At 75.6% G+C, this 56711-nt stretch carries 48 protein-coding genes and 1 tRNA gene; 24 read left to right on the top strand and 25 right to left on the bottom strand.

The genetic code is table 11. The features are described 5' to 3' along the window. Window positions 1-113 precede the first annotated feature (113 nt). The 4 genes from SK069_RS09735 to SK069_RS09720 all read right to left on the bottom strand — a co-directional run bounded on the left by SK069_RS09735 (window position 114) and on the right by SK069_RS09720 (window position 3360). On the bottom strand, window positions 114-452 hold the full coding sequence (locus SK069_RS09735) for a hypothetical protein (RefSeq protein ID WP_319954026.1): 339 nt from the start codon (window positions 450-452) through the stop codon (window positions 114-116). A 252-nt stretch (window positions 453-704) separates the two neighbouring features. Then, entirely contained in the window at window positions 705-1259 is a 555-nt protein-coding gene (locus tag SK069_RS09730) for a hypothetical protein (protein WP_319954025.1), read from the bottom strand. A 40-nt stretch (window positions 1260-1299) separates the two neighbouring features. After that, window positions 1300-3159 carry a phage tail protein gene (locus SK069_RS09725; protein WP_319954024.1) on the bottom strand — a complete coding sequence of 620 codons (1860 nt, stop codon included), beginning with the start codon at window positions 3157-3159 and terminating at the stop codon, window positions 1300-1302. Further along, the gene (locus SK069_RS09720) at window positions 3160-3360 is read right to left on the bottom strand and encodes a hypothetical protein (RefSeq protein WP_319954023.1); all 201 of its coding nucleotides are present in this window, start codon (window positions 3358-3360) and stop codon (window positions 3160-3162) included. It abuts the gene before it with no gap. A gap of 344 nt (window positions 3361-3704) precedes the next feature. On the opposite strand from SK069_RS09720, the gene SK069_RS09715 reads away from it, so the two are divergent. The 3 genes from SK069_RS09715 (at window position 3705) to SK069_RS09705 (ending at window position 7184) form a co-directional block, all read left to right on the top strand. Continuing rightward, window positions 3705-4409, top strand: a complete 705-nt coding sequence (locus tag SK069_RS09715) for a TVP38/TMEM64 family protein (RefSeq protein WP_319954022.1) — start codon at window positions 3705-3707, stop codon at window positions 4407-4409. Window positions 4410-4976: 567 nt separating this feature from the next. After that, complete coding sequence (locus SK069_RS09710) at window positions 4977-6662, top strand: FAD-binding dehydrogenase (RefSeq protein ID WP_319954021.1); 1686 nt, start codon at window positions 4977-4979, stop codon at window positions 6660-6662. Window positions 6663-6809: 147 nt separating this feature from the next. After that, the gene (locus SK069_RS09705) at window positions 6810-7184 is read left to right on the top strand and encodes a group I truncated hemoglobin (protein WP_319954020.1); all 375 of its coding nucleotides are present in this window, start codon (window positions 6810-6812) and stop codon (window positions 7182-7184) included. Between the two features lie 83 nt (window positions 7185-7267). On the opposite strand, the gene SK069_RS09700 is transcribed toward SK069_RS09705, so the two are convergent. From SK069_RS09700 to SK069_RS09685, 4 genes are read right to left on the bottom strand one after another with little or no spacing between them, the layout of a single operon-like run. Beyond that, entirely contained in the window at window positions 7268-11080 is a 3813-nt protein-coding gene (locus SK069_RS09700; protein ID WP_319954019.1) for a molybdopterin-dependent oxidoreductase, read from the bottom strand. Next, complete coding sequence (locus tag SK069_RS09695; RefSeq protein ID WP_319954018.1) at window positions 11077-11592, bottom strand: Rieske 2Fe-2S domain-containing protein; 516 nt, start codon at window positions 11590-11592, stop codon at window positions 11077-11079. Before SK069_RS09695 ends, SK069_RS09700 begins: the two co-directional genes overlap by 4 nt. Beyond that, window positions 11585-14134, bottom strand: coding sequence for a nitrite reductase large subunit NirB (gene nirB, locus SK069_RS09690; protein WP_319954017.1), 2550 nt, complete (start codon window positions 14132-14134; stop codon window positions 11585-11587). Before nirB ends, SK069_RS09695 begins: the two co-directional genes overlap by 8 nt. Before the next feature lie 10 nt (window positions 14135-14144). Next, window positions 14145-15686, bottom strand: a complete 1542-nt coding sequence (locus SK069_RS09685; RefSeq protein WP_319954016.1) for an MFS transporter — start codon at window positions 15684-15686, stop codon at window positions 14145-14147. 352 nt (window positions 15687-16038) lie between these two features. Between SK069_RS09685 and SK069_RS09680 the strand changes: the two genes are divergently transcribed. Further along, window positions 16039-16638, top strand: a complete 600-nt coding sequence (locus SK069_RS09680) for a flavodoxin domain-containing protein (RefSeq protein WP_319954015.1) — start codon at window positions 16039-16041, stop codon at window positions 16636-16638. Window positions 16639-16795: 157 nt separating this feature from the next. Here the strand turns inward: SK069_RS09680 and ahcY are convergent, their stop codons facing one another. Both ahcY and SK069_RS09670 read right to left on the bottom strand, forming a co-directional pair. Further along, window positions 16796-18253: an adenosylhomocysteinase gene (gene ahcY, locus SK069_RS09675; RefSeq protein ID WP_319954014.1), complete on the bottom strand. Its 1458-nt coding sequence runs from the start codon at window positions 18251-18253 to the stop codon at window positions 16796-16798. Next, the gene (locus SK069_RS09670) at window positions 18250-18633 is read right to left on the bottom strand and encodes a MerR family transcriptional regulator (protein ID WP_319954013.1); all 384 of its coding nucleotides are present in this window, start codon (window positions 18631-18633) and stop codon (window positions 18250-18252) included. The genes ahcY and SK069_RS09670 overlap by 4 nt, the downstream gene beginning before the upstream one ends. A 118-nt stretch (window positions 18634-18751) precedes the next feature. On the opposite strand from SK069_RS09670, the gene SK069_RS09665 reads away from it, so the two are divergent. Both SK069_RS09665 and SK069_RS09660 read left to right on the top strand, forming a co-directional pair. Further along, window positions 18752-19960 (top strand): MFS transporter, encoded by a 1209-nt coding sequence (locus SK069_RS09665; protein WP_319954012.1) that lies wholly within the window; start codon window positions 18752-18754, stop codon window positions 19958-19960. Window positions 19961-20160: 200 nt separating this feature from the next. Further along, entirely contained in the window at window positions 20161-21972 is a 1812-nt protein-coding gene (locus SK069_RS09660) for a gamma-glutamyltransferase family protein (protein WP_319954011.1), read from the top strand. 173 nt (window positions 21973-22145) lie between these two features. On the opposite strand, the gene SK069_RS09655 is transcribed toward SK069_RS09660, so the two are convergent. Together SK069_RS09655 and SK069_RS09650 are read right to left on the bottom strand one after the other, a co-directional pair. Next, complete coding sequence (locus SK069_RS09655) at window positions 22146-22829, bottom strand: hypothetical protein (protein WP_319954010.1); 684 nt, start codon at window positions 22827-22829, stop codon at window positions 22146-22148. 99 nt (window positions 22830-22928) lie between these two features. Further along, on the bottom strand, window positions 22929-24239 hold the full coding sequence (locus SK069_RS09650; RefSeq protein ID WP_319954009.1) for an adenosylhomocysteinase: 1311 nt from the start codon (window positions 24237-24239) through the stop codon (window positions 22929-22931). A gap of 397 nt (window positions 24240-24636) precedes the next feature. On the opposite strand from SK069_RS09650, the gene SK069_RS09645 reads away from it, so the two are divergent. The 5 genes from SK069_RS09645 (at window position 24637) to SK069_RS09625 (ending at window position 30522) form a co-directional block, all read left to right on the top strand. After that, the gene (locus SK069_RS09645; RefSeq protein ID WP_319954008.1) at window positions 24637-26298 is read left to right on the top strand and encodes an ATP-binding cassette domain-containing protein; all 1662 of its coding nucleotides are present in this window, start codon (window positions 24637-24639) and stop codon (window positions 26296-26298) included. Window positions 26299-26326: 28 nt separating this feature from the next. Next, on the top strand, window positions 26327-27085 hold the full coding sequence (locus tag SK069_RS09640; protein WP_319954007.1) for an SDR family oxidoreductase: 759 nt from the start codon (window positions 26327-26329) through the stop codon (window positions 27083-27085). A 32-nt stretch (window positions 27086-27117) separates the two neighbouring features. Next, window positions 27118-28764, top strand: coding sequence for an acyl-CoA synthetase (locus tag SK069_RS09635; protein ID WP_319954006.1), 1647 nt, complete (start codon window positions 27118-27120; stop codon window positions 28762-28764). A 185-nt stretch (window positions 28765-28949) separates the two neighbouring features. Beyond that, on the top strand, window positions 28950-29990 hold the full coding sequence (locus tag SK069_RS09630) for an SDR family NAD(P)-dependent oxidoreductase (protein WP_319954005.1): 1041 nt from the start codon (window positions 28950-28952) through the stop codon (window positions 29988-29990). A gap of 115 nt (window positions 29991-30105) precedes the next feature. Beyond that, window positions 30106-30522 (top strand): hypothetical protein, encoded by a 417-nt coding sequence (locus tag SK069_RS09625; protein ID WP_319954004.1) that lies wholly within the window; start codon window positions 30106-30108, stop codon window positions 30520-30522. 36 nt (window positions 30523-30558) lie between these two features. Here the strand turns inward: SK069_RS09625 and SK069_RS09620 are convergent. The 4 genes from SK069_RS09620 to SK069_RS09605 form a co-directional block, all read right to left on the bottom strand. Then, window positions 30559-30630: transfer RNA gene (locus tag SK069_RS09620), tRNA-Glu, on the bottom strand. 115 nt (window positions 30631-30745) lie between these two features. After that, on the bottom strand, window positions 30746-31003 hold the full coding sequence (locus SK069_RS09615; protein WP_319954003.1) for a hypothetical protein: 258 nt from the start codon (window positions 31001-31003) through the stop codon (window positions 30746-30748). A 64-nt stretch (window positions 31004-31067) separates the two neighbouring features. Continuing rightward, a complete protein-coding gene (locus tag SK069_RS09610; RefSeq protein ID WP_319954002.1) occupies window positions 31068-31514 on the bottom strand; it encodes an HNH endonuclease signature motif containing protein in 447 nt (148 codons plus the stop codon). Between the two features lie 489 nt (window positions 31515-32003). Next, on the bottom strand, window positions 32004-34742 hold the full coding sequence (locus SK069_RS09605; RefSeq protein ID WP_319954001.1) for a sortase domain-containing protein: 2739 nt from the start codon (window positions 34740-34742) through the stop codon (window positions 32004-32006). Window positions 34743-35047: 305 nt separating this feature from the next. On the opposite strand from SK069_RS09605, the gene SK069_RS09600 reads away from it, so the two are divergent. The 3 genes from SK069_RS09600 (at window position 35048) to SK069_RS09590 (ending at window position 37646) form a co-directional block, all read left to right on the top strand. After that, a complete protein-coding gene (locus SK069_RS09600) occupies window positions 35048-35728 on the top strand; it encodes a TIGR00266 family protein (protein WP_319954000.1) in 681 nt (226 codons plus the stop codon). A 21-nt stretch (window positions 35729-35749) separates the two neighbouring features. Further along, complete coding sequence (locus SK069_RS09595) at window positions 35750-36553, top strand: MBL fold metallo-hydrolase (RefSeq protein ID WP_319953999.1); 804 nt, start codon at window positions 35750-35752, stop codon at window positions 36551-36553. Between the two features lie 496 nt (window positions 36554-37049). Next, window positions 37050-37646 (top strand): hypothetical protein, encoded by a 597-nt coding sequence (locus tag SK069_RS09590; RefSeq protein WP_319953998.1) that lies wholly within the window; start codon window positions 37050-37052, stop codon window positions 37644-37646. Window positions 37647-38332: 686 nt separating this feature from the next. On the opposite strand, the gene hemQ is transcribed toward SK069_RS09590, so the two are convergent. Together hemQ and SK069_RS09580 are read right to left on the bottom strand one after the other, a co-directional pair. Continuing rightward, window positions 38333-39013, bottom strand: a complete 681-nt coding sequence (gene hemQ, locus SK069_RS09585) for a hydrogen peroxide-dependent heme synthase (protein ID WP_319953997.1) — start codon at window positions 39011-39013, stop codon at window positions 38333-38335. Between the two features lie 440 nt (window positions 39014-39453). Then, window positions 39454-41115, bottom strand: coding sequence for a DEAD/DEAH box helicase (locus SK069_RS09580; protein ID WP_319953996.1), 1662 nt, complete (start codon window positions 41113-41115; stop codon window positions 39454-39456). 291 nt (window positions 41116-41406) lie between these two features. Here SK069_RS09580 and SK069_RS09575 point away from each other — a divergent pair, with 291 nt between their 5' ends. The 8 genes from SK069_RS09575 to SK069_RS09540 all read left to right on the top strand — a co-directional run bounded on the left by SK069_RS09575 (window position 41407) and on the right by SK069_RS09540 (window position 47091). Continuing rightward, window positions 41407-42027: a DUF4178 domain-containing protein gene (locus SK069_RS09575; protein WP_319953995.1), complete on the top strand. Its 621-nt coding sequence runs from the start codon at window positions 41407-41409 to the stop codon at window positions 42025-42027. Window positions 42028-42030: 3 nt separating this feature from the next. Beyond that, on the top strand, window positions 42031-42372 hold the full coding sequence (locus tag SK069_RS09570) for a hypothetical protein (RefSeq protein WP_319953994.1): 342 nt from the start codon (window positions 42031-42033) through the stop codon (window positions 42370-42372). 3 nt (window positions 42373-42375) lie between these two features. Continuing rightward, window positions 42376-42918 (top strand): DUF2617 family protein, encoded by a 543-nt coding sequence (locus tag SK069_RS09565; protein WP_319953993.1) that lies wholly within the window; start codon window positions 42376-42378, stop codon window positions 42916-42918. Beyond that, window positions 42915-43340 (top strand): DUF4247 domain-containing protein, encoded by a 426-nt coding sequence (locus SK069_RS09560; RefSeq protein WP_319953992.1) that lies wholly within the window; start codon window positions 42915-42917, stop codon window positions 43338-43340. Before SK069_RS09565 ends, SK069_RS09560 begins: the two co-directional genes overlap by 4 nt. Continuing rightward, the gene (locus tag SK069_RS09555; protein ID WP_319953991.1) at window positions 43337-44149 is read left to right on the top strand and encodes a hypothetical protein; all 813 of its coding nucleotides are present in this window, start codon (window positions 43337-43339) and stop codon (window positions 44147-44149) included. The genes SK069_RS09560 and SK069_RS09555 overlap by 4 nt, the downstream gene beginning before the upstream one ends. After that, window positions 44149-44583, top strand: coding sequence for a DUF350 domain-containing protein (locus SK069_RS09550; RefSeq protein ID WP_319953990.1), 435 nt, complete (start codon window positions 44149-44151; stop codon window positions 44581-44583). Before SK069_RS09555 ends, SK069_RS09550 begins: the two co-directional genes overlap by 1 nt. Window positions 44584-44602: 19 nt before the next feature. After that, the gene (locus SK069_RS09545) at window positions 44603-46189 is read left to right on the top strand and encodes a polyamine aminopropyltransferase (protein ID WP_319953989.1); all 1587 of its coding nucleotides are present in this window, start codon (window positions 44603-44605) and stop codon (window positions 46187-46189) included. Between the two features lie 176 nt (window positions 46190-46365). Beyond that, window positions 46366-47091 (top strand): DUF4178 domain-containing protein, encoded by a 726-nt coding sequence (locus tag SK069_RS09540; protein ID WP_319953988.1) that lies wholly within the window; start codon window positions 46366-46368, stop codon window positions 47089-47091. A 110-nt stretch (window positions 47092-47201) separates the two neighbouring features. Here SK069_RS09540 and SK069_RS09535 read toward each other — a convergent pair whose 3' ends face one another. Together SK069_RS09535 and purH are read right to left on the bottom strand one after the other, a co-directional pair. Then, window positions 47202-47624 carry a Rid family hydrolase gene (locus SK069_RS09535; RefSeq protein WP_319953987.1) on the bottom strand — a complete coding sequence of 141 codons (423 nt, stop codon included), beginning with the start codon at window positions 47622-47624 and terminating at the stop codon, window positions 47202-47204. Between the two features lie 290 nt (window positions 47625-47914). Next, a complete protein-coding gene (gene purH / locus SK069_RS09530) occupies window positions 47915-49549 on the bottom strand; it encodes a bifunctional phosphoribosylaminoimidazolecarboxamide formyltransferase/IMP cyclohydrolase (protein WP_319953986.1) in 1635 nt (544 codons plus the stop codon). A 223-nt stretch (window positions 49550-49772) separates the two neighbouring features. On the opposite strand from purH, the gene SK069_RS09525 reads away from it, so the two are divergent. Beyond that, entirely contained in the window at window positions 49773-50129 is a 357-nt protein-coding gene (locus tag SK069_RS09525) for a hypothetical protein (protein WP_319953985.1), read from the top strand. 72 nt (window positions 50130-50201) lie between these two features. Here SK069_RS09525 and purN read toward each other — a convergent pair whose 3' ends face one another. Together purN and SK069_RS09515 are read right to left on the bottom strand one after the other, a co-directional pair. Continuing rightward, window positions 50202-50846, bottom strand: a complete 645-nt coding sequence (purN, locus tag SK069_RS09520) for a phosphoribosylglycinamide formyltransferase (protein ID WP_319953984.1) — start codon at window positions 50844-50846, stop codon at window positions 50202-50204. 66 nt (window positions 50847-50912) lie between these two features. Then, a complete protein-coding gene (locus SK069_RS09515; RefSeq protein ID WP_319953983.1) occupies window positions 50913-52817 on the bottom strand; it encodes a RecQ family ATP-dependent DNA helicase in 1905 nt (634 codons plus the stop codon). A 234-nt stretch (window positions 52818-53051) separates the two neighbouring features. Here SK069_RS09515 and SK069_RS09510 point away from each other — a divergent pair, with 234 nt between their 5' ends. After that, window positions 53052-54032, top strand: a complete 981-nt coding sequence (locus tag SK069_RS09510; RefSeq protein ID WP_319953982.1) for a hypothetical protein — start codon at window positions 53052-53054, stop codon at window positions 54030-54032. 80 nt (window positions 54033-54112) lie between these two features. On the opposite strand, the gene purF is transcribed toward SK069_RS09510, so the two are convergent. The 3 genes from purF to SK069_RS09495 all read right to left on the bottom strand — a co-directional run bounded on the left by purF (window position 54113) and on the right by SK069_RS09495 (window position 56648). Then, entirely contained in the window at window positions 54113-55558 is a 1446-nt protein-coding gene (purF, locus tag SK069_RS09505) for an amidophosphoribosyltransferase (RefSeq protein WP_319953981.1), read from the bottom strand. Window positions 55559-55677: 119 nt separating this feature from the next. Next, entirely contained in the window at window positions 55678-56016 is a 339-nt protein-coding gene (locus tag SK069_RS09500) for an NAD-binding protein (protein ID WP_319954306.1), read from the bottom strand. 23 nt (window positions 56017-56039) lie between these two features. Next, the gene (locus SK069_RS09495; protein WP_319953980.1) at window positions 56040-56648 is read right to left on the bottom strand and encodes an NAD(P)-binding domain-containing protein; all 609 of its coding nucleotides are present in this window, start codon (window positions 56646-56648) and stop codon (window positions 56040-56042) included. Between the last annotated feature and the right edge of the window lie 63 nt (window positions 56649-56711).

Raw genomic sequence — 56711 nt, 5'->3', positions numbered from 1 at the left:
CCGACTGCGACTCGACGGAGACCCCGTAGAGCTTCGCCGTGTTTCGGACGCGGTTGCGATGCTTGACGCGGGCGCGAGAGTTGCGCTCCGCCTGGACGGTCGGGTCGGGCATCTCAGTACCCCCGCACGGCCGCGACCGCGGCGGCGAGCCCCGCGGGGTCGTGGACGTCGGCGAGCGGGTCGCGGTGGTTCGCTCCGGGGTGCTGGAGGGCCGCGGGGAGGGAGTCGATGATCTCGTGGGCCCGCTCGTGGGCGAAGACGTCGGCCTTGCCGCGAGCACCGGTCGAGCGGATCTTGAGGGCCTCGTGCATGGCATCGCGGAACTCGGCGCGCTGCTCGACGGGGAGGTTCAGGGCGGCGATGTCCTCGCGGTCGGGCATCTCGCCGAGGTGAACGCACTGGCGCATCAGCGACTCGACGGGGTGGCGCGCACGGCGGCCGGGCTTGCTCATGGGGATCGTGGGTCCTGGGGTCGGTTCCGAGGGGGTGAGGAGCGGTGCCGCGATCGGGTCGATTGGGGGGGACCGCTTCCTGGAACGTACACCTGGAACTGGCGGGAACTACCACTAATGGAATCCCACGAAACGAGGCGCAACCAGTGCGCGATCGACGGAGGTTTTTTCGACCTCTCGATGCGTACACATCGCGAGACACGCGAACTGGGCGGTTCCCTGCACCCCCTTTGGGGGGGCACCCCCCACCCCCTAGCCGTCGTTCGCGACGATCTGCGCTGGGTCGGCAGGCGAGGCGAGACCGAGCGTCGTCCGGCTGTCGAGCTTGCACGCCGCGCGGAGGGCATCTCGAGCCTCGGCGACGGTGCGGTCCCAGTCGCCGAGGATCGCATCAAGCGGACGTTGGTGACTCATGCGAAGCGGTGTCGCGAGGATGTCGATCGCCTCGGTGAACAGGTCGTGAGCCGCACCCAGCGATCGCTGAGCGTCGGGCTCGTCGTCGAACAGGAACGCCGCGCGGACAATGGACCTACGGTGCTCGCCGTTGAGTTCTTCGGAGCGCTCTCGCACGACCTGCGGCGCGGCGGGCTTCGCGATGATGCTGCGTCGGTGCTCGGTCAGGCTGAGCAGCACGAGGGTCATGCTGTCCAACCACTCCACGAGATCGAGCGCCGCCCCACGCTTAGCCTCGAGTCGCGCGTTGCGGCGCTGCTCAGTGATCACTCTCGTGGTGTTGAAGAGGGCGATCACCGCCGCGATCCCGGCGACCAGGATCGCGGCGAGCTGCAGGACCTCAGCGGTGCTCACGCCTCCCAAATCTAGGCGGCGATCCGGCGGCCGAGGCAGCCTACGCGGTGGCGAGGTCGCGGAGGTTCTCGCGGTCGACGGCCTCGGCGAGGACGCGCCCGTCAGGCATGACGATCTGGATGACGCGGGTGATCGCCTGCGCGCCGAGCTGGCGGGCGGTCTCGTGCGCCGGTGTGACCTTGCTGCCGGTCGGGAGCTGCACGAGCTCGGGGCCGCGCTCGCCGACGAGGGTCGTCTCGCCGTAGGCGACCATCCCGCCGGTCGCGCGCTTGCGGCGCTTCGGCTTCTTCGTGGCCCCGGCGACGGCGTCGGCGGCGGCGCCGAGGAACGGGCCTCCGTCACCAGCCGGGGCCTGGATGGTGGGGATGTCGGGCATCAGCGGGATGGAGCTGATGGCCGAGGTGAGGTCGTTGATCCGCCGGCGGATCCACTCGACGACGGCGTCCAGGCCGGCCTTGAGGCCGTCCCACATGCCGCTGGCGGCCTTCGCGATCCGGCCGGGGAGGCCGCTCACGAAGCTCACGATCCCGTCGAACGCGGAGCGCACGCCGCCCGCGGCGGTGCGGACCGCGCTGACGATCGAGCGGATGACGCTCACGACGGCGCGGACGGCCGTCGCGATCGCGCCGCCGACGGTGGAGGCGACGGACGAGATTCGGCCCCACGCGGCGGCGAAGAACTCCGCGACGGCGGGCGCCTGCGTGCCGAGCCAGCCGAGCGCCTGGGCGAGAACGCCGATCGCGCCGATGACGATCGGCAGCGCCGTCTGGAAGGCGGCCCAGAGGAACTTGACGGCCGGGACGACGACGTTCGTGATGAACGGCTGGATCGGCCGGAGCGCGTCGACGAGCTTCGGGATCTGGGAGACGACGTAGCCGACGACGGTCCCGAACACCTGGCCGAGCGTGCGGAGGACGCCGCTGTCGGCGAGCTCGTTGAAGAGCGGCGCGATCGCCTTGATCGCCTTCTCGATCCCGGGCAGCGCGCCGTCGGCGATCTGCACGAGGCCGGAGAGGATCGACCCCGCGATCTGCCCCAGCGGCCGCGCGACGCGGCTCAGCGTGCCCGCGAGCCGCTTCGTGGCCGGTCCCAGGACGGGCCCGAGCTGCTGGGAGATCCCGGAGACGAGATCGCCGATGACGCGGAACCCGGCGCCGAGGAGGTCGAGGGCGCTCTGCACGCGCCCGGCGGTGAGGCTGCGCGTGAAGTCGCGCACAGCGCCGGAGAGCCACTGGAGCCCGTCGATGACGAGCGGCATCCCGACGTTCGCGAGCCGGACGAACATCGCGAGGAGGTCGCCGAGGAGCTGGCCGAGCGGCCCGATCGCGTCGGGGACCTGGCGCAGCATCTGGCCGATCTCCGGGCCGAGCTGCTGGATTCGGCCGAAGAACCGCTCGATCGCGCGGCCGGACGCCGCGCCGATCGCGGTGAACTCGGACGTGAACTCCGAGACGAGCGGCGTGATGCGCTCCAGGCCGCGTGCGAGGCCGCCGAGGAGCAGGTCGGCGCCCTTCGCGGTCGCGCCGCCGAAGGCGTCGCGGATGCCGGTCGCGGCCTGCTTGACGGCGTTGGCTGCCGAGCCGGCCTGGTCGGCGGTCTCCTTGAACCGCATGACGGCGCCGGCGGCCATCAGGCCGATGCCGGCGCCCAGGCCGACGATCCCGCCGAGCAGCGCGACGGCCGCGAGGGACGTCGCGCCCATCGCGGCGCCGAGCATCGGGAGCGTCGTGATCGCGAGGCCGCCGAGGACGGCCTTGGAGATCAGAGCCGCGCGGGTCGTCTGGGCGATCTCGTCGCCGAGGTCGTCCATCGCGCGGGCGACCTGGCGCGTCTCGCGGGCGGCCTTCAGCGCGCCACGGATCTGGACGATGATCTGTGCGGTCTGAGAGCGGCGTGCCATTCAGGCCTCCCCGTTGAAGCTGGGGTTGAGGTGGGTCGCGGCATCGGTGAGGAACTGCTCGACGATGCCGGAGAGCTCCGGGGAGAGCGGCAGGCGCCGGACGCGCTGGAGGTGCGGCACGAGGAGCAGCACGGCCTGGGTGTCGGCGTCGCCGCGCGGCGGACGAGAGCGCTTGAGCTTCTTGGGGCGGTTCGAGGACATGGGGAAAGGGCTCGGGGTTGGGGACTCCGAGAACGACGGTGCGCGTGAAATCGGACGGACCCCGGGACGGCCCTACTCGTCCCGCCGGCAGCCTGTGGCGATCTCGTGGCGCTCGGCCGCTTTCGGCGGCTTCTCCGCGGCGGGGCGCGGGTTGGGGAACTCCTCCGATTTGCAGGATCAAGGTGCAACGAGCCGAAACCGGCCGGTATACCAGCGCGGCTTTACACCCGGAAGGTCGCCCGTTCGAGCCGGGCCGCGCCCACCTCCTCCGCCGGCTCGTCCCGCCGGTAGCCTCCCCGGCCCGCTCCCGGTCCGCGCCCCGCGCGGACCGGCCGGCCGCCGCCGTGCCCGCGCCCTCCGCGTCCTCCTCGCGCCGCCGCCTCGTCCTGCGCCTCAGCGGCCTGCTGACGACGCTCTCCGGCCTCGCGCTCGTCTTCCTCGTCGGCGGGGTCCTCGGCACGGACACGATCCGCGGGTGGATCGACCCGCTCGGGCCGGCGGCGCCGCTCGGGTACGTCCTCATCGCCGGGATGCTCGGCGCGGTGCTCGTGCCCGGGGCCGTGCTCGCCGCCGTCGCGGGCGTGCTCTTCGGCGCCGTCGAGGGCGCGCTCCTCGCGGTGCCGTCGGCGGTGCTCACCGCGGTGCTCGCCCGGACGATGTCCGCCCGCGCGGGCGGTGCGGCCGTCGACGAGCTCGCGGGCCCCCGGCTGCGGGCCCTCGTGGGCTTCGCCCGTCGCAACGGCCTGCTCGCGGTGATCATCCAGCGGCTGCTGCCGGCGGTGCCGGACGGTCCCCTCTCCCACGCGTTCGGCCTCGCCGGCGTCCGCACGGGCGAGATCGCCCTCGGCACGCTCATCGCCAGCGGCCCGCGCGCGTTCTCCTACGCCCTGCTCGGCGAGAGCGCCACCGACCTCAACGGCCCGCACGCGGCGGCGGCGATCGCGATCAACGTCGCGACCGGCCTCGCCGGGCTAGCGCTCGCGTGGATCGTGCTGCGCCGGGAGCGGCAGCAGTCGTCATCGACCACGTTGCCGACCGCGTCGGACTGAGGGTCGCGCAGTCGCGGCGCCGGTCCGACGCTCGTCCGGTCGACCCGCAGCGCGACTCCGGCGCTCGTCCGATCGACCCGCAGCACGACTCGGGCGCTCCTCCGGTCGTCCCGCGACGCCGACCCCGCGCTCGTCCGGGGCAGCGGCGGCGGGCGCGCGGACGCCTCGCGCCGCGGCCCGGGTCGAGGGAGTGCTGACGGTCCGGGCTACGTCCCCCAACGAGCCCGGACCGCCGGAGCGAGGTCCCGTTCGGCGCGGCGTGATCCCCCATCGACGTCCGCACCGGCTCGGGACCGGTCCCATCCAGCGCGCCTCGCACTGGTCGGAGCGCACCCGCCGAGGCAGGTGCTCAAGAGGAGAGACGGCCCGCGCGCGCGGCCCCGACGAAAGTTGCCCGCGCAACTTGATGCTGGCGCGGAGCCGCTCTCCGCGGCGTCCGTCCGCGGGCGAGACCCCCCGGACGTCCGTCGGCGGGAGATCCCGCTCGTCACGATGGTTACAGTGGTGTAGCCTTGCGCCGCCGGCCGTCCGGGGCCGACCGCCCACCACCTCGATCAGGAGACCGCCGTGCCCAGCAACAGCGATCAGCCCGACGTCATCGTCGTCGGCGCCGGCCTCGCCGGCCTCGTGGCCACCGCCGAGCTCACGGCCGCCGGCCGCCGGGTCGCGGTCGTCGACCAGGAGCCCGAGCAGTCCCTCGGCGGCCAGGCGTTCTGGTCCCTCGGCGGCCTGTTCCTCGTCGACTCGCCCGAGCAGCGCCGGATGCGGATCAAGGACTCCTACGACCTCGCCTGGCAGGACTGGCAGGGCACCGCGGGCTTCGACCGCGACGAGGACCACTGGCCGCGCCGGTGGGCCGAGGCGTACGTCGGCTGGGCCGCGGGCGAGAAGCGCCAGTGGCTGCGCGAGCAGGGCATCGGCCTCATGCCGCAGGTCGGGTGGGCCGAGCGCGGCGACGGCACCGCCGAGGGCCACGGCAACTCCGTGCCCCGGTTCCACCTCACCTGGGGCGTCGGGCCGGCGGTGGTGAAGCCGTTCGTGGAGAAGCTCCGCGCCGCGCAGCAGCGCGGCCTCGTGGACCTGCGCTGCCGCCACCGCGTCGACGAGCTCGTCGTCACCGACGGCGCCGTGACCGGGGTCCGCGGCATCGTGCTGGAGCCCTCCGACGTCGACCGCGGCCGCCCGAGCTCGCGGACGTCGACCGGCGAGTTCGAGCTCTCCGCGCAGGCGGTGATCGTCACGTCGGGCGGGATCGGCGGCAACGTCGACCTCGTGCGCGAGAGCTGGCCCGAGCGCCTCGGCGCGCCGCCCGCGTTCATGGTCCAGGGGGTGCCGGACCACGTCGACGGCCGCATGATCGGCATCACCGAGCAGGCCGGCGGCTCGGTCGTCAACCGCGACCGGATGTGGCACTACGTCGAGGGCCTGCGCAACTGGGACCCGATCTGGACCGAGCACGGCATCCGGATCATCCCCGGGCCCTCGTCGCTCTGGCTGGACGCGACCGGCAAGCGGCTCCCGCCGCCGAACTTCCCCGGCTTCGACACGCTCGGCACGCTCCACGCGATCAAGGCGACCGGGCACGACCACAGCTGGTTCGTGCTGACGCAGAAGATCATCGAGAAGGAGTTCGCCCTCTCGGGCTCCGAGCAGAACCCCGACATCGCCAGCCAGAGCGTGCGCGAGGTCCTGAAGAGCCGCCTGGCCAAGGGCGCGCCCGGCCCGGTCCAGGCGTTCGTCGACCACGGCGCGGACTTCGTCGCCGCGACGTCGCTCGAGGAGCTCGTCGCCGGGATGAACGCGAAGACCCCGGAGCCGCTGATCGACGTCGCCGCCGTCCGGCGGACCGTCGAGGCGCGTGACCGCGAGGTCGCCAACACGTACACGAAGGACCTGCAGATCGCCGCGATCCGCAACGCCCGGACGTACTTCGTCGACAAGGTCACGCGCGTCGTCGAGCCGCACGCGCTGCTCGACCCCGACAACGGCCCGCTGATCGCGGTGAAGCTCAACCTCCTGACCCGCAAGACGCTCGGCGGCCTGCACACCGACCTCCAGGGGCGGGTCCTGCGCGAGGCCGACGCGCCGCACGCCGACTGGCGGCCGGTGCCCGGCCTCTACGCCGCGGGCGAGGTCGCCGGCTTCGGCGGCGGCGGCATGCACGGGTACCGCGCGCTCGAGGGGACGTTCCTCGGCGGCTGCCTCTTCAGCGGCCGGACCGCCGGACGCGCCGTCGCCGCCCAGCTCGGCTGACCGGCCCGCCGGGAGCACCGCGGTTGTCCATCGGGCCGAGGCCCGCGCGGCAGCCGCGAGGCTCCCGTCCTGGCCCGGAGGACAACGGCGGCGCGCACCGGCGGACCTAGCGTCGAGGGCCCTCACCCGCGACGAAGGAGACGCACCGTGACGCTGCTGGACGAGATCGGAGGCCCGCCCGCCGTGGCGGCCGCCGTGGACCGCTTCTACGAGCGGGTCTGGGAGGACCCCGCCCTCGCGCCGTACTTCGAGGGCACCGACCGAGACGCGCTGAAGCGCCACCAGCGCCAGTTCCTGACGGTCGCGCTGCGCGGGCGCGGCGACGAGTACCTCGGACGGGCGATGGACCGCGCCCACGCCGGCCTGGGCATCACGAACGCGGCCTTCGATCGCGTCGTCGGCCACCTCGTCGCCACGCTCGGCGAGCTCGGGGTCGGGGCGCCGCAGATCGAGGCGATCGGCGCCGCGCTCGCGCCGCTGCGGTCGGCGATCGTGACGGTGGCCGACGAGGCCGCCGCCTGAGCCTCGTCCGGGCTGCGCGGCGGCCGACGCCGGCCGCGGGCGGGCGACGCCGGTCGGCGGCCCGCTCGGCGGCGGCCGGGCGGTCAGCCGGCCGGCGTCGAGGCGACCCGGGCCTGCTCCAGCAGCGCCGCGACCCGGCTGGCGCACCCGCCGCAGCCGCCGGAGGCCCCGGTGCTCGCCCGGATCGCCTCGACCGAGTCGTCCCCGTCGGCGACCGCCGCGCGGATCGTGCCCGCGGTCACCTGGTTGCAGGCGCAGACGAGCTGGGCGTCGGGCACGGGCCGTACCGACGGCTCGCCGCCGACGACCGCCTCGAGCAGCTCGTCGGGCACGAGCGCCCCGCCGACGCCGGCCGGCGCGTCGGCCGTGAGCGCGGTGAGCTCCGGGGCGAGCGCGAGGTCGCCGAGGAGGACCGCGCCGGCCAGGCGTCCCTCCCGCAGCACGAGTCGCCGGTACGTCCCGCGGCGCGTGTCGACGGAGATCACCTCGTCGACGTCGTCCTCGTCCGTGTCCTGATCGGGCCGGCCGCAGGCGAAGAGGTCGACGCCGACGACCTTCAGCGTCGTGGCCAGCGGGCTGCCCTGGTAGCCGGCGGGGACGCCGGCGATCGTCGCCCCCGCCGCGCGCGCCTGGGCGGCGATCGGCGCCCAGAGCCCGTACGTGACGTCGCGGTGCTCGGCGCACTCGCCGACCGCCCAGACGTCGGGCGCGCTCGTGCGCAGCTCGTCGTCGACCACGATCGCGTGGTGGCAGGCGATGCCCGAGCGCATCGCGACCCGGATCTCCGGCCGGATGCCGGTCGCCAGCACGACGAGGTCGGCCGCGAGCTCGTCGCCCTCCGCGAACCGCACGCCCGTCACCGCCGAGGTGCCGACGATCCGGTCGGTCCGCTGCTCGAGGAGGAGCTGGATCCCGAGCTCGCGGATCCGCCGCTCGAGCAGCCGCGCCCCGCCGCGGTCCAGCTGGCGGTCCATGAGCCGCGAGCCGAGGTGCACGATCGTCACCGACGCGCCGTGCTCGGCGAGCCCCGCGGCCGCCTCGAGCCCGAGCAGGCCGCCGCCGATGACCGTCGCCATCGTGCCGGGCCGCACGAGCCGGTTGAGCTCGGCGGCGTCCGCGCGGGTCCGGAACGGCACCACGCCCGGCAGGTCGAGGCCGAGGATCGGGGGCGTCGCGGGCTGCGATCCGGTGCAGAGGACGACCTTGTCGTACGGCACGCGCTCGCCGTCCTCCAGGACGACCTCCCGCGCGTCGAGGTCCAGCCGCTCCGCGCGGGTGCCGAGCCGCAGGTCGACGTCGTGGGCGAGGTACCACTCGCGCGGCCGCAGCGCGATGTCCTCGCGCGGGTCCGGCGAGACGAGCTTCGAGACGCGGACGCGGTCGTACGGCGCGTCCCGCTCGCCGCAGAGGATCGTCGTCTCCCAGTGCGCCGACGGCCGATGGGCGAAGACGCTCTCGAGGACCGCGATCGCCGCCATCCCGCCACCGACGAGCACGAGGCGCTCGCGCCGCCGGCGCCCGCGGCGTCCGGCCGGGGCGGCGTCGTCCTCGCCCGCGGCTGCTCCGTCGTCCGCCCCTCGCCCGTGCGTCTCGGGCGCCGGGGCCAGCGTCGCGGAGACCGGGCTCGTGGCCTCCCCGGCCGGGCCGGCCGCGACCGACGCCGGCGCGACGAGCGCCTCGACGCGGACCGCCATCGCCTTGAGCTCCGGCTGGCGCGACACGGGGTCGGTGGCGTCGTGGCTCAGCGCATTGAGCTGGCCCGCGCCCGGCGGCGCGTGCAGCAGGCCCCAGTGGAACGGCGCGAAGGCCACGCCGGGCCGGATCGCGCCGCCGCGCAGCGCCGGGTCCCCGGCCGTCGGCTCGAGCTCCGGCACGCGGGCGCGCAGCACCGCGCTGCCGCGGCGCGAGACGAGCCGCACCCGCTCGCCGTCCTCGACGCCGGCGCGGCGGGCGTCGTCGGGGTGCAGCTCGACGAACGGCTCCGGATCGGCGGCGAGCAGGTCCGCCGACTTGCCGGTCCGGGTCATCGTGTGCCACTGCCCGCCGACCCGGCCGGTCGTGAGCAGCAGCGGGTGGTCGTCGTCGGGCGCCTCGGCGAGGCCCGAGACGTCGAGCGGGCCCAGCCGCGCGCGGCCCGACGGGGTCGGGAAGCGGTGGTCCGGGTAGAGCCGGGGGCTGTGACCGGCGCGGTCCGGCGCGGCCAGGTCCTCCGCGCTCGGGGTGGCGAGCGGATCGCGCAGGCGGTCGGCGCGCTCGGCATCGGCGGTGGTGAACGGCCAGCGGACCGACCCGTCGCGACGCAGGCGGGCGTGCGTGATCCCGCTCTGGTCGCAGACCCGCCCCGCGGTCAGGCCGACGAGCTCGGCGTGGACGGCCGCCGCGTCGGGCCACGCGAACTGCTCCGCCCAGCCCATCGCGGCCCCGAGCCGGGCGAGGATCTGCCAGTCCGGCAGCGCGTCGCCCGGCGCCGGCAGGGCGCGCCGCATGAGCGTCACCCGCCGCTCGGAGCTCGTCGTCGTGCCGTCCTTCTCCAGCCACTGGGCGGCCGGCAGGACGAGGTGGGCCAGGTGCGAGGTCTCCGTCGGGTGGTAGGCGTCCTGGACGACGACGAGCTCGGCGCGCCGCAGGGCCTCGCGGACCTTGGCGCTCTCGGGCAGCGAGACGGCGGGGTTCGTCGCCATGATCCAGACGGCCTTCACCCGGCCGTCGTGCAGGGCGTCGACGAGGTCGGTGGCCACCAGGCCGGGCCGCTCGCTGACGCCCGCGGCGGTCGGCGGCAGGCGCCAGTACGCGTTGACCGCCGCGCGGTCGTCGGGGTCGCGCGCGTCGCGGTACCCGGGCAGGAGGGTCGCCAGGCCGCCGACCTCGCGCCCGCCCATGGCGTTGGGCTGGCCGGTCAGCGACAGCGGGCCGGCGCCGGGCCGGCCGAGCTGGCCGGTGACGACGCAGAGGGCGTGCAGGGCGCGGTTCTTGTCCGTGCCGACCGTCGACTGGTTCGCGCCCATCGTCCAGCAGGTCATCGCCGCGCCGGCGGTGGCGAACGTCCGCGCCGCCTCCTCGATGAGGGCGGCGTCGACCCCCGACACGCGTGCGGCGCGCTCGAGCGACCAGCCGCGGACCTGCTCGCGCAGCCCCTCCCAGCCCTCGGCGTGGGCGGCGAGGTACGCCTCGTCGACGAGCCCGTCGCGGACGACGACGTGGAGCATGCCCAGCAGCAGCGGGACGTCGCCGCCGGGCAGGACCGGCAGGTGCAGGTCCGCGGCGGCGGCCGTGGCGGTGCGCCGCGGGTCGACGACGATCACGCGGCAGGGCCGCTCGGGGCGGGCCTGGGCGTCGCGGATCCGGCCCCAGACGATCGGATGGCAGGCGGCGGCGTTCGAGCCCAGCAGCAGGACGCAGTCGGCCTCGTCGAGGTCGTCGTAGCTCGGCAGCGGGCCGTCCGAGCCGAAGGTCGCCTTGTAGCCGGCGACCGCCGAGCTCATGCAGAGGCGCGAGTTCGAGTCGACGGTGTTCGTGCCGAGGAACCCCTTGGCGAGCTTGTTGACGACGTAGTAGTCCTCCGTCATGAGCTGGCCCGAGACGTAGAACGCGATCGCCTCCGGCCCGTGCTCGTCGCGGATCGCGGTCAGGCGCTCGGCGGCCCAGCCGATCGCGGCGTCCCAGCCGAGGTCCTCCCACGGACCCGCGGGATCGCGACGGCGGCGCGGGGTCGTCGCGCGGTCGGCGGCGTGCACCGCGTCCGGCAGCGCGACCGGCTTGGCGCAGGTCCGCCCGCGGTTCACGGGGTGCTCGGGATCGCCCTCGACGCCGACGAGGCGCCCGGACTCGACCGTCGCGCGCAGGCCGCAGCCGACCCCGCAGTACGGGCACGCGGTGCGGACCGTCGTGCCGCTCACGTGGTCGCCGTCCCCGCCGACGGCACCGACGCCGCCGGGCCGCACCCGTCGCCGTCGCAGGGGTCGCGCGTCTCGGACGTGGCCGCGGCGCCGTCGCCGCCGGCCGGGGAGGCGTCGGCGAGCCGGACCCAGAGCCGCCCGTCGACGACCCGGACCTCGTGCAGCGCGACCCGCGCGTCCTGGCCGACGACCCGGCCGGTCGCCAGGTCGACGCGCCAGTTGTGCAGCGGGCAGGTGACGCACCCGTCGGCCAGCAGCCCGTCGGAGAGGGGGCCGCCGCGGTGCGGGCAGGCGGCGTCGGTGACGGCGAAGCGCCCCGGCAGGCGGAAGACGGCGACCCGCCGGCCGGCGACCGTCGCGCGCCGCCCCTCGAGCAGCGGCACGTCGGTGATCGCCCCGACGTCCTCCCACCCGGCTCCGGGCGCGGCGGCGGTCGGAGCCGCGCGGTCGGCGGTCGCGGGCATCGTCGGGTCCTCCTCGTGGTCGGTCGGCGCGGGCCGCAGGTCATGCATCGCTGTGCCTCCGCATCGCGGCGGGGCTCGCCATCGGCAGCGCCGAGCCGGTCGTCCGGCGGACCTCGAGCGGGCCGACCGGGGTCGCGTCGCTGTCGAGCTCCGAGAACTGGTTCGCGGTCACGGGGGCGCGTCGCTCGCGCCACGGGTCCGGGTCGCAGGCGGCCTTCGCGATCCGGAAGCGCTCCAGCAGGCGCGCGGGCTCCCCCGACGCCTCGTCGAGGACCGCCGCCCGGATCGCGTCGAGCCCGACCCGCTCGACGAAGGGCATCGTGCGCTCGAGGTACTCGCCGTGCTCGCGGTAGTGCTGCAGGAAGATCACCGCCAGCCGCAGGACCTCGTCCTTCGTCGCCACGGTGGCCAGGAGCTCGCCCTTCTTGATCGTCCCGGCGCCCCCGCCGCCGACGTAGAGCTCCCAGCCGCCCTCGATCGCGACGATCCCGATGTCCTTGATCAGCGACTCGGCGCAGTTGCGCGGGCAGCCGGAGACCGCGAGCTTCACCTTGTGGGGCGTGTAGAGGCCCTCGATCATCTGCTCCAGCTCGATCCCCGCCTGCATCGACGCACCGAGGCCGAAGCGGCAGAACTCCTGACCGACGCAGGTCTTCACCGTCCGGACGGACTTCGCGTACGCGTAGCCGGAGGGCATGTCGAGCGCCTCCCAGACCGCGGGGAGGTCCTCCTTGCGGATCCCGAGCAGGTCGATCCGCTGGCCGCCGGTGACCTTCACGCACGGGACGTCGAAGCGCTCGGCGACGTCGGCGATCCGCCGCAGCTCCGACGGCGTCGTGACGCCGCCGCGCATCCGCGGCACGACGGAGAAGGTCCCGTCCTTCTGGATGTTCCCGTGGACCCGGTCGTTGATGAACCGGGCGTGGCGCTCCTCGCGGTGCTGGTTGTCGTTGACCTCCGAGACGAGGTACGCGAGCCCCGGCTTGCAGGCGCCGCAGTCGCGGCCCGCGCCGCACGCCGCCGAGAGCTCGGAGACCGACGTGCAGCCCTGCTCGCGGGTCACGGCGGCGAGGTCCTCGCGGGTCTGCTTGCGGCAGGGGCAGAGGTACGTCGCCTCGTCGACCTGCCCGCCGCGCGTGATCCGCAGCAGCTCGGTCACCGTCGGCTTGCAGGACCCGCAGCCGGCGCCGGCCCGGGTCACGGAGACGACCTCCTGGGTCGAGCCGAGGTCGCCGTCGCGGATCGCGTCGACGATCTGGCCCTTGCAGACCCCGTTGCAGTTGCAGACCTGCGCGGCGTCGGGCAGGTCCGCGGGCGAGGCCTCCCCCGCCTCGGCCAGCAGCCCGAGCGGGTCCTCGACCTCGCGGCCGGTCACGACGCCGTCGAGCAGCAGCTCGTGGCCCCGGGTGTCGCCGACGAGGATCGCCCCCGTCAGCCGGCCGTCGGTGACGACGAGCTTGCGGTAGACCCCGGCCGCGGGGTCGCTGGCGGCCACCGAGGTCGGGACCTCGGCGACGCCGGCCCCGGCCACCGGCGGCAGGCCGATCGGGTCGCCGATCGAGACGACGTCGACCCCGAGGACCTTGAGCTTCGCCGAGAGCACCGAGCCGCCGTAGACCGCGCCGGCGACCTCGCCGTCCTCGACGTCCATGCCCGGGCCGCAGGCGTCGAAGCGCAGGAGGGTCTGCGCGGCGACCTGCGCCTGGTCGTGGATCGGGGCGACGATCCCGTAGACCTGACCGCGGTGCTCGGCGCACTCGCCGACCGCCAGGACGCGCGGGTGCGAGGTGACGAGCCGATCGTCGACGACGATCCCGCGGTCGCACGCCAGGCCGCTCTCGCGGGCCAGGGCGGTCCGGGGCCGGATGCCGATCGAGACGACGACGAGGCCGCAGTCGAGCGTGTCGCCGTCGGCGAAGCGCAGGCCGGTGGCGCGGTCCTCGCCGAGGATCTCGGTCGTCTGGCGCTCGAGCAGGACGCGGACGCCCAGCCGCTCCAGCGCGGGCTCCAGGAGCGCTGCGGCCGGATCGTCGAGCTGCCGCTCCATGAGCCGGTCCAGCAGGTGCACGACGGTCGCCGGCGCGCCCTGGCTCGCGACCCCGTAGGCCGCCTCCAGGCCGAGCAGGCCGCCGCCGATCACCGCGACCTCGGTCCCGGCGAGCGCGGCCTCGCGGATCGCCTGGCAGTCCTCCGGCCCGCGGAACGGGATGACGCCCGGCAGGTCGATGCCCGGCAGCGGCGGCATGAGCGGGGTCGAGCCGGTGCAGAGGACCGCGCGCTCGAAGCGGACCGTCGCGCCGGAGCGCAGCGTCGCGATCCGGCCGTCGGGGTCGAGGCTCGTGACGACGTCGCCGAGCAGCGTCGTCACGCCGTGGTCGGCGTACCACTCCTCCGGTCGCAGCTGCAGCTCCTCGGCGTCCTTGCCGTCGACGAGGAGGTGCGAGAGCGAGACGCGGTCGAACGGCAGCCGGGGCTCCTCGCAGACCATCGCGATCGCCTGGGTCCCGCCGGCCTCCCGCAGCGCCTCGCAGACCGCCTGGGCGGCGATGCCGCCGCCGATCAGCAGGACGTCGGTGTCGTGCGTGGTCATCGCGTCCTCCTCAGACCGTCGCGCCGGCGACGTTGACGACGGGCCCGGTCGAGCGACCGGGGCGCAGGTAGAAGAACCACGTGAGCGCGCCGAGCACGAGGTAGGCGACGAGGAAGACCCACAGCGCCCCGATCGACCAGTCCGCGTTCTCCGTCGCGACGCGGACCTTCTCCGCCGGCGTCGCCGCCGCCTGGACGGCCTTCGTGACCGAGAGGCTCGCCTCGCGGAAGACGAGCTGGATGAGGAAGCCGCCGAAGGCCCCGATCGCGCCGGCGATCCCGATCACCGCGGCGGCGCGGCGCTTGAACGACAGCCGCGTGCCCTCGTCGTCGCCGTGACGGCCGCCGAGCGCGGCGAAGATCGCGGGGATCATCCGGTACGTCGAGCCGTTGCCCGCGCCGGCGAGGGCGAAGATGACGCAGTAGGCGCCGAAGAAGAGCGGGAACGAGCGCTCGGAGACGCCGACGATCGCCAGGAGCGTGAAGGCGGCCATGCCGGCGAAGCACGCGAGCGTCACGCGGGCGCCGCCGACGCGGTCGGCGAGCCACCCGCCGAGCGGGCGGGCGATCGAGCCGATCAGCGCGCCGACGAAGCCGAGCCCGGCGAGGTACGTCGCGATGAACGCGTGCTGGGCGAGGAACTCCGGGAAGGTGTTCTTGATCACCAGCGGCAGCGCGAACGAGTAGCCGATGAACGACCCGAACGTGCCGATGTAGAGCAGCGACATGATCCAGGCGTGCGGCTCGCGCGCCGCGCCGACGTAGGCGCCCTTGTCGCTGCGGGCCTCCGTGAGCGAGTCCATGTAGCGCCAGGCGCCGAACGCGGCGAGCACGATCAGCGGCAGCCACATGAGCCCCGCGTAGGCGAGGTGGACCTCGTGCGGGGAGACCTTCACCGCCGCGGCCGGGACGCCGATGATGATCACCAGCGGCACGAGCAGCTGGGCGACCGCGACGCCGAGGTTGCCGCCGGCGGCGTTCAGGCCGAGCGCCATCCCCTTGCGGCCCTCGGGATAGAAGAACGAGATGTTCGCCATCGACGAGCTGAAGTTGCCGCCGCCGACGCCCGCCGTCGCGGCGCAGAGCATGAGCACCCAGAGCTGGGTGTCCTTCGACTGGTCGGCGAGCCACCCGCTCGGGACGAGCAGCGCCAGCAGCAGGGTCGGGACGAGCAGCAGCGCGGCGGAGATCGTCGTCCACGCGCGACCGCCGAAGCGCGGCACCGCGAACGTGTAGGGGATCCGCAGGAACGAGCCGACGAGGTTCGGCAGCGCGGTGAGCCAGAAGGTCTCGGCGAGCGAGAGCTGGATCCCGACGTTGCCGAGGTTGATCGCGACGATCCCCCAGAGGACCCAGATCGAGAAGCCGATGTGCTCGGCGAAGATCGAGAACGCGAGGTTCTTGCGAGCGATCGCCCGGCCCTCGCGCTCCCAGAACGCGGCGTCGTCGGGACGCCAGTGGTCGATCCAGCGGCCGCGGGTCAGGCCGCTGCGCCGCGCGGCGCCGGAGCGCCGCAGGCGGGAGGTGGTCGGTGGTGCGGGCGTGACGGACATGGGCAGGGCGGCTCCTCGAGCAGGGGACGGCCCCGACCCGCGGCGAGCGCGGGGCGGGCGGGTGCTCCGGTGGCCGGCCGGAGGACGTGGCGTCGACGTGCACCGAGGCTAGGCCGACGCCGAGCGGGCGCTCTTGGACCGCGGCACGGGGTTGCGTCCCGGGGCTTGTCCAGGCCGTCGTTGGACGGACGGAAGGGTCGCGTTGTCCACGCGGACAAGCGGGCGCGACCTGCGCCGACGCCGACGCGCTGCGTAGTTCGCCCCCGCGCCGTCGCAGATGCACCGGATGCGCACGGGCTCGCCCAGGGGCGATCATCGGGTCCTCCCGCACGCCCTCCTCCCGGAGTCCCCGATGCCCACCGCCCCTTGCCTGATCGTCGTCGCCAGCCGGCACGGCCACACGCGCCGGATCGCCGAGCACGTCGCCGGCGTGCTGGAGCGCACCGGACTGCGGTCCGAGATCGTCGCGGTCGCCGACGCGCATGCGCCGTCGCTCGCGGACCGGGCGCTCGTGATCGCCGGCGGCTCGGTGCACGCCGGCCACCACGACCGGCTGCTCGTTCGCTGGCTGCGCACGCACGCCGGCGACCTCGAGCGCGTCCCGCTCGGGGTCTTCTCCGCCTCGCTCTCGGCCGGAGACCGGGGCGGCCCCGGCGCCGAGCAGGCCGAGGCGCTGCTGCGGGCGCTGCTCGAGGACGCGGGGGTCCACCCGGCGCGGTCGACGACCGTCGCCGGGGCCCTGCAGTACCGCGCCTACGGGCGCCTCACGCGGTGGACGATGCGCCGGATCGCACGGCGCAAGGGGCTGCCGACCGACCCGAGGCGGGACGTCGAGCTCACCGACTGGGCCGCGATGGACGCGTTCGCGACGGGTCTCGCCGACCTCGCCCTGGCGGTCCGGCCGGCGCGCGACGTCGACGAGGCGGCGCCGGAGCCGAGCCCGGCGGCCTGACCACCCCGCGCCCGCCTGCCGGCGGCTCGAGGACCCCGGGAGCCGCGAGGGGCCGGGGAACGACGACGGGCGGCCCGCAGGCCGCCCGTCGCGTCGGGACCGAGGTCCCGGACCGGTCGGTGCCGCGCGCCGCCGAGGGCGCCGCGCGACGGACCGGCTAGTAGCGGTAGTGGTCCGGCTTGTACGGGCCCTCGACCGGCACGCCGATGTAGTCGGCCTGCTCCTGCGAGAGCGTCGTGAGCTTCACGCCGAGGGCGTCGAGGTGCAGCCGGGCGACCTTCTCGTCGAGGTGCTTCGGCAGGATGAAGACCTGCTTCTCGGCGTACTTCTCGGGCTCGGTGAACATCGAGATCTGGGCGATCGTCTGGTTCGTGAACGAGTTCGACATCACGAACGACGGGTGACCGGTCGCGTTGCCGAGGTTCAGCAGGCGACCCTCGGAGAGCACGATGATCGAGTGGCCGTCGGGGAAGACCCACTCGTGGACCTGCGGCTTGACCTCGACCTTCTCGATCCCGGGGACCGAGGCGAGACCGGCGATGTCGATCTCGTTGTCGAAGTGGCCGATGTTGCCGACGATGGCCTTGTTCTTCATCCGCACCAGGTGGTCCTTGGTGAGGATGTCCTTGTTGCCGGTCGTCGTGATGAAGATGTCGGCGAACTCGACGACGTCCTCCACCGTCTTGACCTCGTAGCCCTCCATCGCAGCCTGGAGCGCGTTGATCGGGTCGATCTCGGTGACGATGACGCGGGCGCCCTGGCCGCGCAGCGAGGCGGCGGAGCCCTTGCCGACGTCGCCGTAGCCGCAGACGACGGCGGTCTTGCCGGCGATCATGACGTCGGTCGCGCGGTTGATGCCGTCGATCAGCGAGTGGCGGCAGCCGTAGAGGTTGTCGAACTTCGACTTCGTGACGGAGTCGTTGACGTTGATCGCCGGGAAGAGCAGCTTGCCCTCGCGAGCGAGCTCGTACAGGCGGTGCACGCCCGTCGTGGTCTCCTCGGTGACGCCCTTGATGTGCTTGGCGATCTCCGTGTAGCGACCCGGGTTCTCGGCGACCGAGCGCTGCAGCAGGCCGAGGAAGATCTGGAACTCCTCCGACTCCCCGGTCGAGGGGTCCGGCACGGCGCCGGCGGCCTCGAACTCGACGCCCTTGTGGATGAGCATCGTGGCGTCGCCGCCGTCGTCCAGGATCATGTTCGCCGGCGCGTCGGCGGGCCAGTCGGCCACGGCGCGCTCGGTGCACCACCAGTACTCCTCGAGCGTCTCGCCCTTCCAGGCGAAGACCGGGATGCCCTGCGGGTCCTCGGGCGTGCCGTTCGGGCCGACCGCGACGGCCGCGGCGGCCTGGTCGTCGGTCGAGAAGATGTTGCAGGAGACCCAGCGGACCTCGGCGCCGAGGGCGACGAGCGTCTCGATCAGGACGGCGGTCTGCGTCGTCATGTGCAGCGAGCCGATGATGCGCGCGCCCTTGAGCGGCTGGGCGTCGGCGTACTCGGCGCGGGTCTGCATCAGGCCGGGCATCTCGTGCTCGGCCAGCTCGATCTGCTTGCGGCCGGCGGCGGCCAGCGACAGATCCCGGACCTTGAAGTCGTTCTTCTGGAGGACGGTGCTCATCGGGTCTCCTCGAGGGTCGTGTCGCGACGTGCGGCCTCCGCCAGCAGTCGCTCGTGCTTGTCCTGCTCCCACGCCAGCCAGTCGTCGGCGTCGACGTGCTCCGGGCGCGCGGGCTGGCTGAGCAGCCACGCATCGACCTCCCCGCGCAGCGCGTCGTCGCGCTGCAGGCGGAGGGCGAACCCGACGTCTCCGAGCCCGAGGTCGTGACCGTCCAGCAGCTCGCGCAGGGTGCGCAGCCGCTGCAGCTCACCGGCTCCGTACAGGCGGTACCCGCCCGGGGAACGCGGCGGCTCGACGAGTCCGAGCTCCTCGATGTAGCGGAGCATCCGCGGGGTCCAGCCCGTGGTCTCCGCCGCCTCGTTGATCGTCAGGGCGTCCATGAGGACGGCGGAACCTTACCACGACTTTGTCAAGGTTTGGCCGGCTCGCCCGGAGGACCATCGCCCGGCGTCCCCCGCGCACGTGGGTCGGGAGCCGCGACCGCCTACCGTGCGGCTCGTGCCCTCGTCCCGCTCAGGCCCCGAGCGCCTCCCGCTCGCGATCCTCGCGCTCGCGGCGTGCACCTTCGCCTTCGGCACGGCCGAGTTCGCGATCATGGGCGTCCTGCCCGAGGTCGCGGAGGGCTTCGACGTCTCGATCCCGACCGCCGGCCACCTCATGTCGGCCTACGCGATCGGCGTGGTCGTCGGCGCGCCGCTGCTGACCGCGGCGGGGACCCGCCTGCCGCGCCGCTCGCTGCTCGTGCTGCTCATGGGGTGCTTCACCGTCGGCTCGGCGCTCTCCGCCGCGGCCCCGGGCTACGGGTGGATGCTCGTCGGGCGCGTGATCACGGCCCTGCCGCACGGCGCGGTGATGGGGATCGGCGCGGTCGTCGCCACGCAGCTCGTGCCGCCGCACCGGCGGGCGGCGGCGATCACGGGGGTCTTCCTCGGGCTGACGATCGCGAACGTCGCCGGGGCCCCGCTCTCGACCGCGCTCGGGCAGGCCCTCGGCTGGCGCTCGACGTTCTGGCTGCTCGTGGGCGTGGGCGCGGTGAGCATGGTCGCCGTCGCCCTGCTCGTGCCGGCCGGGCCGCGACCGGCGGGCGCCTCGCTGCGCGGCGAGCTGCGCACCCTGCGCCGGCCGCGGGTCGTGCTGCTGCTCGGCACGACGGTCGTCGCGTTCGCCGCGGTCTTCGCGAGCTACGGCTACGTCGCGCCGCAGGTGACCGACGTCGCCGGGCTCCCGGAGGGCGCGACCGTCTGGGTGATGGCGACCTTCGGCATCGGCATGACCGCCGGCAACCTCCTCTCGGCGCGGCTCCAGGGCGGACCCCTGGGCGAGCGGCCGCGGGTGCTCGTGACCGGCGCGCTGCTCGCCCTCGCCGGCGCGCTCTCGGCGCTCATCGGCCTCGCGCACGGCGGCGTGACGATCTTCGTCGGGATGGGGCTGCTCGGCGTGGTCGTCTTCGTGGCCGTGCCGATCATCCAGTCGCGCGTGATCGAGCTGACCCACGACGCGCCGACGCTCAGCGCGGCGAGCGTCCACGCGGCGTTCAACACCGCCAACGCGATCGGGCCGCTGCTCGCCGGGCTGGCGATCGACGGCGGCCACGGCGTGGCGTCGGTGAACGTCGTCGCGCTCGGGCTCGCGCTGACCGGCCTGGTGCTCTGGCTCGGCGGCCTCGGCGTCGTCCGCCGGATCGAGGCGCGGCCCGCCCCCGCCTGACCGGCGGGACGCGCGCCGTGCGGCGCTCGCCGCCCGTCCGGAGCGCGGCGCATCGCACGGGGATCCGGCGAAGCCCGACGACGTGCGCACGTCGTCGGGGTCCTCCGCCGGCGGGCGGCCGTCCGCGCGACCCGCATCCCCCGTTCGCGGCCCGCCGGGCGCGCCGCTTGCGTTCCGCGGGCCGGGGGTAGCGTCCCTGCGTGCCCCCACGCCCGCTCCGTCCCCTCCCGCTCGCGGCCGCGCTCTGCGCCGCCGCGACGCTGCCGACCGCCGCGACCGCCGACGGCCCGCCGGTCGCGACCGGCTCGGGCGGCGCCGTCGCCTCCGTCGACGCCGACGCGACGAAGGCCGGCCTCGCGGTCCTGCGCGCGGGCGGCAACGCCGTCGACGCCGCGGTCGCGACGGCCGCCGCCCTCGGCGTGACCGAGCCGTACTCCGCCGGGGTCGGCGGGGGCGGCTACCTCGTCCTGTGGGACGCGCGGCGCAAGAGCGCCGTGACGATCGACGGCCGCGAGACGGCCCCCCGCTCCCTCGGCCCACGGGGCTTCCTGGATCCCGCGACCGGGAAGGCGCGACCGTTCGACGAGCTCGTGACGAGCGGCCTGTCGGTCGGCGTCCCCGGCACGCCGGCCACCTGGGAACGCGCGGTTCGCCGGTACGGCCGGCTGTCGCTCGCCCGGGTCCTGCGAGGCCCCGCCCGCCTCGCGCAGGACGGCTTCGTCGTCGACCGGACCTTCCGCGACCAGACCGCCCAGAACGCGGAGCGCTTCGCGCGCTTCCGCTCGTCGCGCGCGCTGTTCCTGCCCGGCGGCGCGCCCCACGCGGTCGGCACGCGGCTGCGCAACCCGGAGCTCGCGCGGACCTACCGGTCGATCGGCCGCCACGGCGCCGGCGTCGTCTACCGCGGGGCGATCGGCGACGACGTGGCGCGCACCGTCCGCAACCCGCCGGTCGTGCCCGGGCAGCGCGTGCTGCGCGGCGGCCTGCGCCGCAGCGACCTGCGGTCCTACGCCGTCCGGGAGCGCGGCGCGGTGCGCAGCCGGTTCCGGGGTCTCGACGTGCTCGGGATGCCGCCGAGCTCGTCCGGCGGGATCGCGGTCGCGGAGGCGCTGAACGTCGTCGAGGCGCTCGGACCGCCCGCGGCCGCGCGCACGACGTTCCTGCACCGGTACCTCTCGGCGTCGCGGCTGGCGTTCGCGGACCGCAACCGCTGGGTCGGCGACGACCGGTTCGTCCGGGTCCCGCGCGGCGGACTGATCAGCGAGCGGTTCGCGCAGAGCCGCGCGTGCCTCGTCTCCCCCACCCGGGCGCTCGCCCACCCGCAGCCCGCCGGGGATCCGGCCGTCGCCCGCGGCCGCGGACCGCTCCCGTGCCCCGGCGGCGGGGAGCCGGAGGTCGGTCAGCCGCGCGAGGGCGAGTCCACGACCCACCTCGTCGCCGCCGACCGCTGGGGCAACGTCGTGAGCTACACGCTGACGATCGAGCAGACCGGCGGCAGCGGCATCGTCGTCCCCGGTCGCGGGTTCCTGCTGAACAACGAGCTGACGGACTTCAACCCCGAGCCGCTCACCGGCCTGGACTGGCGCACCGACCCGAACCTCCCCGCCCCGGGCAAGCGTCCCCGGTCGAGCATGAGCCCGACCCTCGTCCTGCGCGACGGCCGGCCGTGGCTCGCGGTGGGCAGCCCGGGCGGCGCGACGATCATCACGACCGTCCTGCAGACGCTGCTGCAGCGGATCGACGGCGGGATGTCGCTGCCGCAGGCCGTCGCCGCGCCCCGGCTCTCGCAGCGCAACGCGGCGAGCACCGAGGCCGAGCCCGCGTTCCTCGCGACGCCGGAGCGCGCGGCGCTCGAGGCGCTCGGCCACCGGTTCGTCACCGCCTCGACGACGTTCACCCCGGACCCGGAGATCGGCGCCGTCGCGGCGCTCGAGCGTCGTGGGTCGCGCTGGCAGGCGGTCGCCGAGCCGACGCGCCGCGGCGGCGGCAGCGCGGGCGCGATCGACCGCTGATCCGGCAACGCGGGGAGTCACCCAGAACCCGATCCCGGTCCCGGTCCCGGTCCCGGTCCCCGACGACTCGAGTCAGAGAGCTCCCGAATCCCGGTCCCCAACGACTCGAGTCACCCAGAACGCGAATCCCGGTCCTCGACGACTCGAGTCACCCAGGGCGGACCGGGCGGCCGTCAAGCGATCTCGGTCGCCTCGATCAGGCCGGGCGGGTCGGTGCGGCCCGGACCGGTCGGGAAGGCGAGGCGCACGAGCCGGCCGGTGCGGACGTCGACGTGGGCGTGGACCGGCGGCACGACGGTCGCCGACAGCTCGTCGAGCGCCTGGGCGACGTCGACGAGGCTCGGGCGCAGCCGCACCCGCCACGCCTCGACCTTCCCCGCCGGCACCTCGACCTGCTCGCGCTTCTCGACGCGCAGGTCCAACGGCCAGTGGACGATCGCGGTGAGCCAGACCTGCGGGACGAAGCGCGCCTTCTCGCCCAGCTCGAGCGTCCGCAGCGCGAGCGCGAGCGCCGGCGCGGGGACCATCGAGCGCGGGTAGGCGCCGAGGTCGCCGCCGAGCTGGGGCACCTGGACGTCGCGGAAGCGCGCGTCGTCGGCGAAGACGGGCCGGTCGCGGTCGGTGACCTCGGCCGTCTGAGACTCGGCGACGAGCGCCCCGCCGCGACGGCGGAAGCGCACCGCGACCCGCCCGCGCAGCCGGCCGAACGCCTCGCCCTCGATCTCCTGCACGAGGTGGTCGTCCCCGTCGGGACGCAGGGTCAGCGTGCCGGTGCCGACCTCCTCGCCGTCGACGAGGCCGCGGTAGCTCGTGCGCTCGGGCGCGTCGAGCTCGGGGTCGGGCAGGGGCTCGTCCATGGCGCGGATCATGGCGAGCCACGCGGCGCGACACGCCGGACGCGGCCGGAACCGCCGGTCATCGGCGAACGAGGCGACCGAGGACCGGTGGGCCGCGGCTCAGCTCCAGGCGCGGCCGTAGCGCTCCTGCTCGGGGCTCAGCGCGTCGATCGCGATCCCGAGGCTCGAGAGCTTCAGCCGCGCCATCTCGGCGTCCATCGCCGGCGGAACGCGGTGGACGCCGGGGGCGAAGCGGTCGCGATCGACGACGAGCGCCTCGACCGCGAGGGCCTGGTTCGTGAACGAGAGGTCCATGACGGAGGCCGGGTAGCCCTCGGCGGCCGCGAGGTTCACGACCCGGCCGCCGGCGAGGAGGTGCAGGCGGCGCCCGCCGACGACGTAGCGCTCCACGAGGGGACGCACCTCGACGGCCGGGCCGTCCGCGGCGGCCGCGAGGTCGCGGAGCGAGATCTCGACGTCGAAGTGGCCGGCGTTCGCGAGGATCGCGCCGTCGCGCATCCGCTCGAAGTGCTCGCGGGTGAGGACGTCGCGGTTGCCGGTCACCGTCACGAAGACGTCGCCGCGCTCGGCCGCCTCCAGCGCCGGCGCGACGTCGAAGCCCTCGAGCTTCGCCTCGAGGGCCCGGATCGGATCGACCTCGCAGACGATGACCGCCGCGCCCATGCCGCGCGCGCGGGCCGCGACGCCGCGGCCGCAGGAGCCGTAGCCGACCACGACGACCGTGCGCCCGGCGAGCAGGACGTTCGTCGCGCGCAGCAGGCCGTCGAGCGCGGACTGGCCGGTGCCGTGGCGGTTCTCGACGACCCGGTGCGTGTCCGCCTCGTTCACCGCGAGCACCGGGACCGTCAGGCCCCCGCGCTCGGCGAGCAGCCGCAGGCGCAGGGCGCCGGTCGTCGTCTCCTCGGTGCCGCCGAGGAGGTCCGTGGTCGGGATCGGTCCCCCGGGCGAGGCGGGCAGGTCGCGGTCCAGCAGCAGCGCGAGCAGGTCGCCGCCGTCGTCCATCGTCAGGTGCGGTCCGGCACCGCCGCAGGACGCCGCGGCGTGCTGGTGGCGCAGGTACGTGCCGCGGTCGGCACCCCGTCGCGCGTGGACGGCGACGCCGTCGGCGACGACGAGCGCGGCGGCGACGTCGTCCTGCGTGGAGAGCGGATTGGCGGCAGCGAGCCAGACGTCGGCGCCGCCGGCGCGGAGCGTCCGGACGAGGTTCCCCGTCTCGGCCGTCACGTGGAGGCACGCGGCGATCCGCAGGCCGTCGAGCGGGCGCTCGCGGGCGAACCGCTCGCGCACCTGGGCGACCACCGGCATCTGCGCGTCGGCCCAGTCGATCCGGTCCTCGCCCGCGCCCGCGAGCGAGCGATCCGCGACGTCGTGGTCGGGACGGTGCGGGCTGCGCCGGGCGCTCGTCGCCATCGGGGGAGCGTCGCAGACCGGAGCCCGACGCCGTTCCGGGCGGGGACCCGCGACCGCCTCGCCCCGGCCGCCGGCGCCGGACGGCGCGACGCCCGGCGGCCTCGCGTCCGGCGGGCGCCGCGCACCGTCCGACGAGCGGTCGTGCCCCTGCGCGGGGCTCGAACCTCCACGGGCCCCGGTCGCGAGCGCGCCCCGCCGCCGCCCGGTGGTAGCGTCGAGCGCGGCCCTCGCGGGCCGTTCCATGCGCGCCTCCCGCTGACCGCCGCCACGACACCGCGCCGGACCTCCTGGTCCCGCGCCGGAGCGACCGCCCGCCGGTCGCCCGCGGCCGTCCGTCCGTCGCCACCCGACCGCGCCGCGTCCCGACGGCGGCCGGTCGTCCCGGAGGGAGCAGCGCATGCCGTCGACGATCCTCGACGCCCGATCGATCACCGTCCACCACGGCGCCCGCACGGTCCTGCGCGGCGTCGACCTGACCGTCCACGACGACAGCCGCATCGCCCTGGTCGGACCCAACGGCGCCGGCAAGACGACGCTCCTGCGGGTCCTCGCCGGCCGGGCGACGCCGGACGAGGGCCGGATCCGCCGCCACGGGCGCGTGGGGTTCCTGCCGCAGCTCGCCGGCCACGACGACCCGCGCACGGCGCGGGCGGCCGTGCTCGAGCGGATCGGCGTCGCCGGCGCGACGCGCGAGCTCGACGCGCGGGCCGCCGAGCTCGCCGCGGGCGACCTCGACGCGCTCGGGCCGCACGCCGACGCGCTCGAGCGCTGGCTCGCGCTCGGCGGCGACGACGCGGAGGCGCGGCTCGCGGCGGCCGCCGACGAGGTCGGCCTGCCCGCGGCGCTCCTCGACCGGCCGCTGCGCGCGCTGTCCGGCGGGCAGGCGGCGCGCGTCGGGCTGGCCGCGCTGCGCACGGTCCGGGCCGACGCCCTGCTGCTCGACGAGCCGACGAACCACCTCGACGCCGACGGGCTCGCGCTGCTGCGCCGGTTCGCCGTCGAGCATCGCGGCGGCGTCGTGCTCGTCTCCCACGACCGCGACCTCGTCGACGGCGCGGCGCGCGAGCTGCTCGTGCTCGATCCGCGCAGCGGCGAGGCGACGCACCACACCGGCGGCTATCGCGACTACGAGCGCCGGCGCGCCGAGGAGCACCGGCGCGTCGCCGCCGCCCGCGAGCACGCCCTCGCCGAGCGCGCCGAGCTCGCCGCCGCGGCCGCCGAGACCCGCCGGCGCGCCGAGCGCAGCCGCCGCAACGTCGCCGGTCCCGGCCGCGACGGCGACAAGCACGGTGCCGAGTGGGTGCGCTCGCGCGCCGACGGGGCGCAGCGCCGAGCGCGCCGGATGACGACGCGCGTGGCCCGGATCGACGTGCCCGACGCGCCGCGGCCGGACGCGGCGCTGCGGCTCGAGCTCACCGCGGCGGAGCAGCGCCAGGGCTGGGTCGCGGCGCTCGAGGGCGTCGTGGTCCGCCGGGAGGGATGGGCGCTCGGACCGCTGGATCTCGCGGTCGACCTGGGCGACCGGGTCCTGCTGACCGGGCCCAACGGCAGCGGCAAGTCGACGGTGCTCGCGCTGCTCGCCGGACGGCTCGCGCCCGACGCCGGACGCGCGCGGCGGGCGCCGAGCGCCGTCGTCGCCGAGCTCGGCCAGGCACGAGACCTGCTCACCCACGACCTGCGCGCCGTCGCCACCGTCGTCGCCGAGCTGGCGCACGGCGATGCGCCGGAGGCCCGGACCCCACCGCCGGAGACCGTCACCGCGGTCCGCACCGCGCTGGCGACCTTCGGCCTCGGCGCCGAGGTCGTGGAGCGCCCCGCCGCGACGCTGTCCCCGGGCGAGCGGACGAAGGCCGAGCTCGCGCTGCTCGCCGTCCGGCGGGTGACCTGCCTGCTGCTCGACGAGCCGACGAACCACCTCGACGTCGCGGCGCTCGAGGCGCTCGAGGCCGCGCTGGACGGCTGGCCCGGCGCGCTCGTCGTGGCCACCCACGACCGGCGGCTGCGCGAGGCGCTGCGCCCGACGACGGAACTGCGCCTGCCCGCCCCGACGATCGCCTGAGCCGCCCACCGGCCGCGATACTCGTCCGATGGACCTCGGGATCGCAGGCAGGGTCGCGCTCGTCGGCGGGGCGACGTCCGGGATCGGTCGGGCGATCGCGGCGACGCTCCTCGCCGAGGGGGCGACGGTCGTCGTCAGCGCCCGCGACGACGCGCGCACCGCGACCGCCGCGACGGAGCTCGGCGCGGCCGGGCACGTCGCCTGGGACACCGCCGACGTCGCGGGCGCCGACGGGGTGGTCGACGCGGTCGAGCGCGACCACGGACCGGTCGACCTGCTCGTGACGAACACCGGCGGGCCGCCGATCGGCCCCGATCCGCTGGCCTTCGACGACGCGCAGTGGGTCGACGCGCAGCGGCACCTCGTGCGGGCGCCGATGGCGCTGCTGCGGCGCGTGCTGCCCGGCATGCGCGAGCGCGGCTTCGGCCGCGTGGTGAACGTCGCCTCGACGTCGGTCCGCGAGCCGCTGCCCCAGCTCGTGCTCTCCAACGCCGAGCGGTCGGCGGCGCTCGGCGCGTTCAAGACCCTCGCCCTGCACGTCGCCGGCGACGGGGTGACGATCAACACGCTGCTGACGGGCGCGATCGCGACGCCGCGGATCGCCGCCGCCCACGGCGGCTCGATGGAGGAGGCGCAGCGGGCCGCGGCGACCTCGATCCCCGCGGGCCGCCTCGGCCGGCCCGAGGAGATGGCCGCCGCGGCCGCGTTCCTCTGCTCGGCGCAGGCGGCCTACATCACCGGGGCGGCGATCCCGGTCGACGGCGGCCGCCTGCGCGGCGTCTGGTGATCGGTCGCCGATTCGGGGCATAGGGTCCGGTGATGGCGCCCGATCCACGGTCCCTGCTCGACGACGCCTCCCGACTGGCGGGGCGGGCGAACGACGAGGTGCACTTCGCGCTGTCGCTCGTCCAGGCCGGGCTGATCGCGCCGATGGGCCCGCGGAAGGCCGTCCGGGCCCTCCGCGCGATGACCCAGCAGGGGCTGCTCGGCGCCGCGATCGGCATCGCGGCGCTGCGCCACGGCGACCGGACGGCGGTGATCGACGACCGCGGCGAGCTGAGCTTCCGCGAGCTCGACGAGCGCTCCAGCGCTCTGGCGAACGCGTGGCTCGAGCGGGGGCTCGAGGCCGGCGACGGGGTCGCGATCCTCGCCCGCAACCACCGCTGGTTCCTCGAGGCGACGTTCGCGTGCGCGAAGACCGGCGCACGCGCGATCTTCCTCAACACGGACTTCGCCGGTCCGCAGATCCGCGAGGTGTCCGAGCGAGAGGGCACGAGGATGCTCGTCCACGACGACGAGTACGGCCGGTTCCTCGACGGCGTCGACCCGCCGCTGGGCCGCTGGCGCGCCTGGGTCGACGACGACGGCGAGCCCGACGAGGACACGCTCGAGCACCTCATCCGCGGCGGTGCGACGACCGCGCCGCCGAGGCCCGAGCGGACCTCGTCCTTCGTCATCCTCACGAGCGGCACGACGGGCACGCCGAAGGGCGCCCCGCGCAACCAGCCGGCGTCGCTGGCGCCGATCGGCGGCCTCCTCTCGCGCGTCCCGTTCCGCGCGCAGGGCACGACGCTGCTCTGCGCCCCGCTCTTCCACGCCCTCGGCTTCCTCCAGGGAATGGTCGGCGTCGGCCTCGGCAGCACGCTGATCCTGCGCCGCCGGTTCGATCCGGAGCAGGCGCTGCGCGACATCGCCGAGCACGAGGCGACGGCGGCGGTCCTCGTCCCGATCATGCTCACGCGGCTGCTCGACGCCCGCGACGCGTCGGACCCGAAGCCCGACTGCTCCTCGCTCGACATCGTCTTCGTCTCGGGGTCGGCGCTCGGCGCGGAGCTCGCGAAGCGGACGCTCAGCGCGCTCGGTCCGGTGCTCTACAACCTCTACGGCTCGACCGAGGTCGCGCTCGCCGCGATCGCCACGCCGGAGGACCTCGCGCTGGACCCCTCGACGGTCGGCCGGCCGCCGCGGGGGTCCGTCGTGCGGATCGTCGACGAGGACGGCCAGGAGGCGCCGACCGGGACGGTCGGGCGGGTGTTCGTCGGCAACGCGATCGCCTTCGAGGGCTACACGGGCGGCGGCCACAAGGAGCTGCTCGACGGGCTGCTGGCCTCGGGCGACGTCGGTCACCACGACGAGCGCGGGCTGCTCTTCATCGACGGGCGCGACGACGACATGATCGTGTCGGGCGGCGAGAACGTCTTCCCCGCCGAGGTCGAGGACCTCATCTCGGCGCTGGACGGCGTCGAGGAGGCCGCGGTGATCGGCGTCGACGACGAGCGGTTCGGCCAGCGGCTCAAGGCGTTCGTCGTCCTCCACGACGGCGCGTCCCTCAGCGAGGACGAGGTCAAGGAGCACGTCCGCGACCACCTCGCGCGCTACAAGGTCCCGCGGGAGGTCGCCTTCCTCGACGAGCTGCCGCGCAACCCGTCGGGCAAGGTCCTCAAGCGGGAGCTCGCCGAGGACTGACCGCCGCGACGCGCCGGCACCCGGAACCGCGGGAGCCCCGTCGCCCGCGACGGCCGTCCGCGTGCAGCGCGAGCGGCGCCCGGGGCTGCCGGGGCGAAGAAGGTCACACGCGGCGGGCCCCGGGCGTCAAGATGGCCCCTCACGTGCCGGCGCGCTCGCGGCCGGTCGAGGAGGAGAGACATCTGATGGCCCCACGGCTTCCCCGCATCGTCAAGGACCTGGCGAGCAGCGCGACCTCGCCCGTGTCGACGGTGACCCGGCTGGCGAACACCCCGATGGGCAACCCGGGCAGCCACCGCCCGGTCTACGGCATCCACCTGCTGGACCGCGTGGTCAACGGCCACCGCTCCCTCGAGGACGCCGTTCGCGACAAGATCATCGTCATCACCGGCGGCTCGTCGGGCATCGGCCTGGCGACCGCCGAGCGGATCGGCTCGGCGGGCGGCACCGTGGTGCTCGTCGCCCGCGGCAAGGAGAAGCTCGACGAGGCCGCGGACCTCGTGCGCGCCGCCGGCGGCACCGCGCACGTCCACCCGACCGACCTCAGCGACCTCGAGGCGATCGACGCGCTCGCCGACGAGCTGCTGGACACGTACGGCCGCGTCGACGTCCTCGTGAACAACGCGGGCCGCTCGATCCGCCGCTCGATCGCGCTGAGCTACGACCGCTTCCACGACTTCGAGCGGACGATGCAGCTGAACTACTTCGCGCCGCTGCGGCTGATCCTGAAGCTCCTGCCGGGCATGCGCGAGCGCGGCGACGGCCACGTCATCAACGTCAGCTCGATCGGCGTGCAGACGAAGGTCCCGCGCTTCGGCGCGTACATCGCCTCGAAGGCGGCCCTCGACACCCTCTCCGACGCGATCCAGGCGGAGTCCCACGACGACGGCGTCCGCTTCACGACCGTGCACATGCCGCTCGTGCGCACCCCGATGATCGCGCCGACGACGCTCTACAAGCGCTTCCCGACGCTGACGCCGGAGCAGGCCGCCGACGTCCTGACGCACGCGATCATCTACCGGCCCCGCCGGCTCGGGTCGCCGATCGGCCACATCGCGGCGCTCGCCGACGCGCTGAACCCCCAGCTCGTCGACATGGTCCGCAACCGCGGCTACCACCTGTTCCCGGACTCGAAGGCGGCCAAGGGCCTCGGCGAGGACCGCCCCCCGGAGATCAGCCGGACGGGCGAGGCGTTCGCGCGCGTCACCCGCGGCATCCACTGGTGAACGACGGCGCGCGACCGGCGCGGTCCGCGGCGACGCCGCGGACGACCGGCCGCGCCGTGGCGTTCCGCGGGAGTCCACGGATGCGCGATCGTGCCCCAGCGGGTTGAATCGGCGCATGACCGGCGACGTCTCGATCGCGCTCTCGTTCACGTGGCTCGGCGCGGTCCTCGCGATCTCGTTCCTCGAGGCGCCGCTGAAGTTCCGCGCCCCCGGGGTGACGCGCCGGATCGGGCTCGGGATCGGCCGGATCGTGTTCCGCGCGCTGCACGGCGTCCAGATCCTGCTCGCGGCCGCGCTCCTGCTGCTCGGGGTCCTCGGGGACCGCGACGGCGGCGCCTGGCTGCTGCTGACGCTGGCGGTCGTCGTGCTCGCGGCGCAGGTCGCGCTGTTCGAGCTGCGGATGGACCGGCGCGCCGTGCGGATCGTCGCCGGCGAGGAGCTACCGCCGAGCCCGCTGCACCTCGTCTACATCGGCCTGGAGCTCGCGAAGGTCGTCGCCCTCGTCGGGCTCGGGACCGCGCTGCTCGGCTGAGCCGCCGGGCCGGCGCGGCCCGTGCGGTCCGTCGAGTACCCCCAAGGGGAATCGAACCCCTGCTACCAGCGTGAAAGGCTGACGTGCTAACCGCTACACCATGGGGGCGGGTCCCCCGAGTGTAGGCCGTCGGGGCGCCGACCCGGCGCCGGCCGGCGTCCGAGCGGCGGCGCGCGGGGGCCGCGACCGCCGGCGGTGCCGCGCCGGCGATCGGCGCTCCGGGCTAGTCCTCGACGTCCTCGGTGTCGGGCTCGCCGTACTCGGCGCCGCTCTCGTCGCTCTCGGCCTCGTCCCACGAGTCCCGGACGATCGGGTGCGTCGAGTGCTGGTCGCCGTGGCTGGCGTGCTCCACGAGGTCCCGCTCGGCGAGCTCGAAGCCCTCGGACTCGCCCTCGCCGGCCTCCTCGAGCGGCGCGTTCTCCTGCCGCCGGCGCTCGGCGAGGTCCACGTCGTAGTCGTCGGAGCGGTCGGGGGTGCTCATGCCCCGCGGGTACCCGGTCGGCGCGCGGGGCACGCGGTCCGAGAACGCACCATCGGGCCCGACGTCACGAATCGCGGCCCGCCGCCCCGGTGCCGGCGAACCACGCACCGGCGGGCGGGCTCGGGATGAGCCCCGACTCGATCTCCCCGTGGCAGTTCGCGCACACCAGCACGCACTTCCGCGCTTCCTCGCGGTACGCCGCCAGCGACTTCCCCGATCCCATCGTCAGTGCGAAGCGCTTCGTCGACGGATCGACGTGGTGGAAGTGCAGGTCGCGCGGAGCGCGGTCGTAGCCGCACACCGCGCAGCACCCGCCCGCTTCCGCCACGAGGATCGCCTTCACCTTGCGGTGCCGGCGCGATACTGCCTCGCCCACGCAGCGCTTGCAGCGCCAGCTTCGACCGCCGTACAGGTGGAAGACCGTGAGCCCGTGCCGATCGCAATCCCGCTCGACGCCCGTGCTCCCCGCGCGCGGCGGGCGACGGCGCCCGAGCGACGAATCGACCCCCATGCGAACGCATGTTCGCATGGGGGTCGGACGGATGGGTCGCGTGGGACTCGAACCCACAACCAACGGATTAACCTACCGCACTGATTTTCACCAGCCGCCCACGGATACGTGGGTTTGCGGTCTGGACCATCTCTTCACCCTCGACTCGACGTTAGGGTGGGCGGCGTATGGCCTCTGAGGGCTCTCCCGTCTCCGGGGTTGCCTGCTGATCGCCCAATCCTCGAGATTGTCACCGCACGCGGTACCCGAGGCTCTCAGGGGGTTCCAGCACACAGCCGCCGACCAACCAGCGGTTTCCCGACTGGCGCTCCTTTCTCGCTGAAGTCCGCTGCTCTACCGATTGAGCTAGCGACCCGCCGACGATTGTAGTCCCCGGGACGCCGGCGGATCGGCGGCGGTTCCGGGCCGGAGACCGTCGATCGGCGCGGGGCCGCTGGGGGTCGATGCGCGGGACAGGGCGCCGCGCATCGACCGCTCGGAGCTCGGCCCTCAGCGCGGGACGGCCGTGACGATGACGTTGTCCCGGTAGTGCCCGCGCGAGAAGGGCCCGCCGCACGTGACGAGCACGAGCCGGGCGCTGCCCTCCCGGCTGAAGATGCTCGACGGCAGCCGGTCCTTGCGCACGCGCTGGATCCGGGTGACGCGGTAGCGCCGCGTGCGGCCGTCGGCCGTGCGCAGCTCGACGGTGTCCCCGCGACGGGCGCGGACCAGGGGGAAGAACGCCCCCGCGCCCCGTCGCGCGCTGTCGACGTGGCCGGAGACGAGCGTCGCCCCGGTCCGCGCGCCGGGCGCGGCGCCGTCCTGCCACCAGCCCGCCGAGCGGATGTCGTTCGGGACGTGCAGGTTCTCGAAGTCGGCGTCGATCCGGACGGGGTTGAGCGTCGCGCGCACCCCGAGGCGGGCGAGCCGGACCGAGGTCGGGCGCGAGCCGCCGGCGGCGGGCTTCGTCGCGTCGACCTCGACGGGCTGGCGCGGCTCGCCACCGGTCGGGATCAGCGGCTGGGCCAGCGCCGTCTCGGCCTCCTCGGCGCACGCGGTCTCGGTGCCGGCGTTCACCGTCGAGCCGGCGATCCGCTCGCGGTAGGTGTAGAAGCCGGCCTTCGCCAGGCGCACCGCGGGCGTCACGTGGTCGCCGTCGCCCTTGATGTCGACCGTGCCCTTCCAGTACGGGGTCCCCGTGCAGCGGATCGCGTCCCGCGTGCGGAACGGCCCGAACAGCTCGACCTCGACCGCGGCCGGCGTCTCGCCGAGACCGGTGACCTTCAGCCGGTCGAAGATCGTCGTGCCCGGACGGACCACGCGGCTGGAGACGACCGTGCGGACCTTCGGCGCGGCGCGGGCGATCGTCGTCTCCGCCTCGTCGCCGCACGGCGTCTCGACGCCGTCGAACGCCTCGGTCGGCAGGATCCGCTCGCGGTACGTGTAGTAGCCGGCCTGCTTCAGCTGGACCTTGTCGGTGACGTACGTGCCGTCGCCCTCGGCCGTGAACGTGCCCTTCCAGTACGGCGTGCCCTGGCAGGTCATCGCCTCCTTCGAGGGGTACGGGCCCCAGAGCTCGGCCTCGACCGGCGCGCGGAGCTTGCCCAGGCCGGTCACCACGACGTTGTCGGTCACCTCCGCGCCGACCGCCGTCTGCTGCTGCGAGACCTGGGTCCGGATCGCCGGGGCGCCGCGCACGACGGTCGTCTCGACCGCCTCGCCGCACGGGTGCGCAGCCGCGCGGACGAACCCGGAGGCGGCGATCGACTCGCGGTACGTGTAGTAGCCCGGCGTCGTGACGGTCACCGGGTCGGTGACGAACTCGCCGTCGCCGGTCACGGGGTAGCTGCCCTGCCAGAACGGGGCGCCGTCGCAGCTCATGGCGTCGCGCGCCGGGAACGGCCCGTGGAGCGCAGCTCCGACGGTCGCCGGCTGACCCTGGAGCCCGCTGACCCAGACGCGGTCGGTGAGCGTCGCGCCCGGCTGCGAGGACTGCTCGCTGATCTGCGTGCGGACCGCGGGCTGGACCTCGACGACGAACCGCTCCTCCGGCACGGCGCAGGGGGTCGTCGTGCCGATGACCTGCGGAGAGCCCTCGACCGTCACCTGGTAGCCGTACCACCCGGGTGCGGTCGGGACGACGGGCGGGGCCTGGGACTGGCCGGGGCCGGTCTCGTAGGTCACCTCGGCGACGGGCGGGCCGTCGCAGCGGATCGCGTCGGCGCTGGCCGCCGGCCCGTAGGCGCGCACGGTGACGCGGCCGCGCCAGCTCGCCGGCGGCCCGGTGATCGTGATCGCGTCGCGGTTGGACTCCCCGAGCAGCTGGGCCTTCGGCGTCGCCGACGTCGTGACGACGGCGCGGGCCGGCTCGACCCGCGTCGTGGCCTGCGCGCTGACGGTCGTGCGTGCCGCGACGACGAGCCGCTGGGCGTTGCGCACGGCGGCGCCGCGGGTGGGCACGTAGAGGTCGGGGGCCGGCGCGGCGAGCGGGGCGGTCTCCACGCGCAGCCGGACGCCGCCGTCGACGTCGGCCGCGGTGCCGGTGATCCGCGCCTCGCCCTTGCCGTTCGTCCGCACCGTCCTGGGCAGGCCGTCGGCGCCGGTCGAGCCGTCGAGGCGCAGCGTGACGTTCGGGATCGCCACCCCGGCGGCCGAGCGGACGCGCGCGGTCGCCGTGATCCGCGTCCCGGCCGTCGCCTTCGCCGGCGCGTCGACCTGGACCCGGTACGGCCCGGCGTAGCGTCGCGCATCGCGGGAGATCGCGGCGAACCGCGACCGCACGCCGACCGCACGCGGGTCGACCTCACCGGGGGCGCCGTCGCCCATCACGTCGTGGACGTAGAGCATGACCGCGGCCTGCGTGGCGCGGTCGCGGCGGGTGCCGTGGTTCGCCAGGACCCACGACATCCGGCGCAGCTCCGCGGCGGAGATCCGCTTGCCCTCCTTGCTGCGCAGGCCGGTCGTCGAGCGCTTCTCGTAGCCGAAGCGCGGCGACGGGTACCAGAACCGCAGGTCGATGCACCACGACGGCTCCTCCACGCCGGGGATCGCGCCGCGGTAGCTGCCGAACCAGCGGATGCCGTAGCGGTACGTCCGGTAGGCGCCGAAGCCCGTCGTGTCGCAGACGTTGCGGCCGGCGCGCGAGCACGGGTCGTCCTGGTTCGGCGGCTCGGCGGCTGACGCCGGGGCCACGCCGAGCAGGAGCGCGACGAGCAGCGCGAGGAGGACAGCTGGGGGGAACCGGCGCATCGCGGCCGGATGATGCCAGCCGGCGCGGCGGCTACGGTGCCGTAGGCACGGGTCCGAAGAGGGTGAACGGAGGACGACGCGACGTCGCCACCGTCCCTCGGCGGCGGGAGCGTGACCGAGCACGACGGGGACGGGGTCCCCGGGAGCGGGATCGCCGCGGCAGGCCACCCTCGCGGCAGCGGGAGCCTGGCCCGGGAGGACGGGGACGGGATCCCCCGCGAACCGGACGGCCGTGGGACGCCACCCTCGCGACGGACGGCCCGCGGCGGGATAGCGTGCCCGGCGACCACCCTCCGGAGGACCCCATGGACGTCACCATCCGTCACGCCCCGAGCTTCGCCGTCGCCCGCCTGACCCTCGCCTCCGGCGAGTCCGCCAACGCCGAGTCGGGGGCGATGATGGCCACCTCGGGCGGCGTCGAGATCGAGTCGAGGATGCGCGGCGGTCTCAAGGGCGCGTTCAAGCGCGGCATCCTCGGCGGCGAGTCGCTCTTCGTCTCGACGCTCACCGCGCCGTCGCAGGGCGGCTGGGTCGACGTCGCGGCACGCCTGCCGGGCGACCTGCTCGTCCTGCCGGTCGACGGCGCGGTGAACCTCTCGCGCGGGTCGTACCTCGCGGCCGAGGAGGGCGTGACGATCGACGCGAAGTGGGGCGGCTTCAAGAACCTCGTCGGCGGCGAGGGCGGCTTCCTCGTCCGTGCCGAGGGGCGGGGCCAGGTCGTCGTGGCCGCCTACGGCGCGATCGACGCGGTCCAGATCCCCGCCGGCGAGACGGTGATCGTCGACTCCGGCCACATGGTCGCCTACGAGGACGGCGTCCAGTTCGAGCTGCGCAAGGCGGCCTCCGGCGGGCTGATCCAGTCGATGAAGAGCGGCGAGGGCTTCGTCTTCGCCTTCCAGGGCCCGGGCACGGTGTGGACCCAGACCCGCAATCCGGGCCAGCTCATCAGCTGGCTGACCACCGAGCTGCCGTTCTCGCGCGGCTGACCTCCGACCGGGACCCTCGAGATGACCGACTCCGACGTCCGCCTGACCTACGTCGGCGGCCCCACGCTGCTGCTCGAGATCGGCGGCTGGCGCATCCTCACCGACCCGACGTTCGATCCGCCGGGCAAGCGGTACTTCTTCGGCTGGGGCACGATGTCCCGCAAGACCCAGGGCCCGGCCGTCCCGTTCGACGCGCTCGAGCCGATCGACGCCGTCCTGCTCTCGCACGACCACCACGGCGACAACCTCGATCCGACCGGCCGCGAGCTCCTGCCGCGGATGGGCGAGGTGCTGACGACGGAGCCCGGCGCCCGCCGGCTCGGCGCGGACGGCATCCCGGCGCGCGGGCTCGCGCCCTGGCGCACGACGACGCTCGAGGCGCCCGGCAAGCCGACGATCCACGTCACCGCCACCCCGTGCCGGCACGGACCGCCCGGCTCGAAGCCGATCGTCGGCGACGTCGTCGGCTTCTCGCTGCGGTGGGAGGGCCAGCGGCACGGCGAGCTGTGGATCACCGGCGACTCGGTGCTCTACGACGGGCTGCGCCAGGTGCCGGAGCGGCTCGAGGTCGGCACCGTCGTGACCCACCTCGGCGGCGTGACCTTCCCGTGGGTCTCCGGTCCGCTGCGCTACACGATGAACGCCGAGGAGGCCGTCGAGCTCTGCGGCGCCCTCGATCCCCACACGATCGTGCCGCTGCACTACGAGGGCTGGGCGCACTTCCGCCAGCCGCGCACGCGCGCCCGGAACGTCCTCTCGGCCTCCCCGCTGGCCGACCGCGTCCGCTGGCTCGCCGCCGGGGAGGCCGAGGCGCTGGAGGTCTGACCCGACCGGCTGCGCCCGCGGCCCCGACCGGCCGCGGGGGCTGGCGGTCGTCCGTGCCGACCGGGCGACCTCCAGCCGGCGCGCCGGAACGACGGGACGACCTCCAGCCGGCGCGCCGGCCTCCCGTCCTGCGGGGACGCCGGACGGCGTTCGCACGGCGACCACGACGCGACGCGCCCGGGCGGTCGCCGGTCGCCGCGACGCCTCGGGGTCGCGCCGCCACCGTCGAGCCGCGGCGGCCGGGCGGCCCGCGCACCGTCCCCGTCGTCGCCGCCCGCCGTCCCGGCCCGTCGAGCGCCCCGTCCCTCACGGCGCAGGCCCCGACGGCGACCGTCGTCCTCCGGCGACGGCAGCGCCGCGCGTCACGGAGCATCCGGCCGGTCCGTCGACGCAGACGGGCAGACGAGCGCCGCCGGCACCGGCGTCCGGAGTCGAACCCACCCGCCGAGGCCGTCCGGCCGGACCGTGCGAGGCCCCCGGCTGCGAAGGTCGTGCGATGGGCGGGACGGCGACGCCGGTCGAGATCGTGCGGGACGAGGGTCGGCGGTACCACTCGCTGCTCCAGCGCCGCGACGGCGTGACGATCCGGTTGCTGGGGACCGGCCAGGAACGCATCGGCGGACCGGTCGGCGAGCTGCCGCACGACCTGGCGCATCTCGTGGTCGAGGACGCGCTGGGCCTCGCGCACGGCCTCTGGGGCACGCTGGCGGCCGGCGGGATGTTCGGTCACGCGACCGTCGTGGCCGGCCGCCGGCCCCCGCACGCCGCGGCCCGCGCCCAGGCCGTCGTCGACGCCGCCGGCGACCACCTGAACGAGGCCGAGGTGCTCGTGCGCGTCATCGCCGACCTCACGCGCGAGGGCCTGCCGCGAACCGCCGCCGTCGCTCGCACGCGGGCCGGCGAGCGGTACGCGGAGCCGCTGACCGGCGACGCCGTCGTCGCCCGCGCGGCCGACGCCCTGCTCGAGGCGGCCGCGGCGTGGCGGTCGCTCCCGGTCGGCGGGTCGCTGCACCGCACGTGGCGCCACCTGCCGGAGCCGCCGCGCCGACCGGCCGGCGACCGGCGCCGGACCGGCGCACGTCGTCGCCGCTGAGCGGCCGCGCGTCCTCGCCGCGGCGATCCTCGACGGCGAGGAGCCCGGACGGACGGCCGAATGGTCGCCGGCGTCGCCCGGCTCCGCGTCGCCCCCCGACGGCCCTCGGCGGCGAGCAGTCCTCACGGGCCGTCATCGTCGGCGGCGTCGCCCCGCCCGGCGTCGGCCCCGGCGCGGCGTCGGCCCCGGCGCGGCGTCGGCCGTGACGGCGCCCGAGGCCTATGCTGGGGGCATGCGCGCCCGCGTCGCCGTCTGCATGGTCCTCCCGTACGCCGTCGCGCTCGCCGTGATGGCGCTCGCCGGCTGAGTCTCGTCCGTCGGGCCCTCCCCGGTCGCGTCCAGATCGACGACCGGGACGGGATGCGGTCCGTCGACCGGGCCGCCGGCGAAGCCCGCCGTCCGGGCCGCGCCGCGCCAGCGGCGAGGCCGAGGTGGCGGGCCCCCGCGCGCGGGCCGACGCCCGCGGGTGCATCCCGGGTGCGACGCTCGACACCGATGCCGACGTCGACGACGTGGAGGGGTCGGCGGGCGGCTCTCCTACGTCGCTCGGTGCCCGCCGGCGGTCGAGCGGCGCACCAGGGACGCTCACGAGCACCGGGTCGCGGCCCTCCGACCCCTGCCCCGCCGCTGGTCCCGCCGCCGCTGGTCCGTCGACCGTCGGCCGCGTCCAGGGTCGGCCGGAGCGGCTACGCCAGATCGGCGACGACGTCCGCGAGCGGCTTGCGGATGCCGGTGAGGAACGGCAGCTCCTCGCGCATGTGCGCGCGGGCCTTCGCTCCGCGGAGGTCGCGCATGAGGTCGACGATCCGGGTCAGCTCGTCGGCCTCGAAGGCGAGCAGCCACTCGTAGTCGTTGAGGGCGAACGCGCTGATCGTGTTCGCGCGGACGTCCTTGTAGCCGGCGGCCATCATGCCGTGCTCGCGCAGCATCGACGAGCGCTCCTGCGGGTCGAGCAGGTACCACTCCAGCGACCGCACGAAGGGGTAGACCGAGAGGTACTTCTTCGGGTCCGTGCCCTCGAGGTACGCCGGGATGTGGGCCTTGTTGAACTCGGCCTCGCGGTGGACGCCGATCGAGGTCCACCACGGATCGACCGCCTGCCCGAGGCGGGTCTTCCCGAACCGCACGAGGGCGTCCTGCAGCGCGTCGGCGCTCGGGCCGATGAGCCAGAGCATGAGGTCGGCCTCGGCGCGGAAGCCGACGGTCGAGTAGCTGCCGCGCAGGATCGCCTCGCCGCCGGACAGCGCCTGCTCGGCCTCGGCGGCGATGCCGGGACGACCGTCCGCCGGGACCCGCCGGTGACCACGCGCCGCCTTGAACCCGGCGTACATCGCGTACAGGTTGGTGAAGTCGGTCTGCGTGGTCATCGCCACCCGACGATAGGCGGTTCGAACCACGGTGCGGCGTGCGCCCCACGACGCCTGTGCCGCGCGGATCGCCACGGGTCGCGCCGTGCACGGGCGTCGAGCGCCGCTCGACCGCTCGTGCGCGACCGGCAGGAGGCGACGCGGCGCGCACGCCCCCCGTCGCACCGGCGCGGGGCCGCTCCGGACGCCGCGCGCGGTCGCTCGGCGCTCGGCGCGAAAGGCCGGACGCCCGAGGGGGGACGCCCCGGGCGGGAGGTCGGACGCCCCGGACGGCAGGCCGGACGCCCCAGACGGCAGGCCGGACGCCCCAGACGGCAGGCCGGACGCCCCGGACGGGAGGCCGGACGCCCCGGGCGGAAGGTCGGACGCGCCTGGCGGAAGGTCGGACGCCCCGGGCGGCAGCTCGGACGCCACCCGCATCGCAGGCCCCGGCGCGCCGGTCAGGCGCGGCCGGCGAGGGCGTCGTAGAGCACCTCGATCGACTGCTCGAGCTGCTCGATCGTGGCGTCCTCGACGCGGGCGATGCCGATCCGCCCGTTGAGCCAGGCGTTGATCTCGCGGTGCGAGGCGCGCCGCGTGCGGCCCAGCTCGGCCACGAGCCGATGGCGCTCGTCGCGGAGCTTCTGGCGCCGCTGCCACAGCGGGACCTCCTGCGTGGCGGCCGGCGCGCCGCCCGCGGCCGCCGGGGCCGCACCGGGCACCGGCCCACCGGCCGTGCCCACGGGCGAGATCGGCGTGCCGAGGCTCGCGCTGCCGTCGGCGACCGGCGTCGCCCCGCCGAAGAGGTCCAGCTGGGCCGCCGGGGCCATGTCGGCCTCGAGCGCCTGCCAGTCGGGCTTGAGCAGCTCGTCCTCGACCGCGTTGGCCTGCTGGAGCGCCTGGTCGTCGAGCAGCGGCGCGTCGGGGTCGATCTCGCCCTTGCGTCGCAGGAGCGGCACGAGCTCCCGGTCGACGGCCGCGGCGTGGGCGCGCAGCGTCGGCTCGGCGGGCAGGTAGAGCCACGAGCCCTCGATCGGGCGGCCCGGCACCGTGCGGACGAACCGCCCGACGATCTGGCGGAAGATCATCGCCGTCTTGGCCGTCGTGGCGTAGACGCCGACGCGCAGGCGCGGGATGTCGACGCCCTCGCTGACCATGTTCACCGCCACGATCCACGGCGCGCTCGAGTCGGTGAACTCCGCCAGCCGGCGATGCGCCTGCGCGTCGGTGTGCAGCACGACGACGGGCGGCGACCCGGTCAGGCGGTGCAGGACGGCGGCCACCGCGCGGGCGTGGTCGGAGTCGGCCGAGACGACCAGGCCGCCCGCGTCGGGATGGTCGGTCTCGCGCAGGCCGGTCAGCCGGCGGTGGGCCTCACCGAGGATCTTCGGCAGCGCCCCCTCGAGCTCGGCCGAGATCGCCGTCCGGTACCGCTTCGCCCGCTGGTCCGAGGCGACGTCGTCGGCGAACGAGCCCTCGACCGTCTCCTCCCCGACCCGCCACGACATCGCGCCGTCGAACGGGATGAACGTCACCGGCCGGCAGACCCGGTCGCGCACCGCGTCGGCGTAGCCGTAGGCGTAGTCGGGCTGCGCGACGCCGTCGCTGTCGTAGTCGACCCCCGGGATCGGCGAGGCGTCCGAGCGGAACGGCGTGCCGGACAGCAGCAGCCAGCGACGCGCCCGGCCGAGCGCGAGCTGAAACCCCTGGCCCCACGCGAGCTCCTCGCCGAGGTGGTGCGCCTCGTCGGCGATGACGAGCGTCGACTCCCGGCACTGGGACGCCCATCGCTCCGCCGACTGCGCGACGCGCGCGTAGGTCACCGCGACCCCGTGGAAGCCGGCCGGCGGGTCGAGCTCCGGGGCGTCGGGCGCGAGGTTCACGCCGAGCCGGGCGGCCGCGGCGGCCCACTGGCGCGTCAGCGGCGCTGTCGGGCAGACGAGCGCGATCCGGTCGGCCTCGCGCGCGTAGAGCAGGCGCACGGCGTGCTCGAGCGCCGGCCGGGTCTTGCCCGCGCCCGGGGCCGCGGCCACGAGGAACGTGCCGCGCTGCCACTGCGCCATCCGCTCGAGGGCCTGGACCTGCCAGGGACGGAGTTCGGGGACGTTCGACGGGGCGCTCACGCGGACGAAGAGGGTGCCAGGTCGAGCGCCGGCGTTCCGTGACCGGAGCGACACCGAGCCGGTGCGCGGGCCCGGTGCACCGGCGCCGCACGGCACCGCCGCGGCACTCGACGAGGGGCGGATGTTGCGGGTCCCGGCGGACGGACTCGCGAAGCTCCTGCAAAGCGCGTGGACGGGGCGACGACCGAGCCGGGCGGCGGCCGGCCGGGTCCTTCGCGGCCCCGGTCGCGCGACGGTCGCGCGGGCGTCCCACCGGATGAGCTCGAGGCGCGCGGACGCTAGGGTGGCGCCATGGTCGCCGTCATCGTCATCGTGGTGCTCGTCGCGCTCGGCGCGGCGATCGGCATCTGGTGGTCCAAGCGCGACCGCGCGGGCGCCGGCTCGTCGGCGATCGCCGCGCCGGTCGACCCGCTGGCCGAGGGGCCGGGCGGGCCGCTGGACGGGCTCGGGATCGGCGCGGTGGTCAGCCACCAGGGCCACGACTACGTCGTCCGTGGGCAGATCCGCTTCGACGAGGACGGCTACGTCTGGACGGAGTACCACCTCGACACCGGCACGGACGGCGAGGCGGGGCGCGCCTGGCTGTCGGTCGACGTGAGCGACGGCACCGACGTCGCGTTCTGGCGCCCGGCCGACGACGCCGGCGAGCTCGAGCCGTCCGGCCCGGTCACCTACGCCGGACGGACCTACAAGAAGGTCGAGTCCGGCGCGGCGCGCTTCACCGCCTCCGGCACCACCGGCGTCCCGGACGCCGGGAAGGCCTGGTACGTCGACTACCAGGCCGAGGGCGGCCGGCGCCTGGGCTTCGAGCGCTGGTCGAGCGAGGGGTCGTGGGAGGTCTCCGTCGGCGAGACGGTGCCCGTCCACCTGCTGGAGATCTACCCCGCCGGGCGCACGAGCGCCGGCGCCTGAGCGATGCCCGACGCGCCGACCGATCCCCTGACGGCCGCCGAGCGGGCGCTCGACGCCGCCCGCGGCGCCGTCGGCTCCGCCGTGACCGCCCGCGCGCAGGCGCTGTCCGAGGCGGCCCGGCTGCGCGAGCGCGCCCAGGCCGGCGGCGCGCTGGCCGAGCTCGACGCCACCGCCGCGGCGCGCGCGGCCGAGGCCGACCGGCTCGAGCAGCGGATCGAGCAGCTGCGCGACCTGGCACGCCGCGCCGAGGTCGCCGTCGAGGCCCTGCGGGCCGATCGTCCCGGCGCCGCGCCGGCCGACGGGGCCGACGCCCCGGCCGCCGACGACGAGCGACCCGCCGCCTGATCCGTGCGTCGACGGCTCGAGATCCCGTTCCGCGACGCCGCGGCCGACGACCTCGCCTGGTCGTTGCGCGCCGGGGACGCCGCGCGCCCACCGGCCGTCCCGGACGCACTGGCGCGGCTCGACGTCCCCCTCGGCGACCGCGTCCTGCGGCTCGAGGTCCTCGGCGCGTCGCACGCCGCCACGCTCGTCGCGCCGGCCCGCGCGCTCGTCGAGGTCGTCGCCTGCGGGGCCCCCGAGGGCCGCGCGCTGCCCGACGCCCCCGGCACCGTCGAGCTCGACGGACTGCGCTACGCGTTCGACGCGACGGTCGAGCGGACGACGGCCGACGAGGTCCGCGCGCTCGCCGGCCGGCTCGCGCACGAGCTCGACGCCGACCCGCACGCGCTCGTCGCCGAGTTCCCCGGCCTCCCCGGGGCGGTCACCGCGCTGCGGGCCACGCCCGAGGGCGACGTGCTGCGCTGGCGGACCTGGCACCTGTACCCCGAGCGCGGCGAGATCGTGCGCACGGACAGCGCCGTCACGGCGCTCGTGGAGGCGATCGCGTGAAGCTCTCCTGCACCGGCCTGCTCGGGATCCTCGTCACGGTCGTCGCGGCGATCCTCCTCATCGGGGGCCTCTCGTCCTGCGGCTCGTCCGTGAAGGGCTACGTGAAGGACCACTACGACCGCGTCGGCACGCGCAACGGCGCCGAGCTCTACCGCTCGAAGGACCGCGTCGACCAGGTCGTGAAGGACATCACCGGCAGGTGGAAGCCGGCCGACCGGATCACCGACCCGGGCGGCGTCTTCCTGCGCTACCGCGACACGTTCGTCGCGGTGCGGCCGCGCACCGCCGGGGGCACCGACATCGAGGTCGACGACCCCGACCGCGCCTACGCCCACTGGTACCCCTTCATCGGCGGCTGGTTCGGCACGTACTCCGGCCGCGGTGAGGGCTTCCGCGGCGGCGGGCCCGGGAGCGGCAAGTGAACCGCGCCGCCCACCCTCGCCCCGCGCTCGCGATCCTCCTGCTGCTCGCCCTCGCGGCCGTGGCGATGCTGCCGCTCCCCGCCGGCGCGCAGACCACGCCGACGACCGCGCAGCCCGAGGTCACCGCCGCCCAGGCCGGCGCGGGCGTCCTGCTGAGCGCCGAGGACCGGGTCGAGCTCGCCCAGGCGCTCGCCGAGGCGACCGAGGAGTCCGAGATCTGCTTCGGCTACCTCGCGCGGCTGAACGACGCCGGCGCGGTCCGCCAGGACGCCGTCTCGAGCCTCGGACCGAACCAGCGGGTGACGACGAACGACCCGCGCTGCCCGAAGGGCGGCGTCGAGCTGCAGGTCGACGTCGAGTACACCTGCGGCTCCTGCGAGAGCGACGACCGCGCGTCCTGGGGCGTCGTCTCGAACGTCGGCGGCGTCTCGTCGAGCACGATCCGGCAACGGCTCGAGGCGCTCACCGGCCTCGGCAAGGGCGACCTGCTGGGCGACAAGGACGACCAGGCGCTGCGCAACGCGACCGCGGCGCTGCCGCTCGCGGTCAGCGGCGCGACGGTCGAGCCGGCCGAGCCGTCGAACGCGGCGGCCGCGCCGAACGGCGACCGCGTCACCGGCTCCCCCGGCTCGGACTGGGTGCGCGAGAACGGCCTGATGACCGGGATCGGCGCGCTGCTGCTGCTCGTCGGCCTCGGCCTGCTCGTCGCCTGGTGGATCAGCACCGCCGGGAAGCGCCGCATCGCACGGCTGCGCGGCGACGAGCCGCACCGCCCCGACTCCTCCTCCAACGACCCCGCGAGCTCCTGATGTCCGACACGCTCTCCGACCTCGTCAACGGCATCGGCGCCGGCGCCGCGTACTCCGCGGTCGGGCTCCTCGTCCTGATCGCGGGCTTCGCGGTCCTCGACCTCGCGACCCCCGGGAACCTCCGCGACCAGATCTGGAAGGACCGCAACCGCGACCTCACCGCGGTCGCCGCCTCGGGGCTCTTCGCGAACGCGACGACGATCGTCGTCGCGATCCTCTCCAGCAACGACGAGCTGGAGAAGGGTCTCGTCGACGCCGCCGGCTACGGCCTGCTCGGCGTCCTGCTCATCGGGATCGTCTTCAAGGTCGTCGACTGGCTGACGCCCGGGGACCTCGGCGCGATGGTCGCCCACGACGACCATCATCCGGCGGTGTGGATCACCGTCGTCAGCCACATCGCGGTCGGCGCGATCGTCGCGGCCTCGATCTCGTGACGGCCGGGCCGGCGGCGCGATGAGGCGCGGCCGCCGCGCCCTGCTGCTCGTCGCCGCGGGCGCCTGCGCCGCCTGCGCGCTCGTCTACGAGCTCGCGCTCGTCGCGCTCGGCGGCGTCCTGATCGGCTCGTCGATCACGCAGACGTCGCTCGTCATCTCGCTCTTCGTCTTCGCCCTCGGGCTCGGCGCGCTGGCCGCCAAGCCGCTGCTCGGTCGTCCCCTGCCGGCGTTCGTCGTCGTGGAGACCGGCGTGGCGGTCGTCGGCGGCTTCTCCGTGCTCGCCTGCTACGCGGCGTTCGCCTACACCGGCGTCTACACGCCGGCGGTCGTCGTCGTGTCGCTGCTGTGCGGGGCGCTCGTCGGCGCGGAGCTGCCGCTGCTCATGGAGCTCCTGCAGCGGATCCGGCGTCAGGCCGCCGCGCGGGCGATGGCCGACCTCACCGCCGCCGACTACGTCGGGGCGCTGCTGGGCGGCCTGTCGTTCCCGTTCGTCCTGCTGCCGCTGCTGGGCCAGCTGCGCGGCGCGCTCGCCGCCGGGCTCGTGAACCTCGCGTGCGCGGCGCTCATCGTCCTCGTCGTGTTCGGGCCGTCGCTGACGCGCCGGGCGCGGGCCGGCGCGGTGGCGGTGCTCGCGGCGGGGACGATCGCGGTCGGCGGCGGCCTGGCGTACGCGGACCGGTTCGAGGTCTCCGCGCGCCAGCAGCTCTACGACGACCCGATCGTGCTGAGCGAGCGGACGCCGTACCAGGAGATCGACATCACCGAGAGCCTGACGCTCGGTGGCGCGAAGGACGTGCGCCTGTTCCTCAACGGCGACCTCCAGCTGTCCAGCCGCGACGAGTACCGCTACCACGAGTCCCTCGTGCACCCCGCGCTCGGCGCGTGGAGCGCCGCGCACGCGGACGCCGCCGGTCCGCGGCGGGTGCTCGTGCTCGGCGGCGGGGACGGGATGGCCGTCCGCGAGGTCCTGCGCCGGCCCGGCGTGGCGCACGTGCGGCTCGTCGACCTCGACCCCGAGATGACGCGCCTGGCGCGCGAGGACCCGCGGCTGCGGGAGATGAACCGCGGGTCGCTGCGCGACCGCCGGGTGACGGTGACGAACGCCGACGCGTTCGGCTGGGTCCGGCGGCTGTCGGGTCCCGACGCGCGCTCCTACGACGTCGTGATCGTCGACTTCCCCGACCCCGACGACCTCGGCCTCGCCCGGCTGTACACGGCCGAGATCTACGGGATGATCCGCACCCGCGCGCTGGCGCCGGGCGGCGTGATGGCGGTGCAGTCCGGCTCCCCGTACTTCGCCCCCGACGCGTTCTGGTCCGTCGGCGCGACGCTGCGCCTGGCCGGCTGGCGCGGTCGGCCGTACCACGTCGACGTGCCGACCTTCGGCGACTGGGGCTTCTGGCTCGCGACCCCCGCGGCCGCCGGCCGCGGAGCGCCGCCGCTGACGCTCGCCGGCGCTCCGCGCGACCTGCGGTTCCTGAGCGCCGACGTCCTGCGCGCGGCCGCCGCGTTCCCGCCGGACCGCGGCCCGCGGAAGGTCCGGGCCACGACGCTCGACCGGCCCGCGATCCTCGACTACACGCGCCGCGGCTGGTCGGACTACTAGCGCATTCACCCCCCCCCCGGCCCCCCGAGGTCCTCGGCGGACGATCGTGCGTGCCTGCGGTGCTGGCCGACGACGTCGCCCGCGAACGGCGCAGCATCCGCGGTCCGTCGCCCATGCCGGAGCGCGTCGCCATCGCTGCGCCCGGCTCCCGGGCCCGCCGCCTATGCTCGACGGCGATGCTGCTCGGGATCGTCGTGACCCTGCTGACCGTGGCGGCGCTCGCGAGCTTCCTCCTCGCGCTGCGCCGCTCCGCGACCGCTCCGCAGCACGGTGCGCTGCCGGTCGATCACCGGCCCGACCAGCTCGAGCGGCTCGCCGTCGGCGCCCTCGTCGACCACGACGACCGCACGTGGACGGTCCGCGGCGTCCAGCGGATCGACGCCGGCTGGACGGCCTGGCACCTCGAGGACAAGGCGCAGCGCGCGCTGCTGGCGATCGACGAGGCCAGCGCCCGCCGGCCCGCTGCTGGGGGCCACACGAGCGCGGGCCCCACCACGACGGAGGCCGCCACGGGCCCGGACGCGGGCGATGCGGGCGCGGACGACGCCGGCGCAGGTCGCGAGGTCGTCTTCTCCGTCGGCGCCGAGCGCGTCGCCGACCTCGACCCGGAGGTCGCCCCGCTGCACTGGCGCGACCTCGACTGGCGCCCGGTCCCCGAGCGGGACCACGCCGTGGCCGCTGCCACCGGCGAGGGCGAGCGCGCCCTCTGGAAGTCCGAGGAGGCTGTGCCCGCCACCGCCTCGGTCGAGCGCCGCTCGTTCGCGAACCCGCACCTCGCCCGCCGCCGCCTGACGTTCCTGCGCGAGGACGGCGGCGCCTGGGCGGTCTGGATCGGTGACGTCGTCCCGGCGACGACGATCGAGGTCAGCCCACCGCGGCCGGTCGCGGCGACGGACGCCTGACGACGGCCGGCCCTCCCGGCGGCCGCGGTCCCGGACGCCGGCGAGCCCGACACCCTCCCGCGGTCGCCCGTCGAGGATCACCCAGCGCGGCGACGCGCGTTGGCGCCCGCTCAGCCCTCGAAGACGTCGCCCGCGCCGACGATCGCCTCGACCTCGACCTCGACGAGCAGGTCGGGCTCGACGAGCGCCGAGACGCCGAGGGTCGAGATGACCGGCCGGACGCTGCGCAGGGTCTCGTTGAGGACGCCGAGCACCGCGTCGCCGTTCGTCGGCAGGTCGACGACGAAGAGCCGGACGCGGATCGTGTCCTCCAGCTGCGCACCGGCGTGCTCGAGGGCGGTCCGGATCGTCTCGAAGACCCGGCGGGCCTGCTCGGCGGGGTCGGACGGCACCGGCTCGTCGGCGTCGCGGGCGGCGGTCGTGCCCGACACGAGCACCCGGTCGCCGACGCGGATCGCCCGTGAGTAGCCGAGCGCCGTCTCCCACGGCCCGCCGGAGTGGATGCGCTGAACGCGGTCCTGATCGCGGCTCATCTGCGCTCTGACCCTAGTCCGTGACCGCCGGCCCGCGCGTCGCCGCCGGGATGAGGTCCGCCCCGCGCGCCCCGCCGCGGCGGCGCCCTGCGCGGTCCGCCGCGTGGCCGCCCTGACCCTCGTGCGGCCCCTGCGGGACGGCGGTCCGCGCCCGGCGGCCGGTGCGCGACCCTCGGAGCGCGGGGCGCACGCACCGCATCCCCCATCCGGGCCGCCCGGGGTCCACGCCCCGGTCTCGCACCGACACGCGGCGGCCCGTCTCGCCGCGGGACGGTCGACGGCGTGCGCGGCTAGTGGCGGAAGTGCCGGCGGCCCGTGAGGACCATCGCCGCGCCGGCGGCGTTCGCGGCGTCGATCGAGAGCTCGTCGCGCATCGAGCCGCCCGGCTGGATCACGGCGCGCACGCCGGCGTCGAGGCCGATCTGCAGGCCGTCGGGGAACGGGAAGAACGCGTCGGAGGCCATCGCCGCGCCGGTGAGGTCGAGACCGTGCTCGGTGGCCTTCTCGACGCCGATCCGGGCCGAGTCGACGCGGCTCATCTGGCCGGCGCCGATGCCGACCGTCGCGCCGTCCTTCGCGTAGACGATCGCGTTGCTCTTCACGTGCCGCATGACCCGCCAGGCGAAGAGCAGGTCGCGCCACTGCTCGTCGGTCGGCTGCGCCTCGGTGGCGATCGACATCCCGGCGCGGTCGACGACGACGCCGTCGGCGTCCTGGACGAGGGCGCCGCCGGCGACGGGACGCACGTCGAGCCGCTCCAGGCCGCGCAGCGGGGCGTCGTCGCCCTGCAGCAGCCGGACGTTCGGCTTCTGCGTGAGGATCGACAGCGCGTCCTCGTCGTAGGACGGGGCGAAGAGGACCTCGACGAAGAGCTGCGAGAGCGCCTCGGCCGCGGCCTTGTCGACCGGTCGCGTCAGCGTCACGATGCCCCCGAACGCCGAGACGGGGTCCGACGCCAGCGCGCGCTCGAACGCCTGCAGCGACGAGTCGCCGATCGCCGCGCCGCACGGGTTGTTGTGCTTGACGATCACCGCGGCCGGGTCGTCGGCGAGCTCGCGGGCGATCGCGCGCGAGGCCTCGAGGTCGAGCAGGTTGTTGAACGAGAGCTCCTTGCCGTGGAGCTGGTGCACGCCCGACAGGAGGTGCGCGCGCGAGCCGGCGCGGCGGTAGTACGCGGCGCGCTGGTGCGGGTTCTCGCCGTAGCGGAGGTCGCGGTCCTTCACGTAGCCGCGGGAGAACGTCGGCGGGAAGCCGGGCAGCGCGGTGCCGTCCTCGGCGGTGTCCGTCCCGCCGAACGCCTCCTGCTCCTGGAGGAAGCCGCTGATCGCCGCGTCGTAGCGCGCGGTCGTCGCGTACGCCTGCAGCGCGAGGGTGCGCCGCGTGTCGAGCCCGAGCGAGCCGTCGCCGGACGCGCGCAGCTCCTCGATCACGGCGCCGTACTGCGCGGGATCGGTGAGGATCGTCGCGTACGCGTGGTTCTTCGCGGCGGCGCGGATGAGCGAGGGGCCGCCGATGTCGATGTTCTCGATCGCCTCGGCGAGGGTCACGCCCTCACGGGCGATCGTGTCCTCGAAGGGGTAGAGGTTCACGACGACGAGGTCGATCCAGCCGATCTCGTGCTCGGTCGCCGCGGCGGCGTGCGCGTCGAGGTCGCGGACGCCGAGGATCCCGGCGAAGAGCCGCGGGTGCAGCGTCTTCACCCGGCCGTCCATCATCTCCGGGAACCCGGTCACGTCGTCGACGGCGACGACGGGCAGCCCCGCGTCGGCGATCACCTTCGCCGTGCCGCCGGTCGACACGAGCTCGGCGCCCTGCTCGTGCAGCGCGGTCGCCAGCTCGGCCAGGCCGGTCTTGTCGGACACCGACAGCAGCGCCCGACGGACGGGGACGCGGTCGGGCGGGGTGATGTCGAGCGGATCCAGCATGGCGCGCACGAGGATACGTCCCGCCCCACCGCCGCGGCTCGCGGGTCGGACGCCGCGTCCGATCGCGCGGCGCGCGCTCCCGAGGCTGGGCGTCGACCGCACGGGATCGGACGGCCGGCCGCCGGGCGGCGGACACGACGCGCGCCACCCGGGCCGGGGCCTATCCTCCGGCCCTCCGGTCCCCCGACCGCGGCGAACCGGCGCCGCCCCGAACAGGAGAACCATGGTCCCCCACGCACGCCTGCTCGTGCTCCCGCTGCTGCTCACCGGCACCATCGCGCTGACCGCCTGCGGCAGCTCCGACGAGGACAAGGTCAAGGACAAGGCCGAGCAGCTCCAGAAGGACATCCAGAGCGGGAAGCTCACGCCGGAGGAGATCGCCGAGCGCAGCAAGGAGCTGCTGAACGACCCGGCCGTGAAGGAGCAGGTGGAGAAGGCGACCGAGCAGCTGAAGAACGCCTCGCCCGACGAGGTCCAGAAGCAGCTGAAGGAGTCCGGCGTCGACGCCGAGGAGCTCGAGCGCAAGGCGAAGGAGCTCCGCGAGCAGCTCGGCGACGTCACCGTCCCGACGACACCGTAGCGCGGGGAGACCGGACCGCGGGCCCGCCGACGCCCGGTCCGGTCACCGCCGCCGCGCCCCGCGGCGCGGCGGTCAGCCGTCGATCCGGACGCGCCGCGGCTCGTCCGGGTCGCGGCGCAGCGCCCCGCGGGCCACGAGCCGGACGGCCTCCGGCAGCAACCGGTGCTCGATCGGCTGCAGCGCGGCGTGGACCTGCGCGGCATCGGGCGAGCCGGGCAGCACGACGGCGTCCTGCAGCACGATCGGCCCGGTGTCGACGCCCTCGTCGACGAGGTGCACCGTCACCCCGAAGATCCGCACGCCGTGGTCGACGGCCTGCTCGATCGCCCGGATCCCCGGGAACGCCGGCAGGAGCGACGGATGGACGTTCAGCACCCGGTCGGGGAACGCGCGCAGGAACGCGGGCGTGAGGATCGCCATGTAGCCGGCGAGCACCACGAGCTCGACGTCCCGCGCCACGAGCCACGCCGCGATGGCGGCGTCGCGCTCCTCGCGGGTCTCGTGGGCGGCCCGCGGGAACGCCGCGGTCTCGATCCCCGCCGCCGCGGCGCGTCCCAGCGCCGGGGCGTCGGCCCGGTCGCCGGCGACGGCGACGACCTGCGCCTCGCGGCCGTGGACGGCGTCCAGCAGCGCCTGGAGGTTCGTCCCCTGCCCCGACGCGAGCACCGCGATCCGCAGCGGCATCGTCCTCGGCGTCGGTGCGGCGTCCCCGGTCATGCGGCGCCCGACGATACGCCGCGCGGCCCCGTCCGCGACCCACGGGGTCGCCGCGACCGGGCGCGGTCAGGCGACGTCGCGGAGGTCCAGCTGGCCGTCGTCGACGACCACGAGCGTCGGATAGCGCCCGCCCGAGGTCGCCAGCGCGCCCGCCTCCAGCAGCGCGTCGACGCGGGCGAGCACCTCGCCGTCGCGCAGGTCGGCGAAGCGGCCGTAGGCCGGCAGCCCGTCGTAGCCCTTCTCGACGATCCGCTGCGAGCGGCCCCCGCGCAGGACCTCCACGGCCCGGGTCCGCCCAACCGGCGGGTGCGCGTCGCGCACGACCTCGAGGATCGCCCGGTCTACGGCGCGCCGCTCCTCGCTCGTGAGCGCTCGGGCCCGGGCGCCGCGGCGCGATCGGCCGCCGGTGCCGGCACCGACGGCGCCGTCGGGCTCGGGCAGCAGCAGCGGCACGCACGCGTCGCAGCAGGGCACGACGAGCCGGTCCTCGTCGACGCCCGCCTCGTCGCCGAAGTGCGCGAGCACCTGCTCGCGGCGGCAGGTCTCGCTCTCCACGAGCTGCCAGAGCGCGCGGTACTGCGCCCAGCGCTTCTGCTGTGCCTCGCGCGACAGCGACTGGACCTCGTGCCGGACCCGCGCGTCGTAGTCGCCCAGCAGCCGCCCGCGAAGGCGGTCCGGGGGCCCGGGGGCCGGCTGGACCATCCCCGCCTGCGTCAGGTGGCCGAAGACCGCTCGGGCCGTCTCGCCGTCGGTGCCGAGCTCGCGGACCGCGAGATCGAAGCGGCCCTCGGTGGCCGCCGCGTGGATCGCCCCGGCGATCCGGTCGAGCGTCGGATCGTCGACCTCGGACCGCTCGATGAAGTACCGGTGCAGTCCCTTGTCGCGACCGTCGGCCAGGAGCAGGGCGCGGGCCGGCGCCCCGTCGCGCCCGGCGCGACCGGCCTCCTGGTACCAGGCCTCGACGGAGGGCGGTGCCGAGTCGTGCACGACGGTCCGCACGTCGGACTTGTCGACGCCCATCCCGAACGCGTTCGTCGCGCACACGATCGGGACCTCGCCGCTCATGAACCGGCGCTGCGCCTCGTCGCGCCGCGTGCGGTCGAGGCCGGCGTGGTAGGCGATCGCCTCGACGCCGAGCTGCGCGGAGAGGTCGGCGGCGAGCCGCTCGGCGTTGTCGCGGGTGCCGGCGTAGACGATCGCCGGCAGCGCGTCGTCGGCCCGCAGGGCGGCGAGCAGGCGCCCGCGCCGCTCGACCTGTCCGGCGCAGCGGCGAACGACGAACGAGAGGTTGGGCCGGTCGAAGCCGGTCCGCACGACCACCGGCGTGCGCAGGCGCAGCCGGTGCTGGATGTCGCGCGCCACCTGGGGCGTGGCGGTCGCCGTGGCGGCGAGGATCGAGCGCGCCCCGAGCCACCGCGCCGCGTCCGCGAGGCGGAAGTAGTCCGGGCGGAAGTCGTGGCCCCACTGGCTCACGCAGTGGGCCTCGTCGACGACGAACAGGCCGATCCGCGCGTGGCGGATCCGCTCGAGGAACGCGGCCGAGCCGAACCGCTCCGGCGCGACGTACAGCAGGCGCAGCTCGCCGCGGATCGCGCGGTCGAGCACCTGGTGGTTCGTCGCCGGGTCCTGCTGGCCGGAGAGCATGCCCGCGCGGACCGGCGCCGGCTCGTCGAGGCCGGGATCGTGGTCCCCGGCGACCCGGTGTCGCTCGTGGGCGGCGGCGACCCGCGCGTTGAGCTGGTCGACCTGGTCGCGCATGAGCGACACGAGCGGCGAGACGACGAGCGCGAGCTCCTCGCCGTGCAGCGCCGGCAGCTGGTAGGTCAGCGACTTGCCGGCGCCGGTCGGCATGACGACGAGGGCGTCGCGGCCCTCGACCGCCGCGCGCGCGGCGTCCTCCTGCCCCGGGCGGAACCCGGGATGGCCGAACGTCGTGCGCAGGGTGTCGAGCAGCGGATCGTCGGCCGGCATCCGGCGATCCACGCTACCCCTCCGGGTCGACGACCTGCACGCCGCCCTGCACCGCCGCCCGCGATCCGCGGGCCGACCCCACCGCCGCGGTGTCGATGTCACCGCGGCGACGAGCCGCAGCCTCGCGCTCGCGACCGGCGCCGCGGCATCGCGGCTCGACTAGGCTGGCGCGATGCCGCTCGTCGAGCGGGGCCCCGCCACCGCAGGGCCGGAACCGTCCCCCGTGAGGTCGCGATGACGCCCCCATCCCCGCGCCGCCTCCGTGGTCGCCCCCTGGTCCTCGCCGGGGTGGCGCTCGCGCTCGGCGCCGCACCCGCTGCCCAGGCCTCCTTCGTCGGCGAGGCGACCGACCCCGCCGGCGACGCGACGGCGCCCGAGCCGGGCCGCGACCTCGTCGCCGCGGGCCTCGGCTACGACCGCGCCACCGGCCGGATGCAGGCGCTCGCGCGCCTGCGCGACGCACCCGACGCCGCGGCGCCGACGAGCCTCGTCGGCTACGTCGGCCGCCGGACCGCCGCCGGCTGCGAGGGCCTGCCCACCGCCGGCCTCGTCGGCCTGACGACGGGGCGCGTGACGACGTGGCTGCGGTTCGACGCCGACCCGCGGACCCCGAGCGCGCGCGGCAGCGGCGATCGCCAGGGCTCCGGCACGGCGCTGCAGGGCCTCTCGGCGATCGACCGGCGCCTGCAGGGGATGCGACCCGACTGCGGGCGGGTCGCGCTCGTGGACCCCGACGACGGTGGCCGCGTCTTCGACGAGGCGACCTTCGCCCTCGTGCCGCAGCCGGGCCTCGGCGTCGAGCTCCTGAGCCTCCCGCGCTACGTCGGCCAGCGCCGCGCCCACACCCTGCGGCTGCGGGTCCGCAACCCCGGCGACGCGCCGACCGGCACCGTCCGGCTGCGGCTCGGCGCGATCGCGGGCATGACGGCCAAGCGCGCGCACCGCGTGGCCTCGGTCGCTCCGGGCCGGACCCGGACCGTCCGCGTGACGGTCCGCTTCGGCTCGCGGGCCGCCGGGACGAACCGACTGCGGGTGACGGCCACCGCGGGACGGCTGCGGGCCAGCGCCCAGCGCCCCGTCTACGTGCGCCGCTCGAGCCGCCGCGGGACCGGCGGCGGGTCGGGCGGCGGCGGCAGCTCGTCGACCTGCGTCCAGTTCTTCCCGGGCTTCGGCGGCGACGCCGGCTCGCTGGGCCTCGTGCCCTGCCGCCGCTGACGCGGCGCGGCCCGCGGCCGCCTCGGTGCCGACGTCCGGCCCGGGCTTGGCGAGCTCGCCGGTGCCGGGCGGTCGGCCGGTCAGGCCTTGATCATCGGCAGCTGGTTCTCGAGGGCGAACTTGCCGAGGTGGCCCTCGGTGCCCTCGAGCGGGTAGCGACCGCTGAAGCACGCGTCGCAGTGCGAGGCCTGCTCGCCGTTGATCGCCTCGTAGACGCCCTCGAGCGAGAGGTACGCCACCGAGTCCGCGCCGATGTGCTCGCAGACCTCGGCGATCGTGCGCTCGTGCGCGACCATCTCCTCGCGGGAGGACATGTCGACGCCGTAGTGGCAGGGGTTGCGGATCGGCGGCGCGGTGATCCGGAAGTGGACCTCGCGCGCCCCGGCGTCGCGCAGCATCTTCACGAGCTGGCGGGTCGTGTTGCCCCGGACGATCGAGTCGTCGACGACGACGAGCGACTTGCCGCCGATGACCTCCGGCAGCGGGTTGAACTTCAGCCGCAGGCCGTGCTGGCGCAGCTCGTTGCCCGGCTGGATGAAGGTCCGCTGGACGTAGCGGTTCTTCACGAACCCGTCGTCCATCGGCAAGCCGCTGGCGTTCGCGAACCCTCGCGCGGCGGGGATGCCCGAGTCGGGGACCGGCACGACGAGGTCGGCGCCGGGCGCCGGCGCCTCCCGGGCGAGCAGCTCGCCCATCCGGCCGCGGCTGCGCTGCAGGAGCTGGCCGTTCATCCGCGAGTCGGGGCGGGCGAAGTAGATGTACTCGAAGAGGCAGAACGCCTCGCGCTCGCCGCTGACGACCTGGCGGCTGGTGACGCCGCGCTCGTCGAGGACGACCATCTCGCCGGGCCGGACGTCGCGCACGTACGTCGCCCCGATGATGTCCAGCGCGCAGGTCTCGGACGCCACGACCCACGCGTCCTCGTCGATCCGTCCGAGGACGAGCGGGCGGATGCCCTGCGGGTCCCGGAAGGCGCAGACCTTGTCACGCGCCATGACGACCGTCGAGTACGCCCCGCGCAGGCGGGGGATGCAGGCGGCGATCGCGTCCTCCAGCGACGTGGCCGGGTAGGTGGCCAGCAGCGCGGCCATGATCTCCGAGTCCGTCGTGGCCCGGAAGTGCACGCCCTGCGCGACGAGCTCCGAGTGCAGCTCGACCGCGTTGATGAGGTTGCCGTTGTGGGCGAGGGCGAGCTCGCGCAGGTCGTTGCGATGGACCGGCTGCGAGTTCTCCCACTCGTTGCCGCCGGTCGTCGAGTACCGCGTGTGCCCGACGGCGAGGTCGCCCGCGAGCGCGCGCAGGTCGTGCTCGGCGAAGACCTGGCTCACGAGGCCCAGCGCGCGCTGGGTGATGATGTAGCCGCCGAGGTCGGCCGAGGCGATGCCCGCCGACTCCTGGCCGCGGTGCTGCAGCGCGTAGAGCCCGTAGTAGGCGAACTTCGCGACGTCCCGACCGGGGGCGTAGACGCCGAAGACGCCACACTCGTCGCGCGGGCCGTCGCGGTGGTCCAGTTGTCGTGCGCGCATGAGCGTCCGCCGGGTCGAGGAGCAGGTGTGGCGGGGCGGCGGGAAGGGCGGTTCCCGCAGGGAACGGTAACAGCCGCGTCACCCGGCTCCGCGTGCCCGCGGGCTGGCCGCGGGATGGCTCAGCCGTCGGCGCGCGGCACCCCGACGACCATCCCGATCAGGTCGTTCTCGTCCCCTTGCAGGCGAATCTGCTCGTCCATGTACGTCGCGGCGGCGTCGGTGACGGCCGTCCGCGTGCCGTGCTCGGCGCCGAGGCGCTGGATGAGCCCGGCGTCCTTGCGCGCGTTGCGCGTGGAGAAGGCGACGGCGTAGTCCTCGTCGCGCAGCATCGGCGCCTTGAGCTGCAGGAACGGGCTGTCCAGGGGCCCGCCCTCGAGGGCGGCGAGGAACGTCGCGGGGTCCAGGCCGATCGCGCGGGAGAGCGCGACGCCCTCGGCCGCGCCGGCGCTGACGGCCAGGACGAACCCGTTGACGACGAGCTTCAGCCGGGTCGCCTCGCCACGGCCCCCAGCTCGACGGTGCGCCGGCCGATCGCGTCGAGGACCGGTCGGGCCGCCTCGCGGGCGTCCGCGTCCCCGGCCGCGAGGACGACGAGCGTCCCGGCCTCCGCGGGCTGGCGGGTGCCGGAGACCGGCGCGTCGAGGAACCGCAGTCCGAGTTCGGCCGCCAGCGCGGCGAGCCGGTCGGTCTCCTCCGGCCCGACGGTCGAGAGCTGGATCCAGACCGGCCCCTTCGGCGTCGCGGCGCCGTCCCGGGTGGCGCCGAGCGCCGACGTCAGCGCGTCGTTGGCGGCGTCGGCGCTCGTGCCCGTCCGGCCGACGCGCAGGCCCGGCGCGGCCGCCCGGATCGTCTCCTCGACGCTCGTGGCGTCGAACAGGACGGTGAGGATGAGGTCGGCGCCGTCGACGGCCTCCGCCGCGGTCGCGACGACGTCGATCCCGTCCTGCGCCAGCGGCGCGGCCCGCTCCGGCGTCCGGTTCCAGACGCGGACCGGCAGCCCGGCGCGCGCGGCGTTGCGCGCCATCGCGGCGCCCATGACGCCGGTGCCGAGGACGGCGACGGTGGGCAGCGGGGCGGCGGAGGAGGCCATGCCCCCGAGCGTGGCACGCCGCGCGCCGCGGCGCGCCCGCGCGGCGCGCCGGGCGGGCGCGCC

It is taken from the genome of Patulibacter brassicae (assembly GCF_033949425.1).
In the GTDB taxonomy this organism is placed as follows: Bacteria; Actinomycetota; Thermoleophilia; order Solirubrobacterales; family Solirubrobacteraceae; genus Patulibacter; species Patulibacter brassicae.
This window is presented reverse-complemented; position numbering and strand designations above follow the sequence as displayed.

Excerpts from the sequence above, each read along its gene's own strand:
- SK069_RS09735 (WP_319954026.1), bottom strand. The coding sequence starts at position 452 with ATGAGCAAGCCCGGCCGCCGTGCGCGCCACCCCGTCGAGTCGCTGATG.
- SK069_RS09525 (WP_319953985.1), top strand. The coding sequence starts at position 49,773 with ATGGTCCCCCACGCACGCCTGCTCGTGCTCCCGCTGCTGCTCACCGGC.
- ahcY (WP_319954014.1), bottom strand. The coding sequence starts at position 18,253 with ATGAGCACCGTCCTCCAGAAGAACGACTTCAAGGTCCGGGATCTGTCG.
- SK069_RS09515 (WP_319953983.1), bottom strand. The coding sequence starts at position 52,817 with ATGCCGGCCGACGATCCGCTGCTCGACACCCTGCGCACGACGTTCGGC.
- SK069_RS09680 (WP_319954015.1), top strand. The coding sequence starts at position 16,039 with ATGCCCACCGCCCCTTGCCTGATCGTCGTCGCCAGCCGGCACGGCCAC.
- SK069_RS09635 (WP_319954006.1), top strand. The coding sequence starts at position 27,118 with ATGGCGCCCGATCCACGGTCCCTGCTCGACGACGCCTCCCGACTGGCG.
- SK069_RS09570 (WP_319953994.1), top strand. The coding sequence starts at position 42,031 with ATGCCCGACGCGCCGACCGATCCCCTGACGGCCGCCGAGCGGGCGCTC.
- SK069_RS09600 (WP_319954000.1), top strand. The coding sequence starts at position 35,048 with ATGGACGTCACCATCCGTCACGCCCCGAGCTTCGCCGTCGCCCGCCTG.
- SK069_RS09625 (WP_319954004.1), top strand. The coding sequence starts at position 30,106 with ATGACCGGCGACGTCTCGATCGCGCTCTCGTTCACGTGGCTCGGCGCG.
- purH (WP_319953986.1), bottom strand. The coding sequence starts at position 49,549 with ATGCTGGATCCGCTCGACATCACCCCGCCCGACCGCGTCCCCGTCCGT.
- SK069_RS09535 (WP_319953987.1), bottom strand. The coding sequence starts at position 47,624 with ATGAGCCGCGATCAGGACCGCGTTCAGCGCATCCACTCCGGCGGGCCG.
- SK069_RS09590 (WP_319953998.1), top strand. The coding sequence starts at position 37,050 with ATGGGCGGGACGGCGACGCCGGTCGAGATCGTGCGGGACGAGGGTCGG.
- SK069_RS09645 (WP_319954008.1), top strand. The coding sequence starts at position 24,637 with ATGCCGTCGACGATCCTCGACGCCCGATCGATCACCGTCCACCACGGC.
- SK069_RS09650 (WP_319954009.1), bottom strand. The coding sequence starts at position 24,239 with ATGGCGACGAGCGCCCGGCGCAGCCCGCACCGTCCCGACCACGACGTC.
- SK069_RS09720 (WP_319954023.1), bottom strand. The coding sequence starts at position 3,360 with ATGTCCTCGAACCGCCCCAAGAAGCTCAAGCGCTCTCGTCCGCCGCGC.
- hemQ (WP_319953997.1), bottom strand. The coding sequence starts at position 39,013 with ATGACCACGCAGACCGACTTCACCAACCTGTACGCGATGTACGCCGGG.
- SK069_RS09640 (WP_319954007.1), top strand. The coding sequence starts at position 26,327 with ATGGACCTCGGGATCGCAGGCAGGGTCGCGCTCGTCGGCGGGGCGACG.
- SK069_RS09695 (WP_319954018.1), bottom strand. The coding sequence starts at position 11,592 with ATGCATGACCTGCGGCCCGCGCCGACCGACCACGAGGAGGACCCGACG.
- SK069_RS09725 (WP_319954024.1), bottom strand. The coding sequence starts at position 3,159 with ATGGCACGCCGCTCTCAGACCGCACAGATCATCGTCCAGATCCGTGGC.
- SK069_RS09540 (WP_319953988.1), top strand. The coding sequence starts at position 46,366 with ATGCTGCTCGGGATCGTCGTGACCCTGCTGACCGTGGCGGCGCTCGCG.
- SK069_RS09545 (WP_319953989.1), top strand. The coding sequence starts at position 44,603 with ATGAGGCGCGGCCGCCGCGCCCTGCTGCTCGTCGCCGCGGGCGCCTGC.
- SK069_RS09550 (WP_319953990.1), top strand. The coding sequence starts at position 44,149 with ATGTCCGACACGCTCTCCGACCTCGTCAACGGCATCGGCGCCGGCGCC.
- SK069_RS09670 (WP_319954013.1), bottom strand. The coding sequence starts at position 18,633 with ATGGACGCCCTGACGATCAACGAGGCGGCGGAGACCACGGGCTGGACC.
- SK069_RS09595 (WP_319953999.1), top strand. The coding sequence starts at position 35,750 with ATGACCGACTCCGACGTCCGCCTGACCTACGTCGGCGGCCCCACGCTG.
- SK069_RS09615 (WP_319954003.1), bottom strand. The coding sequence starts at position 31,003 with ATGAGCACCCCCGACCGCTCCGACGACTACGACGTGGACCTCGCCGAG.
- purF (WP_319953981.1), bottom strand. The coding sequence starts at position 55,558 with ATGCGCGCACGACAACTGGACCACCGCGACGGCCCGCGCGACGAGTGT.
- SK069_RS09685 (WP_319954016.1), bottom strand. The coding sequence starts at position 15,686 with ATGTCCGTCACGCCCGCACCACCGACCACCTCCCGCCTGCGGCGCTCC.
- SK069_RS09510 (WP_319953982.1), top strand. The coding sequence starts at position 53,052 with ATGACGCCCCCATCCCCGCGCCGCCTCCGTGGTCGCCCCCTGGTCCTC.
- SK069_RS09575 (WP_319953995.1), top strand. The coding sequence starts at position 41,407 with ATGGTCGCCGTCATCGTCATCGTGGTGCTCGTCGCGCTCGGCGCGGCG.
- SK069_RS09655 (WP_319954010.1), bottom strand. The coding sequence starts at position 22,829 with ATGGACGAGCCCCTGCCCGACCCCGAGCTCGACGCGCCCGAGCGCACG.
- SK069_RS09605 (WP_319954001.1), bottom strand. The coding sequence starts at position 34,742 with ATGCGCCGGTTCCCCCCAGCTGTCCTCCTCGCGCTGCTCGTCGCGCTC.
- SK069_RS09495 (WP_319953980.1), bottom strand. The coding sequence starts at position 56,648 with ATGGCCTCCTCCGCCGCCCCGCTGCCCACCGTCGCCGTCCTCGGCACC.
- purN (WP_319953984.1), bottom strand. The coding sequence starts at position 50,846 with ATGACCGGGGACGCCGCACCGACGCCGAGGACGATGCCGCTGCGGATC.
- nirB (WP_319954017.1), bottom strand. The coding sequence starts at position 14,134 with ATGACCACGCACGACACCGACGTCCTGCTGATCGGCGGCGGCATCGCC.
- SK069_RS09630 (WP_319954005.1), top strand. The coding sequence starts at position 28,950 with ATGGCCCCACGGCTTCCCCGCATCGTCAAGGACCTGGCGAGCAGCGCG.
- SK069_RS09610 (WP_319954002.1), bottom strand. The coding sequence starts at position 31,514 with ATGGGGGTCGATTCGTCGCTCGGGCGCCGTCGCCCGCCGCGCGCGGGG.